The organism is Alterinioella sp. (assembly GCF_058343375.1).
This window is the reverse complement of sequence record NZ_JBTUJH010000021.1, coordinates 55,598-109,635: the sequence shown is the minus strand read 5'-3', so window position 1 is coordinate 109,635 and position 54,038 is coordinate 55,598. Positions and strand designations below refer to the sequence as shown.

The following is a 54,038-nucleotide window of genomic DNA, read 5'->3' as shown; positions in this document are numbered from 1 at the left end:
GGTCGATCGCATCGCCACGCCGGTGATGGCCCATTGCGGCGCGTCCGGATCCAGCGCATTGGCGCGCGCGCAATACCAGGCCTGATGCGCGCGGTGGAAATTGCCCAACCCCAGATGCACGATACGCGGCATCCTCACGCCCCCCCGGACAGGCGATAGGTCTCTGCCGCCAGATCGCGGGCCAGAAACGGGGCCAGCCGTTCGGCGTCAACGCGCGCCAAAACGCCGCGCGCCACCTGATCGCCCAGATGCAGGCAAACCCCGCGCCGCCACAGATCATGGCGCGCGGGGATCGACAGAAAGGCACGGGTATCATCGTTGAACCCCGCCAGATTGTGATAGCCCGCCGTTTCCACCACCTGATCGAAATAGCGCCGGATACCGTTCAGGCTGTCGTGAAACCACCAGGGCGGGCCGATCCGCAGACAGGGCCAGTGGCCCGCCATCGGGGCCAGTTCGCGGGCATAGCCGGTCTCATCCAGGGTAAAGAGGATGATGCGCAGGCCGGGATCATTGCCAACCTGATCAAGCAGCGCCGCCAGCCCGCCCACCCAATCGGTGCGGGTCGCGATATCGGCCCCGATATCGGGGCCGAACCGGCGAAAAAGCGGCGCATTGGTGTTGCGGCGGCTGCCGGCATGGATCTGCATGACCATGCCATCCTCTACCGACATCCGCGCCATCTCAATCAGCATATGCCCGTAATATTGCCGCGCCTCATCGGCGCTGAGCCTGCCTGCCATCCGCGCATCATGCAGCCGGGTGATCGCGGCCCGGTCCAGCCAGCAGGTCATCAGCTCGGGGACATCATGATCGGTCGCGGTGCCGCCCTGGGCGCGAAAATCACCCCGGCGGCGGCGCAGCGCCGCCAGCAGCCCGCCATAGCTGCCGGTATCCTGCCCGGTCATCCGGCCCAACGCCCCAAGCGCGTCCATCTGGCCATTGCGGGCCGGGTTCAGCACGTCATCGGGGCGGAATGTGGGGATGATCCGGCCGGTCCAGCCGCTGGCCGCAATGGCGCGATGGGCCGTCAGAGGATCGGTGGCGGTATCGGTGGTGGCCAGCGTCTCGATCCCGAACCGGTCGAACAGGGCGCGCGGGCGGAACTCCGGCAGGGCCAGTTTCGCGGCGATCTGGTCATAGACGGCATCGGCGCTGCCGGGGGTCAAGGCGACATCAACACTGAGCGTGTCATAAAGCGTATGTTCCAGCCACAGGCGGCTGGGCGTGCCGACGAACCGGTGCCAGTGGCGCGCAAACAGCCGGAATATGGCGCGCGGATCGCGGTCGCCCTGGCCAAGGCCCAGATCCTCCAGCGCCACGCCTTGCGAATAAAGCATCCGAAACACGTAATGATCAGGTGTGATCAGCAACGCGGCAGGGTCGGCAAAGCCCGCATCAACGGCCCACCATTGCGGATCACAATGGCCATGCGGCGAGACAATGGGCAGGCCTGCCACGCGGTCATAAAGGCTTTGTGCCAGTCCCGGCAGGGTGGGGCGGATCGCAAGCGGCATGGTCTTCTTTCTGGCCCGGGCCTCAGGCCTCGAAAAAATCCTGGTTGGCGTCAATCAGGCTGGACAGCGTATCCAGGATATGGCGCAGATGGCGGCGCATCCGGTCGATCGCCTGACCACTATAGCCTGCGGCGATGGCGTCAAATATCCTGCGATGATCGTCCAGCAGCCTGGTCATGTGATCGGCATCGTTCAGGCTCAGCACGCGCAGCCGGTCCAGCACCGCCTTTTCGCGGGCCAGCAATGTGGCGGCGCGGTCATAGCCGGTGGCATGGGCCAGCATCTCGTGAAACCGGTCATCCTGAATCTGAAAGGCCAGCTTGTCGCCGCGCCCCAAAGCCTCGGCCTGATGGTCAAGGCAGGCCCCGATCGCCTGCGCGGCAGAATCGGGCAGCCCCTCGGCGCAGAGCCGTTCGACCACGGCAACCTCCAGCGCCTCGCGCAGAAACTGCGCCCCGCGCACCTGTTGCTCCGAGATCTTCGAGACATAAGTGCCGCGGCTTGGCCGGGTCAGGATAAGCCCCTCCTCGCGCAGCCGGGTAAAGGCCTCGCGCACCGGGGTGCGGCTGGCCCCGAACAGCAGCCCCACCTCATTTTCCGAGATCATCCGCCCGGGCACCAGCGTGGTATCGAGGATCGCCGCCTTGACGGCCTGGAAAATCTGCTCACCGGCCGGGCGGGAAAGATCCAGCGGCGGCACTGGCATGGCGGACACGTCAATTGCTGCTGTCTTGCGGTTCACTCCACGGCCCCCGGAAAATAACTGTCTGTGCCAACCAGCATACCGGTATACGATTTGCTTGACAACCGGTATACCGGTGTGGATCACTGGCAGCGCGAAACAGGGGGAGCGCCAGGGCCGATGGGCAGCGGGCACCAGAAAACAGCAGCCTTGATCGGGGCGGGCATGGTTGCCCGGACCCATGTTGCCGCCTGTGCCGATACCCGGGCGGTGCGGCTGAAGGGCATTTCCGCACGTGGCGGCGCGCGGGCGCGGGTGCTGGCGGATGAGGCCACCGCCCTGACCGGCGCAACGGTCATGCTCTACCCCGATCTGGCGGCGGTCGCGCGCGACGCGGAAATTGACTTTGCCATTATCGTCACGCCGCCCGATGCCCGTCTGGATATCATTGCGCCGCTGGTCCGGGCCGGCAAACACATCCTGCTGGAAAAGCCGCTCGGGCGCTCGGCGGACGAGGCGCGCGCCGTGGTGGCGATGTGCGAAAACGCCGGCGTGACGCTTGGCGTCGTGTTTCAGCATCGCATGCGCGCGGCCTCGCAAAAGGCGGCGGCGCTGGTGGCTGGCGGCAGTCTTGGCGCGCTTGGTCTGGTGGAGATTGCGGTGCCCTGGTGGCGCGATCAAAGCTATTATGATGAACCCGGGCGCGGCAGTTTCGCGCGCGACGGCGGCGGGGTTCTGATCTCGCAGGCGATCCACACCATTGATCTGGCACTCAGCCTTGCCGGGCCGGTGGCGCGGGTCCGCGCAATGGCCACCACAACGCGGTTTCACCAGATGGAGGCCGAGGATTTTGTCGTCGCCGGGCTGGAATTCGCATCCGGCGCGGCCGGGTCGCTGGTAGCCAGCACCGCCAGTTTCCCCGGCGCCGCGGAATCCATCATTCTGCATTTCGACAATGCCAGCCTGCATCTCGCCTCGGGCCAGCTGCGGGTCACCTGGCGCGATGGCCGCGTGGAAACCTTCGGGGCCGAGGCCGCAACCGGCGGCGGGGCCGACCCGATGGGCTTTACCCATGCCTGGCATCAGGCCGTGCTGGAGGATTTCGCCGCCGCCCTGTCGCAAGGCCGCGCGCCCGCCGCCACCGGGGCCGACGCGATTGCCGCGCAAAGCCTGATCGACGCCATGATCCTTTCCGCCCGCAGCGGCGCGCCACAAGAGGTGCAGCCATGACCCGCCCACTGAAATTCGCCGGTATCGGCATTGATCACCGCCATATCTTTGGCATGGCGGCCAATATGATGGATATCGGGGCCGAATTCACCGGCTGGTGGACCGATGGCACCCCCGAACCGCTGGACGGCTTCGTCAAACGCTTCCCCGATGTGCCCCGCGCCGCGACCCCTGAAACCCTGTTCGAGGATCCCGAGATCGACCTTGTTCTGATCTCCTGCATCCCGCGCGACCGGGCGCATTGGGCCATCCGCGCGATGCAGGCGGGCAAAGATGTGATGAGCGATAAACCCGGCTGCACCACGCTGGCGCAACTGGCTGACATCCGCGCCTGCGTGGCGCGCACCGGGCGCATCTGGTCGATTGATTTTTCTGAACGTTTCGAAGTGCCCGCCGTCACCCGGGCCGCCGAACTGGTGGCCGAGGGGGCCATTGGCAAGGTTGTCCAGACATTGGGAATGGGGCCGCACCGGCTGAACCGTGCCAGCCGTCCCGACTGGTTCTTCGACCGCGACGCCTATGGCGGCATCCTGACCGATATCGGCAGCCACCAGATCGACCAGTTTCTCTACTTCACCGGCTCCGATGACGCCGAGATCACCCTGGCGAGCATCGGAAATTTCGCCAATCCCGACGATCCCGGCCTGGATGATTTCGGAGAGATCGCGCTGCGCAGCGCAACCGGGCGCGGCTATATCCGCCTCGATTGGTATACGCCCGATGCGCTGCCGACATGGGGCGACGGGCGGCTGACGATCCTGGGCACCAGGGGCTATCTCGAACTGCGCAAATATGTCGATATCGGCGGCGCGCAGGGCACCGATCACCTGATCCTGGTCAATAATGACCGTTGCGAGAAAATCGACGCCTCCGGCGCGGGCCTGCCCTATTTCGCGCGGCTGGCGGCCGATATTCGGGACCGGACCGAGACCGCAATGCCGCAGGACCATGCGTTCAAGGTCTGCGAACTGGCATTGAAAGCGCAGGCCATGGCCGAGGGGCGGGGCCGATGATCACCGTGGCCATCATCGGCGCGGGCATCGGCGCGCAGCATCTGACGGGCTACCGGGCGCTGCCGGATCGCTTTGCCGTCACCACATTCTGCGACCTCGTTCCTGACCGCGCCAGGGCGGCCATCGGCACCGATGGCACAATCGCGGTGACCGATGATCTGGCAAGCGTTCTGGCCGATCCGGCGATTGACCTGATCGACATCTGCCTGCCGCCGCATCTGCATTACCCGGTTGCGCTGCGGGCGCTGGAGGCGGGCAAACATGTGGTTTGCGAAAAACCCCTGGTCCGGTCGCTGGCCGAAATTGACGCGCTGGAGGCTTCGGCACAGGCGGCGGGCAAACGGGTCTTTCCGATCTTCCAGTATCGCTATGGCCCGGCCACGGCGCAGCTTGAAGCGCTGATCGCGGCCGGGTTGACCGGCAAAGCCTATGCCGCCAGCGCGGAAACGCATTGGAACCGTGGCCCCGGCTATTACGACATCGCCTGGCGCGGCACCTGGGCCGGGGAGGCCGGCGGCGCCGTTCTGGGCCACGCCATCCATGCGCATGATCTGCTGTGCCATTTCCTGGGCCCGGCGGTCGAGGTCTTTGCCCTGACCGACACCCGCGTCAACCGGATCGAAACCGAGGATTGCGCCGCCATCACAATGCGCATGCAATCAGGTGCCCTGGTCACCAGTTCGGTGACGCTTGGCGCTGGCAATGACAGCAGCCGCATCCGAATGTGTTTCGAAGGCGTCACCGCCGAAAGCGGCAGCGCGCCCTATACCCCGGCAGAGGACGCCTGGACCTTCACCGCCCGCGCCCCGGTGACCCAAGACCAGATCGACACGGTGCTGGCGGCGGTGGAAACGCGCATTCCCTGCGGCTTTGCGGGCTATCTTGCGGCGGTTGCCGATGCGCTTGGCGGCAAGGGCGGGCGCGAAGTCACGCTAGCCGACGGGCGCGCCTCGATCGCTCTGGTCAGTGCAATCTACAAATCCGCCCGCCAGGGCACCAGGGTCACGCTGCCCTTGGCGAAATCCGACGAATTTCATGACGGCTGGTTACCTGACCGGCCCTGACGACCGAAGAACCAAACCACGACCAACGGGAGGAAAGACGATGAAAAACAACATTCTGGCGACAACAGCCTTTGCCGCGCTTGTGATCGGGGCGGGAATGGCCTCGGCACAGGAAATTCGCTTCATGTGCTCATCCGACGGCAATGAATGCGAAGTGATGGACGACATCTTTACCAGATTCGAGGCCGAAAACCCCGGTGTCGATGTGGTGATGGATGTGGTTCCCTATCAGGCCATTCTGGAAAGCCTGCCGGTGCAACTGGCAGCCGGAACCGGGCCTGACCTTGCCAAGGTCACCGATCTGGGCGGCCTGAACCAGTTCTATCTCGATCTGGCCCCCTATGTCGATCGCGACTATTGGGAAACCAGCTTTGGCGGCACGCTGGACTGGTATCGCGGCGGCGATGATGATGACGGCATCTATGGCATGCACAGCCAGTTGACCATCACCGGCGGCTTCATCAACGCGACCCTGTTCGAGCAGGCCGGCGTGGAGGTGCCGGGTGCCGATGCGACCTGGACCGAATGGGCGGCGGCGTCGCGGGCCGTGGCAGAGGCCACCGGCACCACCTTCCCGATGGCGATGGACCGCTCCGGCCACCGCATTGCCGGCCCGGCAATCTCCTATGGCGCGCGGCTGTTTGACGAAGATGGCGTGCCATTCCTTGTCGATGAAGGCTTTACCGCCTTTGTGCAGCAATTCGTGGATTGGCACGAAGACGGCACCATGGCGCGCGATGTCTGGGCCGGGCAGGGCGGCACCACCTACCGCGATGCGGCGCAGGAGTTCATCAATGGCGAACTGGTCTATTACTATTCCGGCAGTTGGCAGACCGGGCGCTTTGACGACCAGATCGGCGATTTCTTCGACTGGCGGGTGGTGGGCTCGCCCTGCGGCGATGGCGGCTGCACCGGCATGCCCGGCGGGGCCGGCGTGGTCGGGTTTGCGAATACCGAAAACCCGGAAATCGTGGCCGCCCTGATCGACTATCTGGCGCAGGAGGAAAACTACGCCGAGCTGACCGCGCGCACCCGCAACATCCCGGCCCATACCGCCGTTGCGGCATCGGGCGTCGAGTATCAGGGCGCATCTGACGCGGCAGCGGCAGCCCTGAACGCCTGGGGAGCGCAGGTCGCCACGATCTCGCCGGTGGCGTTCGAGTATCAGGGCTATCGCAACAACCGGGCCATGTTCGGCATCACCGTGCAGCGTGTGACCCAGGCGATCGTCGGCGAACTGACCGTGGCCGAGGCCATGGAACGCGCCCGGAGCGATCTGGCCGAAGTGCTGGCCGAAACCCAGTAACGCGAACAAAACCGGCGCGGCCCCCTGATCCAGGGGGGCCGTGCCACCCTCCAAGCGGAAGGCCCCGGCCAGATGTATGCCATACTTGTGCCCCTCATGCGGATCGTCGAGATCCCGTTCACCTTCGCGCAGCGCCGGTTGGGCATTTCCCGGCTGGCCTGGCTGTTTCTGGCCCCCAATCTTATCTTGTTCGGGATTTTTGCCTTCCTTCCGATCATTCTCAATTTCTTCTACGCGCTGACCGGTGGCGATCAGGTCATGCTGGATGCAAGGCCCTATGTCGGGGCGGCAAATTTCGCCACCCTGGCCGAATGCGAGAATTATTTCGAACCCAATAGCTGCACCAGGGATTTCTTTTGGCGCGCGGTCTGGAACACGGCCTGGTTCGTGACCTTGCAGGTCGGCATCATGATTGGCTTTGCCCTGATAACCGCGCTGATCCTGAACCGCGACATCCGCGCCCGCGGATTTTTCCGCAGCGTGTTCTTCTTTCCCGTGCTGCTGTCGCCGGTGGTTGTTGCGCTGATCTGGAAATGGATCCTGCAACGCAACGGCGTGCTGAATGCCGGTCTCGAAGCGATGGGGTTCGAAAGCTTCAACTGGCTGCTGGACAGGCAATGGGCCTTTGGCTGGACGGTGTTTTTGTCGGTCTGGGCGCATATGGGGTTCTACACGCTGATCCTGCTGGCCGGGCTTCAGGCCATCCCGCGCGATGTCTATGAGGCGGCGTTGATGGACCGCGCCCGCCCCTGGCGCACTTTCCGGCGCATCACCATGCCGCTGCTGGCCCCGACCATGCTGGTGGTGCTGGTGCTGGCGCTGATCAAAAGCGTGCAGACCTTTGATGAGGTTTTTGCCTTTACCGGCGGCGGGCCGGGATCGGCGACCACCTTCATCATCCAGTATATCTATCAGACCGGTTTCGCCGGGGCCCCGCGCCTCTTTGGCCTGGCCGCTGCCGCCTCGATTATTCTGGCACTGGTTCTGGTGGTTCTGACCGGCTTGCAGCTTTGGGCCAACCGGAGAAAAATCGATGGCTAGGGTATGGCAATTCATCACCCGCACCCGCGGCGGCGGCCGGATGGACTGGACCGATTGGGTCACTTACGGCTACCTGTTTCTGGGCGTGCTGCTGATGTTTGGCCCGGTGGTCTGGCTGGTTCTGTCCAGCTTCAAGACCGAGGCCGACCTGCAACGCTTTCCGCCCCGGTTCCTGCCCTATGCGCAGGATATGGTCGAGGTGCCGGGCTATGAGGAACCGCTGGCGCTGTTTGCCATGACCGGCGGCGAGTATGAGGGCCAGACCCTGGCACTGATCCGCAGGGTCGGGCTGGTGGCGCAGATGGTGGACCCCGAAAACCCCGATCAACGCCTGCGCGTCGATGTTGGCAATTGGCAGCCGGTCGAACGGTTCTCATTGGCCACCGAAAACTACACCGGCCTGTTCGAACGGTTCAACTTCCTGCGCTTCCTGTGGAATTCCACCTTCATCACGGTGGTGGCCACGGCGATCATGCTGCTGGTCAATTCGATGGCCGCCTTTGCCCTGTCGAAATACAAGTTCAAAGGCCGCACGCTGGTGCTGATGCTGGTGATCGGCACGTTGATGATTCCGCAGACCGTGGTTCTGGTGCCGCTGTTTCTGATCACCCGTGAACTGGGCATGCTCAACAGCCTGTGGGGCGTGATCATACCCGGCGCCGCCACGCCCACGGGGGTGTTTTTGCTGCGGCAATATATGGTCACGATCCCGGATGAGATCCTGGATGCCGCGCGGATGGACAAGGCCAGCGAATGGAAGATCTACTGGCGCATCATCCTGCCACTGTCGGCCCCCGCCATTGCGGTGCTGGCGATCCTTGCGGTGATGTGGCGCTGGAATGATTTCCTGTGGCCGCTGATCGTCCTCAGCGAGACCGAGAACTTTACCCTGCAACTGGCGCTGAATTCCTTTCAGGGGGAAATGCGGACCGAATGGAGCAGCCTTCTGGCCATGACAGTCCTGACCCTGTTGCCGATCGCGCTGGTGTTCATGTTCCTGCAAAAATACATTACCACCGGTATCGCCTCGACGGGCGGAAAATGACCCGGCGGCCACGAAAATGAAAGGTCTGACATGGCCAGTGTCGAGCTGAGAGACGTGCGCAAATCCTATGGCGTGGCAGATGTCATCAAGGGCATCGACCTGCATGTCGCACATGGTGAGTTCTGCGTGTTCGTCGGCCCTTCGGGCTGCGGGAAATCCACGCTTTTGCGGATGATCTCGGGGCTGGAGGATATTTCCGGCGGCGATGTGGTGATCGGCGGCGATATCGTCAATACCATCCCCGCCGCCGATCGCGGCCTGGCGATGGTGTTCCAGTCCTACGCGCTTTATCCGCATATGACGGTGCGCCAGAACCTGAGCTTCGGGTTGGAAAACATCAACACGCCCAAACCCGAGATCGAGGCCAAGCTGGCCGCCGTCGCGGGCATGTTGCAAATCGACATGCTGCTGGATCGACGGCCCAAGGATCTGTCGGGCGGTCAGCGCCAGCGGGTCGCCATCGGCCGGGCCGTGGTGCGCGAACCAAAGGTGTTCCTGTTCGATGAACCGCTGTCGAATCTCGATGCCGAATTGCGGGTTGATATGCGCGGCGAGATTGCCGCCCTGCACCGACGCCTTGGCAACACGATGATCTATGTCACCCATGATCAGGTCGAAGCGATGACCCTGGCCGACAAGATCGCGGTGCTGCGGATGGGTGAGCTTGAACAATTCGGCGTGCCGCTGGATCTCTATAACCGGCCCGAAAACCTGTTCGTCGCGGGGTTTATCGGCTCGCCAAAGATGAACTTCATTGCCGGGCAGGTCTCGGGTGATGGCCAGACGCTGGCGCTGGCGACCGGCGAAACCATGGCGCTGCCACAGACCGGGTTCGGCTACGGCCCGGGCCAGGCGATCACGCTTGGCGTGCGACCGGTTGATTTGCAACCGGTGGCGGGCGGGGCGCTCAGGATGCAGGTGCGCAGCGTCGAACAGCTGGGCGGCGAATCCTACATCTATGGCAGCCTGTCGGACGGCACGTCGATCACGCTGCACAGCCCCGGACAGACCGCCGTGAGCATGGCGGAAACGATTGATATCGGGCCGGTGAATCAACAATTGCACCTCTTTGATACCGAAAGCGGGCGCAGCTTGCGGGCGGATTGATCCCGGCGCGGAGGGGGTTTGATGAAACAGACATGGCGATGGTTCGGACCGGCCGATGAAATCACGATCCCCGAGATCGTTCAGACCGGGGCGCAGGGCATCGTTTCCGCGCTGCATCACATCCCCACCGGTGCGGCGTGGCCGGTCACCGAGATCGAGACCCGGCAGCGCCAGATATCGGATCACGGCCAAAGCGGGCTGACCTGGGATGTGGTCGAAAGCCTGCCGGTATCCGAGGCGATCAAGACCCGGACCGGAGATTTCCGGGCCCATCTCGATGCCTATCGCGACAGCCTGCGCAATCTGGCCCAATGCGGCATTCACACCATCTGCTACAATTTCATGCCGGTGCTGGACTGGACCCGCACCGATCTGGCCCTGCGCCAGCCCAATGGCGGCACCGCGATGCGGTTCGATCTGGTCGATTTCACGGTGTTCGACTGTTTCCTGCTGGCCCGCAACGGTGCGATGCAGGATTATTCCGAACCGCTGCTGGATCAGGCCCGAATCCGGTTTGCCGGGATGTCGGATCAGGCGCAGGCGGCGCTGCTGCGCAATATCGTGGCCGGTCTGCCGGGGTCCAGTGAACGCTGGACGCTTGCGGATATGCGCGCCCAACTGGCCCGATATGATGGCATCGGCACGGATCGGCTGCGCGCCCATCTGATCGATTTCCTGAGCGAGATCGTGCCCACCGCCGAAGCCCTCGGCATCCGCCTGTGCTGCCATCCCGATGATCCGCCTTTCCGGCTTCTGGGCCTGCCGCGCGTGATGTCCTCGCTGGCGGATTACACCCGTGTTCTGGCGGCGGTCGACAGCCCGGCCAATGGCGTGACGATCTGCACCGGCTCGCTTGGCGTGGCGGCCGATTTCGACCCGGTGGAATTTATTGAGGCTCTGGGTCCGCGCATCCATTTCGCGCATCTGCGCAATACCCGGCGCGATGGGCAGGGCGGCGGGCAGGGCGGCGGGCAGGGCGATGGCCGCCAATGCTCATTCGATGAATCCGAGCATCTCGACGGCGACACCGATCTTGTCGCCACCATCGGCGCCTTGATGGCCGAGGAGGCGCGCCGCCGCGCGCAGGCGCGCCCCGACTGGCAGATCCCGATGCGCCCCGATCACGGCCATGCGCTGCTGGCCGATCTCGACCGCCCGATGATGCCGGGCTATCCCCTGGTCGGGCGCCTGCGCGGCCTGGCCGAGCTGCGCGGCGTCATGGCCGCAATGGAACCGGGCCAGAGGCCCGCCCCCCCGCTGCCGGCAGGGGGGGGCGTCGACCCCCGAGAGGGATGAAGCCGATGGTTTCCTGCCGCCCCGGTCGCCGTCGCTGTCAGCGCTTCGTCTTCGACAACCTTCCAGGCCAGCCCGATTTCCCCCAGCTCGCCGGCCGGGTTCGGGTCTTTTTACGGCAAAAGGCCACCGCAATGCGGGCCGATTATCCCACCCAAGGCATGGGCCAGATTTCAGCGCCGCCCGAAGATCGACCTTTTCCGCTTGGGAGAGCCTTCAAAAGAACAGCCATGCGATTCAAAAAACGCCCGCACTTCAGGCGTCAACATGCCACGGCCGCTGGCATATTGCGGCAGATCGAAACCGCCGCCGTAATTCAGCTCCACGATCACCGGGCCATCTTCGGTGATGGCAATATCGGTCGACTGATAGCGGATCGGCGCAAAGATCTGCGCGGCGCGCGCGTTGATGTCCAGCAGCCTGTCCCAATGCGGCAGTTTCAGACCCATCAGGCCGGGCCGGTCGGGGTGGTCAGGGTGATATGTCACTTCATATTTACTGCGTTCGGCGACGGTGCGAATCTCGCCCGTTTCCACATCAATGTCGCAGGCAAGATTGCCCTCGCGCCAGAACGCATCGGCAATATTGGCCCCCTGCGGCAGCTTGATGATCGCCTGCGGGCAAAAGACACCATCATCGCGCACCAGATTGATCATGCGCACAGTGGCCAGGGCCGGGGCGTAACGCCCGATATCGGGGTGATTGACCAGCGTTCTTTGCAGCACATAGCTGTTCTCTCCGACAAAATCGGACAGGAACGCCTCATAGCTCATCGGGTCATGGCCGGTGCAGGTGATATGCGTGCCATCCGCCGCTTCAATGCGAAACACCCCAAAGCTCACCATGCCGCCGGTGATCTTGCCGAACAGACCGCTATCAAGATTGTCCAGAACAAGATCGCGCAATTGCTCTGCGGTGCTGATCCTGGAAATCCCCGGATAGATCCGCGGCGACCGGTCGATCACCGCAAGGATCGGCGGCACCGGAATGCCCCCGGCCGTCAGCAGCATCGTCGCCAGCGCCTTGTCCTCGGCGGCACCGCTCCAGCTCTGATCATTGCATTTATGGGTGAAATCCCAATGCAGATCATTCGAGATATAGGCGGCGCGGTCCGCATCGCTGAACGCGTCCGGTCGGAACAGCCCGTTTCGGACATATTCGACCATGTTGAGACGGCTGCTGGATTTGGAAATCTGGTCAAATTCGCGCTGGATCTTCAACACCGAGCGACCGCTTTCGCGCGCCGCGTAAACCAGAAGGTCCTGGTGCCCATTGTCACGGGCCGAGAGATAGCCATTCTTGTCGAGATCGGCGGCGGTAAGGGGAATTTGAGCGTTCACTTCTGGTCCAATCCCTGTCTTTCGGAAGAGATGTTCATAATTGGACCGGATTCTGCCAAGGGATCTTGTTCAAAATGGGGCAGAAACAGGGCAGCGCGCCCCCAGGCGGGCCGCCGTTCTGCGCAAATCGGCGATCAGTTTCGGCACCCCGATCAACCAGCACCGAACCATGCTCGGGTTCAATCCTGCGCATGGCCTGACCCGGAGATGCGCAGAACCGCCACCTTGCGGGCTTGCCGAACATGTTGTTTCCAAGGCGAAATTCTGTCGGAAAGGTTGAGAAGAATGGTGCCGCTGATAGGACTCGAACCTACGACCCCATCATTACGAATGACGTGCTCTACCAGCTGAGCTACAGCGGCATCCTTCTCATGTTGCGCGGCCCTGACATGGCCCCACTGGTTCCTGCGCGCCCTCTCTAACTCACTGGCGTCGAAGGTCAATCACGTATCGACCCGCAGCTTGCGACTGCGTTGCCCTGCCACCAGGGCCATATCGGCACCCGGGCGCGCTATCCAAGCATGTCTCGCAATAGCTCAGACAGGGTGCATCGCCGGGCGCGTTGAAATCCTGGATTTCAGGCAGCGTCAGGTGATTCAGGTTTTTCCGAAAGCGCTATTAGCAAGCCTGCCCGCGCTTTGGTAGCCCTAATTCGCGGCTGATGCGACCGGGCGATCATCGTCGGTCTTGGCCTCGACCCTGTCAGATGCGGTGCCTTCCACGACAATCCCGGCGTTCCCTTCGACGGTCGCAGCCCCGGTCGCGGTCCCGGCCCCGGTCTCGGTTTCGGGCGCAGGCTCGGCCGCCTCGGTCTCTTCCGCCTCAGGCTCGGTGCCGCGATCCTCCAGCGCGCCCACGATCAGCGGCAGCATCGGCGCGGTGGCGGCCAGGGCGGCGGCGCTTTGCGGGGCCTCGCTCCAGCCCAGCGTGTCAAAGCGCGCGCAGTTTTCGCAGACCGGCTGCCAATCGGCATGGATATGGCCACAGGCCTCGCAGGTCCATTGCGGCCCGCGCGATGCGGTAACGGCCTTGGCCAGCCAGGCCCGCACCAGATGATCGCCGCCCCCTTCACCGCGCTCGATCGCGGCCATGATGGTCAGCGAGCGCGCGGTCGGCGCGGTTTCGGCCAGATCGCCAAGCGCGCGGCGCGCGGCACCATAATCCTCACCCGCGATATGCAGCTCGGCCTCCAGCAGCTTCACCTCCGGATCATTGGGATGTCTGGCAAACAGCACCCGGAACCGTTTCAGCCGCTCGGCCGGCGTCTCATCGGGCACGATCTCGGCAAAGGCGGCGGCCAGATCAGGGTGCGGCGCACTGTCCCAGGCCTTGCGGATCACCTTGGTGGCGATACGCGGCTTGCCTTCCTCGATCGCCATGCGCGCGGCCATCACCGCGGCGGGCACCAGCGCGGGCGACAGCCGGTTGGCATCGGCCGCATCGCGGCGCGCGGCGTCGATCTGGCCCTCGGCCAGCGCATCGCGGGCATGGGCCAGCGCCAGAACCGCCTCGCGGCGGCGATGCACATCGCGCGGCAGGGCACCCGATTTCAGCTTGGCCGCCAGCGTGGCACGCGCGCCTGACCAATCCTCGGCCCCGGCCTGCAGGCGCAACAGCGTGTCCTGCACCTCGATATGCTGCGGGCGCAGAAGAAACGCCTTTTCGGCCAGTTTCAGCGCGGTCTCGGTCTCGCCGGCCTCCAGCTTTTGCCGCATCAGCCCGCGAATGCCGACAAACCGGGTGGCCTCCTGGCTCACCAGCGCCTTGTAGGTCTGGGTCGCCCTGGCGGTGTCGCCGGCCATTTCGGCGGCCTGCGCGACCAGCAGATTGGTCAGTTCCGGGCGGCGCAGATAGCCCTCGGCGCGTTCGGCCTTGCGGATCGCCAGCCGCCCCTCGCCCGAGGCCAGCGCCAACATGCTATCGGCCAGCGCCTGGTATCCCTTGCGTTCGCTGCGGCGGTTGAAATAGCGCGACAGCGCGGTTTCATCGCCGTTGAAAAAATGCAGGACCGCCACCAGCAGCGCCGCCACGCGCAGCACGAGATAGACCGCCAGCAACAGCAGCAGCGCCGCAATCGAGGCCGAAAGCGGGGTCAGCGCAAATTCGCGCCCGGCCACGCTCAGCAGCACCATCTGGTCGGTTTCCATCAGGAAGGTGACCCCGAAGGTCAGCGCCACCACCAGCACCACGAATATGATGATCTTCAGAACCGACCAGAGCATCATCGGCCTATCCCCCCTGGCTCAAGGCATCGAGCGCTGCACCAAATTCGGCCATCGCGTCACTGGCGGCAACCCGGGCCGAGGCCGCCTCCACCCAGGGTGCCAGAACCTCCTGCGCCGGGCCGGGCAGGGTGGCAATCTCGGCCAATGCGGCCGCCACATCGCCGCTTTGCAGGGCGGCCTCGGCCCGCGACAGGATGGCATCGGGGCTGTCGCCTTCCTGCGGTTCCAGCGACCGGCCCCCGACCTGGCTTTGCAAAAACGCCGTGAGCCGGTTCATCGTGCCTTCGCCGGCCGTTTCGCGGATCGCAACGGGCAGCGCGGCGCGGGCGGCGGTGGGAAAAGCCGATTGCAGATCAGCCAGCGTCGGCACGCCGGTTTGCGCGCTCGCCTGCAACGCCTCGGGCACCGCAATGCCTGCGCCTGCCGCGACATCACCCAGCGCCCCGGCAAAGGGCGCGCCGGTGGCCAGGGCAATCTGCAACTGGCCAAGGGCGGCCTGCGCCGTGACCGCGCCGACCCGCGCCTGGGCGCGCGCTTCAGCAGCGGCAATGCGCGCTTCGGCACCGGCGGCAATCTCTTGCAACTGCGCGCTCAACGCGGCATTCGCTTCCTGCTGCGCGGCAAGGCTGGCGGTCTGCTCCTGCAACGCGGCCTGCAATTGCGCCACGGCGGCGGCGATGGCGGCGGAATTATCCCCCCCCTCGCCACTGCCCGCAGGCAGGGTCTCCAGATAGGCCACGCGGTCGGTCACCCCTTGCAGGCTTTGCTCATTGGCCGCGATCCGGGCGTCAAGCGCATCGATCCGGGCCGTAAGCGGCGTCAGGTCCACAGGGTCCGGGGCGCCGGGCAGGGCGGCAATCCGCGCCTCAACGGCATCCGTGCGCCCGGTCAATTCGGTCAGGGCAGCGGTCTGGTTTTCCAGCTGCTCAGAGATGCCTGCCAGCGGCGTTTCGATATCGACGCTCCGGCCCGGCAGATAGCCCAGATAGGCCGCGCCATAGCCCAGACCGGCGGCAATCACGCCGCCCAGCAGCAGCGCAAGCAAACCGGGGCCACGGCGCGCCGCAACCGCTTGCGGCTCGGGCGCTGCGGTGGCGGAGGGGTCCGGGTCCACAATCTCGGCGTCATCTGCAATCTCGGCATCGTCCAAGCGGGCGTCTTCGGGGGTCGCGCCGGTCTCCTCGGTTGCAATTTCGTCACCTGCTGGCTTTGTCGTGTTGTCGGCCACCCCTGAACTCCTTGTCCCCGATATTCGGGCGCGCCACAGCGGCATATGAGCCGCAGCCCCGAGTCAGCGCTCAAACTGGCATGGCGGGCCGGGCAGGGCTAGGGGCAAAGTTGTCTCGCCATGGCAATCAGCATGGCAGCGCCGGTCGGCGCGTCGCTGATCGTGGCGCGGTCGCGCATCGCCTCGGGCAGGGCCAAAACCGTGGCTTTGCTGATGCAGGGCAGGGTGGTGTTGCGGGGCGCGGGCGCGGCCTCGGCCAGCAATCTGGCGCTGCGTGGCGAAAAAAGCGGCGCTATGACGCGGCGCGGGCCGGCCAATGCCGCGCGCGCCTCCGGCAGCAGCGGCAAGGCGCGCTGGTCATAGACGACATGGCCGCGCACCCGCAGCCCGGCAGCCGCCAACCGGCCCGCCAGATCATCGCGCTGATGGGCCCCGTGCAGATGCACCAGCGCCCCGGCGGGGCGCGCTTTCAGGATCAGCGCCGCCAGATCATCGACCGTGCCATCAGCCGAGATCGCCACCATCCCGGCCTGCCGCGCCGCCTCAGCCGTGCGCTCGCCGACGCAGAATGCCCGGCGCCCCGGCGCGGCCCCGGCCCCGGCCCGCAAAAACCCGACCACGCCGTTTTGCGAGGTGAAGATCAGCGCAACATCCTCGGGCATCGCAGGCGGCGGCGCGGTCCAGACAATCTGCTGCAACGGGGCCTCCATCACCTCGGCCCTATCGCCGAATTCGGCCCGGCACAGCGCCGCGTATCGCGCGGCTTGCGCGCGGGGCCGGGTCAGCAGGATCAGGGGCGTGGCATTGTCAGACATCGGGCCGAGTGTTACCTGCGGGGCACCCGAACTGCAATGAAAGCGCCCATGTCCGACCGCGTCACCATCCTTGGCATCGAAAGCAGTTGCGACGACACGGCGGCGGCGATCCTGCGGGCCGATGGCGATGAGACCCGGCTCTTATCCTCGGTGATCAGCAGCCAGACCGACCTGCATGCCGCATTCGGCGGTGTGGTGCCTGAAATTGCCGCCCGGGCGCATGTCGAAAAGCTCGATCTGATGGTCGAGGCGGCGCTGGATCAGGCAGAGGTTGCGCTGGCCGATATCGACGCCATCGCGGTCACCGCCGGGCCCGGCCTGATCGGCGGGGTTCTGTCGGGCGTGATGTGCGCCAAGGGGCTGGCGATGGGGCTGGGCAAGCCGCTGATCGGAATCAACCATCTGGCCGGTCACGCATTGACCCCGCGCCTGACCGACGCGCAGGCCTTCCCCTATCTGATGCTGCTGGTCTCGGGCGGCCATTGCCAGTTTCTGCGCGTCGACAGCGCCCAAACCTTCACCCGTCTGGGCGGCACCATCGACGATGCCCCCGGTGAGGCGTTTGACAAGGTCGCGCGCCTGTTGGGGCTGGCGCAACCCGGCGGCCCGGCGGTCGAACGCGCCGCGCTGGCGGGCAATGCCACCCGGTTCAAACTGCCGCGCCCGCTGCTGGACCGGCCCGGTTGCGACATGTCCTTTTCCGGCCTCAAAACCGCCGTGCTGCGCCTGCGCGACGCGCTGGTCGCCGAACAGGGCGGCCTGCACGCGCGCGACATCGCCGATATCTGCGCCGGGTTTCAGGCCGCGATGCGCGATGTGCTGGTCGAAAAATCACGCCGCGCGCTGGCCGGGCAAACGGGGCAGGCGGGGCTTACCGGCTTTGCCGTGGCCGGGGGCGTGGCCGCCAACCAGAGCCTGCGCGCCGGTCTGCAGGATGTTGCCACAGATCACGGCCTGCCCTTCATCGCGCCGCCTTTGGCGCTGTGCACCGATAATGCCGCGATGATCGCCTGGGCCGGGCTGGAGGCGCATCGCGCCGGCCACCATGATGGCATGGAGCTGATGGCGCGCCCGCGCTGGCCGCTGGATCAGACCAGCCCACCGATGTTGGGATCGGGCAGGAAAGGAGCCAAGGCATGAACCGGATCGACATCGCCGGTGCCGGCGCTTTCGGCACCGCCCTGGCGATTGCCCTGGCGCGCGGCGGGGCGCAGGTCCGCCTCTGGGCGCGGGCCGGGGCCAGCCAGATGCAAACCGCGCGTGAAAACGTCAAACGCCTGCCCGGGCACGCCTTTCCCGACGGGCTGCTTGTCACGGGTTCCCTGTCCGATCTGACCTCCGATATTCTGCTGCTGGCGATTCCGACCCAGAAACTGGCTGATTTCCTCGGCCTCATGGGGCCGCGCAGCGGCACCATCCTGTCCTGCGCCAAAGGCATCCACAAACCCACCGGCCTGGCCCCCTCGGCGCTGATCCGGACCTATGCGCCCGCGGCCAGCATCGGGGCGCTGACCGGCCCGTCCTTTGCCGCCGATATTGCCGCTGGCCTGCCCACGGCGCTGACCCTGGCCTGCGCCGATGATGCCCTCGGGGCCGCGTTGCAGGACCGTCTTTCCACCCCCATGCTGCGGCTCTATCGCAGCACCGATCTGGTGGGCGCGGAACTGGGCGGGGCGCTGAAAAATGTCATCGCCATTGCCGCCGGAGCGGTGATCGGTGCCGGGCTTGGCGAAAGCGCGCGCGCCGCCCTGATGGCGCGCGGCTTTGCCGAAATGGCCCGGGTCGCGGCGCAAAAAGGGGCCCGCGAGGACACGCTGTCGGGGCTGTCGGGCTTTGGCGATCTGGTGCTGACCTGCACCTCCGACAAATCCCGCAATTACCGCTATGGCCTGGCGCTGGGGCGCGGCATCCAGCCCGACCCGGAGATGACCGTCGAAGGCGTCGCCACCGCGCAGGAGCTATCGGCCCACCCTGAACTGGACACCCCCATCGCCGATGCCGTCGCGGCCCTGTCGCGCGGCGAAATCACCGTCCATGATGTCATGGCCGCCCTTCTCAACCGCCCCCTGAAACCGGAGTAAACCGCCATGCGCTATGCCCTGATCTGCACCGACAAACCCGGCCATCTCAGCGTCCGGCAAGCCAACCGCGCCGCCCATGTCGCCTATCTGAAGCAAACCGCTGTCGAAATGGCCGGGCCTTTTCTGGATAAATCCGGCGACATGTGCGGATCACTGGTGGTGATCGAGGCCGACACCCGCGAGGCCGCCGAAGCCTGGGCCGCAAATGACCCCTATGCCAAGGCCGGGCTGTTCTCGGATCTGCGGATCGAGGCCTGGAACAAGGTGATCTGAGATGGCGTATTGGCTGTTCAAATCCGAACCCTCGACCTGGTCCTGGGAGGATCAGGTCGCGCGCGGCGATGCCGGCGAGCAATGGGATGGGGTGCGCAATTATCAGGCCCGCAATTTCATGCGCCAGATGGCTCTGGGCGATCTGGGCTTTTTCTACCATTCGCAAAAGCAAAAAGCGGTGGTCGGCGTGGTCGAGGTGATTGCCCTGGCCCATCCCGACAGCACCAGCGAGGATGACCGCTGGGACTGCGTCGATATCAAGGCGGTCAAGCCCTTGAAAACGCCGGTTGATCTGGCAACGATCAAGGCCCATCCGCGGCTTGGCGATATGGTTCTGGTGAAAAACGCGCGCCTCTCGGTGCAGCCGGTCACGGCCCCCGAATGGCAGGTGATCTGCGATCTGGGCGGCATTTCAGCCTGACGCCAGTTTGCGCCTTATCGCGGCCACAGCCATTGCGGGCGCGCAGGCGGCGGCCAGACGCAACAGGTGGCAAAAAAAGAAGGCGATTGTATACTTGACAAACCCACGCTTGAAAGTTGAATACCCAGCCTGACAGGCCGGTAACTCATTTCTTGGCAGGCTCGGCTTTTTCGTCGGGCTTAGCCTTTGCGATCCGCTTTAGCTTCTCATCAAACCACGCTTCGTCGTCGTCAGTTTCGAGTTCGCGCGCAGCTTCGTGGAATTTGTCGAGTTGGGTTTTGTCATTGCACATATCGCTGCACCTTTTGGATAACCTCAACTTTACCCCCCGACCACACCGCTTGCGTGAGATCAGAATTGACCGCAATCTCGCGGCTTTGCTGCGTAATAGCCACCTTGTCCAAACTCTCGTAAATCAGGAACGGCACGATGTTGGCGACGTCATGTTTTTGAACCTCCATCGAAAACAGAACTGCGCGCAACACGCTTACATCGTTAGTTGCTGGGAAAATGGCGGCGATCTTCCCGCTTGGCGCACGCACTACAATATCAACGGTATAGTGAGGCAGCGACGGAATAAGAGCTTCTGAGACTGACACATGATCTTCGTTAAAGGTGTCTTCCAGCGCACTTATTAAATCTTCGCGGAACGTGCTTTTTACAACTTCTCGGTTCAAGAATAGCAAATCTTGAACGCGGGTTAGAAATGTCAGGAACGGAAGGGCTAGCTTTGCTATTTCCCCCTTCGGAACCCAATCGGTGCAGAACAAGCCGTCATCATCCGACAAAACGACGCCATGTTCCGTAAGTAGTCCAGACAGTATTTCCATTCGATTTTCAGACGAGAAGTCAACGCCCTGGCCTTCTAGATCAAAAAGCAGACTTCCGCTGTCTTCGAGTCTGGCACGCTCCCCCTCGACCCTCGCATAGAAGCTAAGAGTGTCGCCGGAAAACCATGTTACAGGCGTGGATATGGCGTAGCCGACGGGCACTGGCCTTACGATAAGCCCGTCACAAAAGGCGGAGCAAATTTCATTCTGCAATTTCACAGGAAGCCACCTCCTTGTGCGAATCGAAAGCGCGCTGCCGCAACGGTCAGCGCGCTTTCTTCGGTTATATCAAACGGCACGGTGCACTCGTTTTTAGAGAATGTCGGCCATGCGGACATCATATTCTTGTCTCTTAGGACGCCCGGAAACGTTTCATGAACATTACCACGAATAAGGTGGCAATGCCAGTTCCAATGATCCGTGTGCAGTTCATGGAAGCATAAGACTTTAAGCGTTTTTTCTGACCTCATCGCCAAAGTGGCCCGGTAAGATTCCTTCTCTTCGCTGAGCGCGACCAAGACTACAAACTGTTCTTCCAAGGCCTTAAAAGTCACTATGCGCCACTTCCAACCACGCCCCAGCGATAGCTTGCTTCTCGTGAGCGGGAACTTGGCCTTTGGGATAGGCCCGGCCTCCCAATCACCGGTTTTCACATCTTGCTTGTCCGCACGAATAATTTCGGAAACTGAAAGAGGAACCGCGACCACCATCACACAGCCCCTATTTCCGTAACAGCCCGCCGATAGGTGAGGCGTTTTCCGACCACAAAGCGCAGAGCAATTTCCCCGCGATCAACAATTTCGACGCCGTTGGCGACCCGATTATTGTAACGGAACTCGAAATCGGCGGCGTAGCGGTGTAGGTGCTGCTTGCCACAGTGCTGATACACGCCCTTCATGCCGCGCATGAAGATGCTGAAATAGCCCTCTGCGCTGTTCGTGTGGATGTCGCCGCGCACATACTCGCGTTTGCTATGCGTCGTGAAATCGTGCGCGGCAAACTCGGAACCAAGTTTGCCATTTTGCTTGGCTTCATCGGTGTAAACCGTCGCTTCCTTGGCGATGTTCGCGCGTAGAACCGGCAGCAGGGTCGCGGCTTTGACGTTATCGACCACAAATGATTTGGATTTGCCGCTGTTGCGGTCGACCAGCGTCAGCATGGCGCTCTTGTGAGCATAACCACGCGCGCCTTCGGCTTTCTTGTGCTTGTGACCGATAAAGGTTTCGTCCACTTCGACCGTGCCGCCGCCAGCGCCGAAATCCATATTGCTATCGGAGCGCATGGCTTCGCGAATGCGGTGGGTCAGGAACCATGCACTCTTATATGTCACTTCTAGAACGCGGTGCATTTGGTGGCTGCTGATGCCTTTCTTGCTGGACACCATCAGGTGGATGGCCTGTAGCCACTTGTGCATGGGAATGTGACTTTCCTCGAATATGGTGCCCTTGCGGACGGTGAACTGCTTGCGGCACTCACGGCACTTCCACAGGCCGTAGCGTTCCTTGCCTTCCGGGTTCTTCGAACTCGGCTTCGTGCGGACGCCTTCAAGGCGATATGCACGATCTACAACGCCACAATGCGGGCACACCGTTCCATCTGCCCAGATGATGCTTTCAACATGTGCAAAAGCTGCGGCTTCGTCGTGCATGTATGGTTTAGACAGAACAGACATGGCGCTTCCCTCAACTCAATAAATAGTGGATAGGAATCCGCCTTGGGTTTGTCAAGTATATAATCTCCAAAAAAGAAGGAGGGCTCCGACCCCCCGGAACCCTCCAACACCCACGCGCTACCTCGCTCCGCACGTGTTCTATGAGGGTCCACCATACTGGCCGGACAAGACCTACCTTAGCGGCGGGCGGTCAGGCATCGCAATCGAAATGCCGTTAGGGTTTTAGGCAAACCTGCGGCACCGCCCCGCAAAGCGCAAAAAAGGGCCCGTGTGAAATGACGGGCCCTTGTCGGATCTGCGTCCGGCGCGTGTCAGCCGTAGACGCTTTCCTTGCCGAAATGCTTGGTCAGCATGTAATATACCACGGCGCGATATTTGTTGCGCTCGGATTTGCCATAGGTGTCGATCACCGACGCAATCGCCTCATCCAGCTCCGGCCCATCGGCCAGGCCCAGTTTCTTGATCAGAAAATTGTTCTTCACGGTCTCAAGCTCGGATTGTTGCGTGCCGGCCACGGTTGCGGCATCGGCATTGTAAATCGCCGGACCACAGCCGATCGTCACCTTGGTCAAAAGATCCATATCGGGGGTCATCCCGCATTTGTTTCGCAAATCATCTGCATAGATAGCGATCAAATCATCGCGTTTGCCCATCTTCCGTCTCCCTGTTTGTTATCGGCCTGAATTGGTGCCTATTGTCCCGCCCGTATAAAACGCACGCGGATGCGGTCTGACAACGGAAAAATGGGTATTTTCTGCTTTCCGCAAAAGAACGCGACCTGTTTATTGTCGGAAACGGCGTGGACGCATGGCCGCAAGCGGCGACATGGGCGCTGCGCGACGGGGCCGATATCGACCGGATCACCGGCGCGCTCCTGCATGATATCGGCGATGGCCTGGCCCCGCAGAACCATGACCGGTTTTCGACCGAGGTGATCCGGCCTTTCCTGCGTTGGGATGTAACTTGGGTGGTGGAACATCACGGCATTTTCCAGATGCTCTATTACGGCCACCATTACGGATGGGACCGCAACGCGCGTGATCAATTCAAGGATCACCCCTGTTTTTCAAGCTGTTCCGAGTTTTGCGAAGGTTGGGATCAATCCAGTTTCGACCCCGATTGCGCCCATGCACCGCTGGAACATTTCGCGCCCGTGCCGGCCGAGGGTTTCGCCCGCAAGGCCTATGATCCCGATGTCATCCGCGAGGGTCATGTCTCACCGCTGACCGCCTCCCGGCAGGGCGGGGTTTCCCCCGCCGTCCCCCTCAGATAACGGCCTCAATCAGATACGGCCCCGCCCGCTCCAGCCCGTCGCGCAGCGCTGCGGCAAATTCGGCCGGTGTCGTGGCCTTCGCCCCCGCCACCCCGTGGCCCTTGGCCAGAGCCACCCAATCCAGCATCGGGTCATCGACATCGAACATCGCGGATGCATTGCGCCCGACATGATCGACGCCAAGGTTCTTCAATTCGCCCCACAAAATCTGATAGCCGCGATTGGCAAAGATGATCACGGTCACATCAAGCCGTTCGCGGGCCATGGTCCAGAGCGATTGCAGCGTATACATCGCCGATCCATCGCCGCTCAGCGCCAACACCTTGCGATCCGGGCAGGCCACCGCCGCCCCGGTTGCCGCCGGCAGGCATTGGCCGATCGCACCGCCCATCGTGGGCAGCCAATCATGGGGCCGGGCGCTGGCGGTGGCGGCAAAAATCGGCGCGCCCGAGGTGACGGCCTCATTCACCACAATCGCGTTTTCCGGCATCAGCCGCGCAATCACCGCCCCGGCGCTGGCGGGCGTCAGCGGGCCATCGGGCATCGCCGGCAGATCCAGCGCCACCGGGGCCACCGTTTCGCGCAATGCGTCCAGCCTGTCGGCCAGCTGCTCAAGGCAATAGGCGACATCCATGCTCGGGTCACACAGATCCAGTATCTGGCAATCGGGCGGTTCCGGGGTCGCGCCCTTGCCGGGATAGGCAAAGAAATTCACCGGCGGCTCTGCGCCGCAGCAAACCATATGTTTCAGCCCGGCCAGCATCTCCATATTGGCCTCGATCATGTAAAACAACTGTTCGATCGGCAATCTGCCCGCGCCGCGTTCGATCCGGGGCACGAAAAGCGGCGCGATCAGACGGCAGCCGGCGGCTTGTGCAATCTGCGCGGCCAGCATCCGGCCTTTGCCATGGAGCGCCGGACCACTGACGAAAAACGCGCTATCGGGGCGGCGCAGCATGGCGGCGGCGGCGTCCAGCCGGGCCGCGTCGGGCCGCTGCAGCGCGGGCGGCGCGGCGGCGGTCACAGGGTCTGATCCCTCCTCCCAGGCGGTATCGGCGGGCAGGATCAGCGTCGCAATCCGGCCGCCCTTGCTGCGCGCCGCCCGGATCGCGGCAGCCCCGTCGCTTGCCACATCGGCAGCGCTCTCGCTGGTTCGGGTCCAATGCGAAATGGCGCGTGAAATGCCAGCCGTATCGCCGCGCAGCGGGCTGTTGTATTTCAGATGACAGGTCGCATGTTCGCCCATCACATTGACCACGCCACTGCCCGCCTTGCGCGCATTATGCAGGTTGGCAAAGGCATTGCCAAAGCCCGGTGCCAGATGCAGCATTGTCGCCGCCGGTTTGCGCGCCATGCGAAAATACCCGTCCGCCGCGCCAGACGTGCCGCCTTCGAACAGGCACAGGATGCAGCGCATCTCGGGATGGCTGTCCAACGCGGCCACAAAATGCATCTCGGAGGTGCCGGGATTGGCGAAACAGGTATCCACCCCGCTGGCCAGCATGGTTTTCACAAGACTTTCGGCACCGTTCATCTGTCACCTCCTGTTTCGGCCAGCAGATCACGGATTGAAACCGGCGAACAGAGGCCGCCGCATCCCGGCCCGGAAAATGGAGACCGGGACCGGGCAAAAGTGACACTTGCGTCAAAAATAAGTGACACTTGCGTCACTTTTCGGCGCAAGTTCCGGCGGGACAGCTCAATACCGGTAATGTTCCGGCTTGAACGGCCCCTCTTGCGGCACCCCGATATAATCGGCCTGTTCCTTGCTCAGAACGGTCAGCTTGGCACCAACTTTGGCCAGATGCAGCCGGGCAACCTTTTCGTCCAGATGCTTGGGCAGAATATAGACATCGTTGTTGTAGTTCTCGCCCCGGGTCCACAGTTCGATCTGCGCCAGAACCTGGTTGGTGAACGAGGCCGACATCACGAAACTGGGATGCCCGGTGGCGTTACCAAGATTCAACAGGCGGCCTTCTGACAGCAAAATCAGACGGTTACCCGAAGGCATCTCGATCATGTCCACCTGGTCCTTGATATTGGTCCATTTGTGGTTCTTCAGGGAGGCGACCTGAATTTCATTGTCGAAATGGCCGATATTTCCGACGATCGCCATATCCTTCATCTCGCGCATATGCTCGATGCGGATGACGTCCTTGTTGCCGGTGGTGGTGATGAAAATATCGGCCGTGCCGACCTCATCTTCCAGCGTGGTCACCTCGAACCCGTCCATCGCGGCCTGAAGCGCGCAGATCGGGTCCACTTCGGTGATTTTCACCCGCGCCCCGGCCCCGCGCAAAGACGCCGCCGAGCCTTTTCCAACATCGCCATAGCCGCAAACCACAGCGACTTTACCGGCCATCATCGTGTCGGTGGCACGGCGGATGCCATCGACCAGAGATTCCTTGCAGCCATATTTATTGTCAAATTTCGACTTGGTGACAGAATCATTCACATTGATCGCGGGGAACGGCAAAAGCCCTTGTTTTACAAGCTCATACAGGCGATGCACGCCGGTCGTGGTTTCCTCGCTGACGCCCCGGATCAGGTCGCGCTGGCGGCTGAACCAGCCCGGGCTTGCCGCCATGCGTTTCTTGATCTGGGCAAAGATGGCCTCTTCCTCTTCCGAGGTCGCCACCTCGATCAGGTCGGTCTCGCCATTCTCGACCCGCGCGCCCAACAAGATGTAAAGCGTCGCGTCGCCGCCATCATCAAGGATCAGGTTGCAGCCATCCTCGAACAGGAAAATACGGTCCTGATAATCCCAATGCTCCGCAAGGCTCTGCCCCTTGATGGCAAAAACCGGAACGCCCGATGCCGCGATGGCCGCGGCGGCGTGATCCTGGGTGGAAAAGATGTTGCACGACGCCCACCGCACCTCTGCCCCCAGATGGGTCAGCGTCTCGATCAGAACCGCGGTCTGGATCGTCATATGCAGGCTGCCCGCAATGCGCGCGCCCTTCAGCGGCTGGCTTTCGCCATATTCTTCGCGCAGGGCCATCAGGCCGGGCATCTCGGTTTCGGCGATATCCAGCTCTTTGCGGCCATAATCTGCCAGCGAAATATCCTTGACGATATAGTCGGTCATCGGTGCCTCCTTGACGGGCATATGCGGGGTTTGCGCGCCACATAACAGGCAGGCCGGGTGTGGGCAATGGCAGGTCGAAGGCCCCAAGAAAATCGGGGCGCAGCCTGACTGGCGCGCCCCGGTTTGAAATCTGATGTGCAGGCTTATGTGCCTTTGCCGCCGCCGCCTTCCTTGCCGCCGCCGCCTTTTTCATCTTTGTTCATATTATAGCTCCTTGAATTGCTTGGTTGAACGCAGGAAGGCTAACGCGGGAAGCTGCGCTTTACCGCGATGCCCGTGGCGCGGTATCAGGCAGGAGTGTCATGCAAAGGATCAAGGATGCCCAAAGCCCCCCCACGCGCCTGGCAAAGGATGCTGTCGGGCCGCAGGCTGGACCTGCTGGATCCGACCCCGGTGGATATCGAGATCGAGGATATCGCCCATGGGTTGGCCTTTGTGGCCCGGTGGAACGGCCAGACGCATGGCGATTTTGCCTATTCGGTTGCCGAGCATTCGATTCTGGTCGAAGAAATATATTGCCGGATCGTGCCTGCCGGGCCGGTCAGGTGGCGCTTGGCGGCCCTGCTGCATGACGCCCCGGAATATGTCATCGGAGACATGATTTCGCCGGTCAAATCGGCGGTCGGGCCCGGATATGGCGCGCTGGATGATCGGCTGTCGGCGGCCATTCATCTGCGATTCGGCTTGCCCGCGATCCTGCCGAAATCGGTCAAGGCACAGATAAAACGCGCCGATAAAGTCTCGGCCTGGCTGGAGGCCGTCCAATTGGCCGGGTTTTCCGAGGCCGAGGCGAACCGGCTGTTCGGCCGCCCGCCACCTGCGCTGACGGAAGGGCTGCGCCTGCATCTGCGCCCACCGGCCGAGGTGCGCGCAGATTTTGTGGACCGACATGCGGACCTGTTGGCGCAGATGTAAGGGTGCCTTACTTCTGTTGGCTTTCATCCAGCATCGCGTGAAGACGTGCAGGGTAGCCGGGGAACAGCGGATTTACCGGAAAAAGCAGCTGGTGCCGGACCACAGCGTGGTGACGGTGCCGGCATCCTCGATCAGGCCAAAGATGCCGCCGGTCTCAAATTCACGCCCCAGACTGGTCTGCTGCAACGCCAGATCGGGCGCAGCCATGCCGACGCGGTAGCCGCCCGCAACGCTGATGCCCGGCGCGTCGACCACCCATCCGGCAAAATCGCCGTCCATGAAATTCAGCGTCAGCCCGGATTGCCAGCGCGCGGCGCGCATCGGGCCTGCGCCGCATTCGGCCAGATCCACGATGCTGGTTGGCCGCGCCCCCAGAACCCGTGACACGGTGTCGATGGTGCCGGCCTCGGCCCGGCTGAAATCAATCCGCAGATCGGTGCCCGCCGGTTGCAACCCGCCGCTATCGGGGGTCAGACCCATGGGCCTCTGGTCCGGCAGGGCGGTTGCGCAGGCCGATAAGGCCAGCACGAAAACCAAAGCGGCCCGCATGTCAGCGCGGGCTGCGTTTGGCAAGGATGCGTTGCAGGGTTCGCCGGTGCATGTTCAGCCGCCGGGCGGTTTCGCTGACATTGCGGTCGCACAGCTCATAGACCCTTTGGATATGTTCCCACCGCACCCGGTCGGCCGACATCGGATTTTCCGGCGGTGGCGGCATTTCCTCCGGCTCGGCCAGCAAGGCTGCGGTCACGTCATTGGCGTCGGCCGGTTTCGAGAGATAATCGGTGGCCCCGATCTTGACGGCGGCCACAGCGGTGGCAATCGCGCCATATCCCGTCAGCACGACAATTCTTGCATCGGGGCGCTTTTCGCGCAGAACCTCGACCACATCCAGGCCATTGCCATCTTCCAGCCGCAGGTCGACCACCGCATAGGCCGGCGGGCGCGCCGTGGCGATGGCCTTGCCGGCTGCGACCGACCCCGCCGCCTCAACCTCGAAGCCGCGTTTTTCCATGGCGCGTTGCAGGCGCCGCAGAAAGGGTTCGTCATCATCGACCAGCAGAAGGGATTTGTCGGGGCCAATGTCCCTGAGGCTGCGTTCCGATGCCATGGGCAATCCCCCGTCAGATAAGTTCTGCGTTTCTAGACGGGTTTCTGCACCAAGGTCAAATGGGCGCGCGCGATTCTGTCACGCGGCCGCGTCGATAAAGCAACCGATGCGGTCAGCCATGTCTTCGGGGGCGGTTTCGCGGTGAAAGAACTCGGCAAACCCATAATCGGGGAAAACCAGATATGAGAAGGTGGAATGATCGACGAGATAGAATTCTTCACCCTCATCATCACGTCGGTCGAAATAGGTCCGATAGGTGCTGGATGCGGCATCGACCTGTTCCAGTGACCCGGTCAGGCCGATCATGCGGGGGTGCATGGCGTCGGTAAAGCTCGCCACCTCGGCAACGCCGTCGCGTTCTGGGTCCAGCGTGATGAATACCGGCGTCAGAATATCGCCACGGTCTTCAAGAATATCGGTTGCAACAGCGTTGCGGGCCGCATCGATGGAGCACACATCGGGGCAGTATGTGTAGCCGAAATAGATCAGCGTCGGCCCGGTGATGATGTCGGTATCGGTCACGGTTTGCCCGGTTTCCGAGATCAGCTCGAACGCGCCTCCGATCTCGGCGGAGCCACCCGCCACACGGGTCTGGCGACATTCGGCAAAGATATCCGCGCCGGGATTGGTATTGCCCCACAAAATCGAGTAACCGATGGTGCCAAGCAATGCGGCGGACAGGACAAGGGCGGCGGTCGTATAAGGGCGGTTCATCTGGGTAACCTCGGTTTTATTCGGCCTGCCGTTGATCGTTCAAAATTCCCGGTCTGACAATTCACCTCTGTGCCCCTGTGACAGAAAGCCCCTATACAGGCATATGGCTCTGACTTCTGACCTCTCTCCAAGCCTTTTTACGCAGGATCTGCGCAGTGGCTGGATCCGTTTGCGCACCTTGCTGCTGCTGCGCTGGCTGGCGATCCTGGGCCAGACCATCACCGTTGTGATTGCCAGCTTTGTCCTCGGCCTCAGAATCGAACTGGGCCTGAGCTTTCTGGCTATCGGGGCGTCGGTCCTGTCGAACATGATTGCGATGACGGTGTTTCCACCGAACCAGCGATTGCGCGACTGGGATGCGATGCTGACGCTGCTGTTCGATCTGACGCAGCTGTCTTTTCTGCTGTTTCTGACCGGCGGGCTGAACAACCCCTTTGCGCTGCTGGTTCTGGCACCTGTAACCATTTCGGCCACCGCGCTGACCCTGCGATCAACCGTTATTCTTGGCACGATGTCAGTGGCGATGATCACGCTGGTGGCGTTTTATCATATCCCGCTGCGCCAGGCCGATGGCACGATTCTGCAATTGCCGGGTCAGATACTGGTTGGATTCTGGATCGCAATTGTCATCGGCATTGTGTTTCTGTCGATCTATGCGCGCCGCGTGTCGTTGGAGTTGCACACCATGAGCCAGGCATTGCTGGCCACGCAGGAGGCGCTGGCACGCGAACAGAAGCTGACCGATCTGGGCGGTGTCGTGGCTGCCGCCGCGCATGAGCTGGGCACGCCGCTGGCCACCATCAAGCTGGCCTCGACGGAATTGGCCGAGGAACTGGAAAACCGCCCGGAACTGGCTGAGGATGCGCGCCTTATCCGCGAACAGGCCGATCGCTGCCGTGATATTCTGCGCGATATGGGCCGGGCGGGCAAGGATGACCTGCATATGCGATCGGCCCCGTTCGGTGCCGTGGTGCGCGAAGCCGCCGAGCCGCACCAGGCGCGCGGCATCAACATTCATTTCGATTTTTCATCCCAGGCCGGTGATGATCAGCCCGTGATCTACCGCCGCCCCGAGATCATCCACGGGCTCCGCAATCTGGTGCAGAACGCGGTCGATTTCGCCAGTGCCGATGTCTGGGTCGATGGCCGCTGGCAGGATGGCGAGATCCGGCTCAGCCTGGCCGATGACGGTGCCGGTTTCCCGCCGGATCTTCTGGGCCATCTGGGCGATCCGTTCCTCAAGCGCCGCAAGGATGCCCGCGATCAGGTGCCGCGGCCGGGCTATGAGGGGATGGGGCTGGGTCTCTTTATCGCCAAGACGCTGCTGGAACGATCCGGTGCCACGATCACCTTCCGCAATGGCAGCGACCCGTTCCTGCTGGAGGGTGAAAGCGGTGCCCGGCACGGGGCCGTGGTCGATGTGATCTGGCCGGCGGCGGCGATCATGCCGGATGCGACCGAGGCCAAGGGGCCGTTGGGCCTTAACAGACAGATACAGGCTTAACCCCGCCTTAACCATTTGGTTGTTGAACTGGCATCATCACGTCACGGATGGGCATGAATGATGCTATCGGATCCTATCACGCTGCTGTTTCTGGCAGGTGTCAGCACGGCCGCCGCGGGTTTTTCCGTCTTTGCGGGCAGTTGGTTGTCACGGACCAGGGGAACGCCGGGCCATGTCATGTTGCAGGGCCTCGACCTGCCGCGCAGTTACATGTTTCGCGACGGATATCTGTTGACCGATATCGACGATGATGATGCCTTTCTGGGCGACCCGACCGACCGGGTCGGGGCCTGGAAGGATCTGACCGAATGTCTGGGGGGGCTCAACACCGATGCCGTTGCGCGTATGAACCGGCTGCGCGAAAAAGGTGAGGCTTTTGTTCTGATCGGAAAGATCGGCGAGGACAGCCTGTCGATCACGGGCCGGCGTGACGAGGATCAATGCGTGATCACGGTGGCGGCGCTGGATGCGCGCCGGGCCAAACGCACGATTGATCAGGCCGGTCTGGATGCGTTGGAACATGAGGTGGAGCTTTTGCGCACCGCGATGGACCATTGCAGCGCGGTCATGTGGCGGGCGGCCGAGGATGGCCAGATCACCTGGGCCAACGCCGCCTATTACAGTTTGCTGGAGGAGGTGGACGAGGGCTCCGGCGCGCTGGTCTGGCCAATCAGGCCTGTGTTTGGTGAACATGTCACGCCGCCGCCCGAAGAAGGCCGGGTGCGGCGCTGTTCGCTGGAAATTGCGGGCCAGAAACTGCCGCGCTGGTTCGATATCTCGATGACCGAACAGGGTATCGGCACGCTCTATACGGCGCGCCCGATTGACCAGTTGGTGGCAGCCGAAACCTCGCTCAGGGAATTTGTCCAGACCTTGTCGCGCACATTCGCGCATCTGCCCATCGGGTTGGCGATCTTTGACCAGCGCCGCAAGCTGGTGCTGTTCAACCCCGCCCTGGTTGACCTGTCGACCCTGTCCAGCGAATGGCTTTCGACCCGGCCTGACCTGTTCTCCTTCCTCGATCAGCTGCGCGAAAATCAGCGTATGCCCGAGCCCAAGAATTACCACGCATGGCGCGCCGATATGGCCGAACTGGAACAGGCCGCGCGCGATGGCACCTATCAGGATCTCTGGACCCTGCCGACCGGGCAGACTTTCCGGGTCATCGGGCGCCCGCATGCCGATGGCGCGGTTGCCTTCATGTTCGAGGATATCACTTCGGAAGTGTCGCTGACACGCAAGTTTCGCGGCGATCTTGAGCTGTATCAGGCAATCATGGACGAATCCGAGGAGGCCATGGCCGTCTTTTCCAACGAGGGCCAGTTGATCCTGCGCAACACCGCCTATGGCACGCTTTGGGGCGCCGCCACGACCGATGCCGCGATGATCAGCGTGATTGATGCCACCCATGCCTGGGCCGACCAAAGCGCGCCGACCCCGCTATGGGGGGAGATCCGCAATTTCGTGGGCGGCTACAGCGAACGCAGCCCGTGGTCCGACAGGCTGGTCATGCTGGATGGCCGGGTGCTGCGCTGCCGGGTGGGACCGCTCAAGGGGGGCGCGACGCTGGTGGTATTCGAAGCTGATGAGGATGCCGGCCTGCCTCAGGCGGTCGAAACTCCGCAAGCGATTTCTGCGGGCTGACCCTGCGCATCCGGTTGCGGCGGCGGGTGGGCACGCTAAAGTCGGGGCCATGTTGGAACCCGCCCTGCCCAGACCTGCCCCCGACCGCAGCCGCTTGGCCGATTGCACGCTGAACACGCCCGCGGCCACTGCTGGCTTTGCCCGCGCGCTGGCCCCACATCTGGGACCGGGCGATTGCCTGTGTCTCGAAGGCGATCTGGGCGCGGGCAAAACCCATTTCGCACGCGCGCTCATTCAGGCCCGCCTTGCCGAATACGGGATGGTCGAGGATGTGCCGTCACCCACCTTCACGCTGGTTCAGACCTATCAGGCCGGCGCGCTGGAGATCTGGCATTGCGATCTTTACCGCCTCAGCACTGCGCAGGAGATGGATGAGCTTGGCCTGTCGGATGCGTTTGACACCGGCCTTTGCCTGATTGAATGGCCCGGTCGCATGGCGGCTGAAATGCCGGTCACGGCGCTGTGGCTGACCCTGACCATGCTGCCCCGGACGGGCGCGCGCCAGCTGCGGCTGACCAGCGCAAAGCCCGAGACATGGCGCACACGGCTGGCCGGAATAGTGCCGGAATGAGCCCGCCAATAGCTGAGTTTCTGGACGCGCCCGGCTGGGGTGGGGCCGAATATCTGCCACTGGCCAGCGATGCCTCGACCCGCCGCTATGCGCGGCTGCGCAAGGGCGGCGAAAGCGCCATCTTGATGATCGCTCCTCCAGAAGACCGCGCCGCGTTTGATGCGTTTTTGTCGATTGCCTCAAACCTGCGCGATGCCGGGCTGTCGGCCCCCGATATCCTGTCGGCGCGACCGGATGACGGGCTGATGCTGCTGGAAGATCTGGGCGAGCAATGCTTTGCCGAAACGGCGCTGCCACCACAGGCGCGGGATGTGGCGGTTGATGTTCTGATCCATCTGGCACGCGGTGGCCGGGATTGGGCGGTGCCGCAGCTGACCCCGCCGGTGATGGCAGAGATGACGGCGATTGCCCTGCCGCAAAAGGATAAGACGGCGGCGTTGCAGGTGATGCAGGCGCTGTTCGCGCAGCACTTCACCCGCCCGCTGCTGCCCTGCTTGCGCGATTTTCATGCCGAAAACCTGCTCTGGCTGCCCGACCGGGTCGGGTTGGCGCGGGTCGGGCTGTTGGATTTTCAGGATGCCGTGATGGCCCCGCCCGGCTATGACCTGACATCGCTGACCCATGATGCGCGCCGCGATATGGCACCGCAATGCCAGGCCGCCCTGACGGTGCGCTACGCAGATGCGCTCGGCCTCGCGGCCGCGGAATTTTCCACCGAATGCGCCTTGCTGATCTTTCAGCGCAACCTGCGCATTCTGGGCGTCTTTCGCAGGCTGGCGCAAGATCGGGGCAAGCCGGCCTATCTGGCCCATCTGCCGCGGGTCTTTGCCCATGTCGAGGCCGCGCTGACCCATCCCGCGCTGACCGATCTGGCCTCTGTCATGGCCCCGCTGATGCCGCGGATCGCGCCATGAGGGCGGCGATGATCCTTGCCGCCGGTTTCGGCAGCCGCATGGGGGCGCTGACGGCGGATCGCCCGAAACCCCTGATTCCGGTGGCGGGGCGGGCGCTGATTGATCACGCGCTGGATCAGGCCCGCGCCGGGGCCAGCCGGATCGTGGTGAATGGGCATTACCGCGCCGGGCAGATGCGGGCCCATCTGGCGGGCGCGGCGGATGTGCGTTTTGTCGAGGAAACGCCGCTGATCCTCGATTCGGGCGGTGGCATCCGCGCGGCGCTGCCACTCCTTGGCGGGCCGGAAATATTCACGCTGAACGCCGATGCGGTCTGGACCGGGGCGCGGGCGCTGGCGCAACTGGATGCGGCCTGGGACGCGGACCGGATGGATATCCTGCTGCTGATGGTGCCGCAGGCCCGCGCGGTCGGGCGGGGCCGGGGCGGGGATTTCACCATCGCCCCGGACGGGCGGCTTGCATGGGGCAGGGCGGGCGCGGTCTATACCGGGGCGCAGATATTGAAAACGGAGCTGTTCGCGGATGCCCCCGAGGGGCCGTTTTCGCTGTATGAGATATGGAACGCCGCGCTGGCGGCGGGGCGGCTTTTCGGGGTAGAGCATCAGGGCTATTGGGCCGATGTCGGCCACCCCGCAGGCATCGCCCTGGCCGAGGAAATGCTGAGGAACAGCCCCGATGTTTGAGCCACAGGACAAAGCGCGCATCTATGCCACGCCGCTTGGCGTCGATTTTTCGCGCGCGGTTCTGGACGGGCTGAAATCCCGGCTGCGCGGCCATCCGCCCGAGGCATTGGCCCGGGTCGAGCTTTATGTGAACACCGCCCGCACGCAGCGCCGGTTGCGCGCGCTTTATGCCGAATCCGGGGCCGGGTTTCTGCCCCGGATCCGGCTAATCACCGATCTGGCCACCCGGCCTGATATGGCCGGTCTGCCTGCGCCGGTATCACCGCTGCGGCTTCGGTTGCAGATTGCGCAGCTTGTGGCTGCCCTGCTGGATCGTCAGCCCAAACTTGCGCCGCGATCCTCGCTTTTCGGTCTGGCAGATGCGTTGGCCGATCTGATGGCCGAGATGCAGGAAGAACGGGTGGCCCCCGAAACCATCGCGGCGCTGGATGTGGCCGAGCATTCCGATCACTGGCAGCGCGCGCAGGAATTTCTGAAGATCGTGACACCCTATTTCGTGGCGGCGGGCGAGGTTCTGAGCATCGAGGCGCGGCAATCATTGGTGGCCGATCACCTGGCCGCCGATTGGGCCAACACGCCGCCCGCGCACCCGATCATCGTGGCCGGGTCGACCGGGTCGCGCGGGCCGACGGCCCGGTTCATGGCCGCGGTTGCGCGGCTGCCGCAGGGTGCGGTGATCCTGCCGGGCTTTGATTTCGACCAGCCGCGCGCTGTCTGGGATCGGTTGACCGACGGGCTGACCGGCGAAGATCACCCGCAGTTTCGCTTTGCCAAACTGGCGCGTGATCTGGGGCTGCACCCGTGCGACATTGCGCGCTGGACCACGGCAACCCCGGCAAACCCGGCCCGCAACCGTCTGATTTCGCTGGCTTTGCGCCCGGCCCCGGTCACCGATCAATGGCTGAGCGAAGGCCCGAAACTGGCCGATCTGGGCCATGCCGCCGATGGTTTGACCCTGATCGAGGCCCCGACCCCGCAGGCCGAAGCCGCCACCATCGCGCTGCGCCTGCGCAAGGCCGCCGATGCCGGGATCACGGCGGCCCTGATCAGCCCCGACAGGGCATTGACGCGGCAGGTGACGGCAGCGCTGGACCGGTGGCGGATCGAGCCCGACGATTCGGGTGGTGAGGCGCTGTCGCATTCCGCCCCCGGCCGCCTGTTGCGCCATGTCGCCGAGGCCGGTGCCGCGCCGCTGAGCGCCGAGGCCCTCTTGGTTTTGCTGAAACATCCGCTGACCCATGCGGGGCGCGATGACCGGGGCCAGCATCTGCTGCGCAGCCGCGATCTGGAATTGCAACTGTTGCGCGGGCGCACGCCGTTTCCGACCCGCGCCGATCTGCTGGATTGGGCCGCGAAGCGCGACAGCGATCCGGGTGCGGTGGTTTGGGCCGGGTGGGTCGCGGATGCGGCACTTGGTCTCTTTGCGCCCGAAACGCGCGATCTGGCTGACCATGTCGCGGCGCATCTGGACGCGACCCGGTTGCTGGCTGCGGGGCCGGGCGGGACCGGAGCAGATGCCGGCGCGCTATGGGGCAAGGCGGCGGGCCAGAAAGCCCTGCAACAGATGCAGATATTGGCGCAGGAGGCCGATGCCGGAGGTCTGCTGAGTGCTGCCGAATATCGCGATCTGGTGACCGGGATTCTGGCGTCCGAGGAAGCCCGTGAACCCTTGAGCCCGCATCCCGGCATCATGATCTGGGGCACGCTGGAGGCGCGGGTGCAGGGGGCCGATCTGGTCATATTGGGCGGGCTCAATGAAGGGTCATGGCCGCAGACACCGGGGGCTGATCCGTGGCTGAACCGGACCATGCGCGCCAAGGTCGGGCTGCGCCTGCCGGATCGGGTGATCGGCCTTGCCGCGCATGATTTCCAGCAATCGGTGACCGGGGCCGAGGTCTGGCTGACAAGGTCCAGGCGCGATTCAGAGACCGAAACCGTGCCGTCGCGCTGGCTGAACCGGATCACCAATCTGATGGCGGGGGCCAGCGCTGACAGCAAGGCGGCGCTGGCGGCGATGCGGGCGCGCGGCGCGGATTGGCTGTCGATGGCGATGCGGCTGGATCAGCCCTTCGCCCCGGTGGAACCCGCCAAAAGGCCCGCCCCAAGCCCGCCGCGCCATCAGCGCCCCGATATGCTGAGCGTGACCCAGATCGAAAAACTGATCCGCGATCCCTATGCGATCTATGCCAGCCGGGTGTTGCGGCTGCGCGCGCTTGATCCGCTGCGCCCGCTGCCGGACGCGCCGCTGCGCGGAACCATCCTGCATGACATCCTGCGCCAGTTCATCGACGCCACCAGGGATGGTTTGCCGGGCGACGCCGAGGCGCTGTTGATGCAGATGACCGAAGCCGGGCTGGAGGCGGGGGTGCCCTGGCCCGCCGCGCGGCGGATCTGGCTGGCCCGGATGGCGCGTATTGCGCCCTGGTTCATCGAGACCGAACGCGCCCGGCGCAAGGCGGGCCGGCCGCATCTTCTGGAAACTACCGGCACCACCCGGTTCGACGCGCTCGGCCTGACGCTCACAGCGCGCCCCGACCGGATCGACCTCACCCCCGACGGGCGCGTCATCCTGTATGATTACAAGACCGGGCCGGTGCCCACCGACAAGCAGGAACAGGCCTTCAACAAACAGTTATTGCTGGAGGCGGTGATGGCCGAACGGGGCGCGTTTGGCGGCGAAAAACAGGTGGCGGAGATCTGCTATATCGGGCTTGGCAGCGGCGGTAAATTGCGCGCCCAACCGATTGCACCCGGCGATCTGGATGCGGTCATGGAAGGCTTCACCCGGCTGATCACCCATTTCGCGCAGGACGGAACCGGCTATCCATCGCGGCGCGCCATGCAGGAGATGAAATACGCCGGTGATTTCGATCATCTGGCGCGGTTTGGCGAATGGGATGAAACCATGAAAGCCGAGATTGTGGAGGTCGGCCGATGATCCCCGATGACGCCACCCGGGCCCAGGTTGAGGCGGCCGATCCCGGGGCCTCGACCTGGCTGTCGGCCAATGCCGGCAGCGGCAAGACGCGGGTTCTGACCGACCGGGTGGCGCGCCTGCTGCTGCGCGACGTGCCGCCCGAACGCATCCTGTGCCTGACCTATACCAAGGCGGCGGCTTCCGAGATGCAGAACCGGCTGTTCAAACGGCTGGGTGCCTGGGCGATGACGCCCGAAGCCGAACTGCACGCCGCGCTGGCCGGTCTGGGCGTTCCCGTGGCCGAGATTGACGCCGCCCTGATGGCGCGCGCCCGCACGCTTTTTGCCCGCGCCATCGAGACGCCGGGCGGGCTGAAGATCCAGACCATCCATTCCTTCTGCGCGGCCGTGCTGCGCCGGTTTCCGCTGGAGGCCGGGGTATCGCCGCGCTTTGCCGAGATGGACGAGCGCGCCCAGGCGATCCTGTGTGCCGATGTGCTGGATGATCTGGCCGCGCGCGACCCGGGCGCGATGGATGCGCTGGCCACGCATCTTTCGGGCGATGACGCGATGCCGTTTCTGAAGGCGGTGCTGGCAAAACGGGTCGAGATCGGGGCCGGGGCATCGGAGACGGAGATATTCGACTGGTTCGGGGTGCCGGTCGGGCAGGACGCGGCGGAACTGGTCGCGGATGTGTTTCAGGGCGGCGAGGCGGAACTGTGCCGCCATGTTGCGACATTCCTGGACCCGGATAACCGCAACCACGCCAAGAATATCGAACGGTTTCAGGAGGTTAACTGGGACGCGCCTTCGCTGGATGATCTGAAGACACTGGAAGATGTCTTCCTGGTCGGGTCGGGTGCGAAAAACGCGCCCGACACGGCCAAGATCGGCAGTTTCCCGAGCAAGCCGATCTGGGCCAGGATGGGCAGTATCCTGCCCGATCTGGAGGCCTTGATGACCCGGCTCGAGGCCATCCGCCCGCGCCGCCGCGCCCTGCTTGCGGCCCGGAAAACCGCCGCCCTGCACCGCTTTGCCGCCGCTTTCCTGCCCGCCTTTGAACGCGCCAAGGCGGCGCATGGCTGGCTCGATTTCGATGACCTCATTCACCGCACACGGGTGCTTTTATCCGATAGCGGCGTGGCGCAATGGGTTTTGTTCCGGCTGGATGGCGGGATTGATCATATCCTTGTCGATGAGGCCCAGGATACCGCCCCCGCACAATGGGAGATCATCGCCCGGCTGGCCGGCGAATTTGCCGCTGGCAAAGGCGCGCGCGACGATGTCGAGCGCACCATTTTCGTGGTCGGGGACAAGAAACAGTCGATCTATTCCTTTCAGGGGGCCGATCCCGACGGGTTCGACCGGATGCGCGCCCATTTTCAACAGGGGCTGGAAAAGGTCGGGGCGCGGTTTCAATCCCGGGCGCTGCTGCATTCCTTCCGTTCGGCCACGCCGATCCTTGGCCTTGTCGATCAGGTATTCGCCAGCGAATCCGGCGCGGGCGTGGGCACGGATGTGGAACATATCGCCCATAATCGAAACTTGCCCGGCCGCGTCGATATCTGGCCGCCGGTTGCCGCGACGCCAAAGCCCGAGCCCGCGCAATGGGATGATCCGGTGGACCGGCTGGCCGATGATCATCACTCGGTCATTCTGGCCGAGCGCGTGGCCCGCGCGATCAAGACGATGCTTGAAGACGGCACCACGATTATCCATGAGGGCCATCGCCGCCGGGTCCGGGCGGGCGATATCCTGATCCTGGTGCAGCGCCGATCCGAGCTGTTCCACGAATTGATCGCCGCGATCAAGGCGCTCAAGCTGCCGATTGCCGGGGCTGACAGGATGCGGCTGGCCGCCGAACTGGCGGTAAAGGATCTGACCGCGCTGTTGGCGTTTCTGGCCACGCCCGAGGATGATCTGTCATTGGCCGCCATTTTGCGGTCACCGCTGTTTGGCTGGTTCGAAGTGGCGCTACATGACCTCGCCTTTGATCGCAAAGGGTTTTTGTGGCGGGCCTTGCAGGAACGCGCCGAAGAATTTCCTGACACTGTCGCCATGCTGGTCGATCTGCGCGACCGGGCCGATTTTCTGCGCCCCTATGATCTGCTGGAACGGGTGTTGATCCGCCATGACGGGCGCCGCGCCTTGTTGGCGCGTCTGGGGGCCGAGGCCGAGGATGGCATCGATGCGATGCTGGCGCAGGCGTTGGCCTATGAACGGATGGATGTCCCCAGCCTGACCGGGTTTGTCGGCTGGTTGCAGGCCGATGACGTGCAGATCAAGCGCGACCCGGGCAGCGCGGGCGATCAGATCAGGGTGATGTCGGTGCATGGCGCAAAGGGGTTGGAGGCCCCGGTGGTGATCCTGCCCGACACCGCCTATCGGCAGGGCGGCCACCCCGGCCCGGGTCTGTTGGTGCCCGATGACGGGCCGGTGATCTGGACCGGCGCGAAGGATGATAGCCCGGCCGCGCTGCGGCCCCTGTTCGAGGCGCGGGCCGACCGCGAGGCCGAGGAACGCAACCGGCTGCTTTATGTCGCCATGACGCGGGCCGAAAGCTGGCTGATCACCTGTGCTGCGGGCAAGATCGAGACCAAGGACTCTGGCAGTTGGTATACCCATATCCGCGACGGCGCGACGGAAATGGGCGCGGCTGAGCAGATGTTTTTCGACGAACCGGGTCTGAGGATCGAATCGGGCGACTGGTCGGGGGGCGGGTCGGAAGATGGCAAAGCGCCGGCACCCGAAAAACTGCCCGATTGGACCGCGACGCTGCCGAAAACCCCGGCCCGTCCGACCACGACGCTGTCGCCGTCGGATCTGGGCGGCGAGAAATCCCTTCCCGGCGAAGGTCTGGCCGAGGATGCCGCCAAGGCGCGCGGCCGGCATCTGCATCGCTTGCTGGAACATCTGCCCGAGATTGCCCCCGCCGCCTGGGCGGCCGCGGCACCGGGAATTCTGGCCGCCGAGGGTGATCTGAGCGATACTGAACACGCGGCACTGTTTCAGGAGGCTCTGACCTGCCTGACCGCGCCGCAGCTGGCGCATGTCTTTGCACCCGATGCCCTGGCCGAAGTGATGCTGGTGGCCGATAGCGCCATATTGGGCCGCAAACTGATGGGTCAGATCGACCGGCTGATTCTGTCGCAGGGGCGCATTCTGGCCGTCGATTTCAAATCAAACGCGATGGTACCCGCGCGGGCCGAAGATACGCCCGACGGGCTTTTGCGGCAAATGGGGGCCTATGCGGAAATGCTGGCCGCAATCTATCCCGGCCAAGCCATTGAAACCGCGATATTGTGGACCCGCGAGGCGCGGCTGATGGTCCTGCCCCACGATCTGGTCATGGCAGCCCTGCATCGGGCAACGGGCGCTTGACCTTCCTGCCGCAGGTTCCTAGGTTTTGCGCCTGACACGCGCAATTTGCCTCCAGGAGGGCTAGATATGGCCACCATCGCCGTCACCGACGCTACATTTGATACCGAAGTGAAACAGTCCGAGATCCCCGTCGTGGTGGATTTCTGGGCGGAATGGTGCGGCCCCTGCCGCCAGATCGGCCCGGCGCTGGAAGATATTGCCGCCGAGATGGGCGACCGCATCAAGATCGTGAAGGTCAATGTGGATGAGAACCCCAATTCGCCGATGGAGCTTGGCGTGCGCGGCATTCCGGCGCTGTTTCTGTTCAAGGACGGCGAAGTGGTGTCCAGCAAGATCGGTGCCGCCCCAAAGGCCGCGCTGCAAAGCTGGATCGAAGCCGAGATCTGAGCCGAAAGGCATCAGCGATCATGAAAAAGGGCACCCCGATGGGTGCCCTTCGTCGTTTCAAGCAGCACCCGGCAAGGGCCGGGCTGGCTCAGCCGTTGGAAAACTCCGGGTAGGCTTCCATCCCCAGTTCCGAAATATCGAGCCCGGTGATCTCGGCCTCTTCATCGACACGGATGCCGATCACCGCCTTCAGGATCATCCAGACCACATAGCTGACCACGAAGGTGAACGCGCCGATCGCCGCGATGCCCACGATCTGGGTGCCGAAACTGGCATCGGTATTATAGACCGGCACCACGATCGTGCCCCAGATCCCGGCAACCAGATGCACCGGGATGGCCCCGACCACATCGTCGATCTTGAGCCGGTCGAGCATCGGAACGGCCAGGACCACCAGAATGCCACCCACGGCACCGATCCAGAGCGCCCCGAACAGCGTCGGGGCCAGCGGCTCGGCGGTGATCGACACCAGACCCGCCAGCGCGCCGTTCAGCACCATGGTCAGGTCGACCTTGCCATATACCACCTGCGTCGCGATCAGCGCCGCCATGGCACCAGCGGCAGCCGCCATGTTGGTGTTGGCAAAGATACGGCTGATGTCAGCGATATCACCCACGGTTCCGGCCGCAAGTTGCGAGGCCCCATTGAAGCCGAACCAGCCAAGCCACAGGATGAACGTGCCAAGCGTGGCAAGCGCCAGGTTGGAGCCGGGCATCGGGTGGATCTTGCCGTCCTTGTATTTGCCAAGCCGCGCGCCCAGCACGAGGGCACCGGCCAGCGCCGCCCATCCGCCGACCGAATGGACAATGGTCGAGCCCGCGAAATCCGAAAAGCCAATTTCCGACAGCCAGCCGCCGCCCCATTGCCAGGATCCGGTGATCGGATACATCACGCCGGTCAGCACAGCGACAAAGGCGAGGAACGGCCAGAGCCTGATCCGTTCAGCCAGCGCGCCCGAAACGATCGACGCCGTCGCCGCCACAAACATCAGTTGAAAGAAGAAATCCGACCCGATCGAGGCATAGTCCAGCGCCGCGTCGGCGGCGGCCAGCCCGACCGGCTCCAGCACGGTTGGCGACAGGATGGTGCCAATAAACCCGGTCATGGTCCAGGCATCGCCGGGATACATCAGGTTGAACCCGATCAGCCAATACATGATCGCGGCCAATGAAAACAGCGCGATATTCTTGGTCAGTTGCATCGCCACGTTCTTGGATCGCACCAGCCCGGCCTCCAGCATGGCAAAGCCCGCCGCCATCCAGAACACCAGAAAGCCGCCGACCAGAAACAGCAGCGTGGTCATCAGATAGGGGCCGATTACGTCAAAGCCCGGCGCGGCGGCTTCCTGCGCGACGCCCATCGAGGGGGCCAGCGCGGCCAGGGCCATGGCTGCCAGCGGAATGAGATATTTGTTCGTCATCTCTTGGTTTTCCTTTTTATCCGATTGGACGCGGGGTCAAATCGCGTCTTCGTTGGTTTCGCCGGTGCGCACCCGCATGGCCTGCGCCACATCCAGCACGAAAATCTTGCCATCGCCGATCTTGTCGGTCCTGGCCGTGGCGCGGATGGTTTCGACCGCCTGCTCGACCATGGCCGCCGGAACCACCAGCTCCAGTTTCATTTTGGGCACGAAATTCACGGCATATTCGGCCCCGCGATAGATCTCGGTGTGACCCGATTGGGCACCAAAACCCTTGATCTCGGTCACCATCATGCCGCGCACGCCGATGGCGGTCAGCGCTTCGCGGACCTCCTCCAGCTTGAACGGCCTGATTGCTGCGATAATTAGGTTCACGGGAAACTCCCCTTCTCTGTTTGTGGCCTGCACGGCCCCGGATGCGGCCAGAACAGGCCATGAAGCATCGAAAGGGCAACAAAGGGCGTCGCGCCGAGGGCGGAAAAAGCGTCGGGTTTGAAAATTTCTGCACGTTTCAGGGCAAGCGCCCGAAAATCGGGCAGATTGAAAATTCCGCGCTGCGGCATAAGCACTCTACAAAGCCAACGAAACCCCCTATGTTGACGAAAACACGAGCGGGTAACAGCATGAGCAATTCAGGAAATCGCGGGCGGCGTTCACAAAATGGTGGCAGGCGGCTGGTCGCCGAGCGGCGCAATAGGCCTGCTGCCAAGCCCGCGCCGACGCGCAAGCGCAAGCCCCGCAAGCGTCAGAGGCGCGCCCGTCGCGGTGGCATCAGGGGCTTTTTCGGTCGCATCCTGCGGTTCATATTTCGGGTCATTTTTGGCCTTTTCTGGCGTGGCGCGATGGCCCTGATCCTGATCCTGGGTGTGGCCACGGCCTATATGTATTCGACCCTGCCCGATGTCAGCGAAGTCGTGGATGGCCGCCAGCGCGGCTCGGTGACCATGCTGGACCGGGACGGCAATGTCTTTGCCTGGCGCGGCGAACAGTTTGGCGGGTTGGGTGATCCGACCACGGTGTCGCCGCATCTGGTGAACGCGATCGTGGCGACCGAGGATCGGCGATTTTACCAGCATTTCGGGATCAGCCCGCGCGGCATCGCCTCAGCCATCCGCATCAATCTGTCCGAGGGGCGCGGCCCGCTGGAGGGGCATGGCGGGTCCACCATCACGCAACAGGTGGCGAAACTGATGTGCCTGGGCGTGGCCTTTGACGCCGATGAATGGGCCTCCGAGACCGAATACGAGGCCGATTGCCGGCGCACATCGCTGTGGCGCAAGATCGCCGAGATCCCCTTCGCGCTGGCGATGGAGCTGCGCTACTCCAAGAACGAGATCCTGACGATCTATCTGAACCGGGCCTATCTGGGTGCCGGGGCCTTTGGGGTCGAGGCCGCCTCGCAACGCTATTTCGGGCGTTCGGCGGCCGAGATCTCGGCCCAGGAAAGCGCCATGCTGGCGGGGTTGCTGTCGGCCCCCACGCGCTTTGCACCGACGACCAACCTGCAACGCTCGCAGGACCGGGCGGCGGTGGTTCTGGGCCTGATGGAGGATCAGGGATTTCTGACCGAGGCCGAGGCCGAGGCGGCCCGCAACAACCCGGCGGTCCTGTCCGAGGCGGCCACCGCGCGCGCGGGCGGCTATTTCGCCGACTGGATCATGACCCAGGGCCCGGATTTTCTGACCACCGATACCACCGAAGACGTGATCGTGCGCACCACGTTCGATCCGCTGATCCAGGAGGCCGCCGAGGCGGCCCTGGCCGAGGTTCTTGCCGATCTGCCTGATGCGATGGCCGAGGCGCAGGCGGCGATCGTGGTGATGTCGGCGGACGGGTCGGTGCGTGCAATGGTCGGCGGCAGGCAGGCGGGAAGCGGCTTGTTCAACCGGGCGACAATGGCGATGCGCCAGACCGGATCGGCGTTCAAGCCCTTCATCTATGCCGCCGCGCTGGATCTGGGCTGGCGCTTTGATGACTTGATCATGGATGCGCCGCTGACCATCGATGTGCCGGGCTCGGGGCCGTATTCGCCGACCAATTACAACGGCCGCTTTGCCGGTGAGATCACCCTTACCACGGCGCTCAGGGATTCTCTGAACACGCCCGCGGTGCGCCTGTCCGAGGCAGTGGGGCGCGAAAACGTGCGCACCGTGGCGGCGCAATTCGGCATCGAAAGCGATCTGGCGCTTGGGCCTGCATTGGCGCTTGGCGCGTCGGAAAGCACCTTGATCGAGATGACGGGGGCCTATGCGGGAATTCTCAATGGCGGTTCGGCGGTGGCACCTTACGGGCTGATTGACCTGCGCCTGCTTGGCGATGATGAACCGCTGATCGGTCAGGGCGGCGGTATCCGCGAACGGGTCGTGTCAGAGTTTGCGGCGCGGCAGCTGACCTATATGATGGCCGAGGTTGTCGCCAATGGCACCGGGCGACGGGCACAGTTGCCGGACCGGCCTGTCGCCGGCAAGACCGGCACCACATCGGCCCTGCGCGATGCCTGGTTCGTGGGGTTCACCGCCGATTATGTCGCCGGAGTCTGGATGGGGTTTGACGATAACCGATCCTTGCAGGGCATTACCGGGGGCGGGTTGCCGGCCGAGATCTGGAACGCGACCATGGCGCGGGTTCATGACGGGCTGCCGCCGCGCCCGCTGCCGATGATCGACCCGGTCGCCGAAGCCCGCCCGCCGGATGAACCGGCCGGTGGCCTCCGCCTGCCGGGGGCTGAACCGAACGCCCCGGATCAAAGCCTGGGCGGGTTCCTGCGCCAGCTTCTGGGCGGCAATTAGGGACGGTTCAGATAGGCCCGCAGCGTTGGGTCCGCAGAAAGCATCGTGGCGAACAGGTCCAGCCCGGCAGGGCTGAGATGCTGGTCATCGAAATAGACGAATGGGCCATCCGCGCCGTCAAAAATCGGGCAAAGGTCGCTGCGGCAGAATGCATCGTAGCGGCTGAAATAGGCGGCATTGGCGGCTTGCGACAGCGCCTCCATTTCCGCCGCCGCGGCACCCACGTCAAAGGCGAAACGATCTGGTGTCAGGCCAGGCAGGTCGCGCAGCCGGTCACCTGCCAGGGCGGCCTCGGTGGCGAAGCTCTCCATCGGGGCGTCGAAGGTCGGGCCGGGGCCAATGACAAACGTGGCGCTGCCAAGCCGGTTCAGCGCCTCCAGGGTGCGCGACACATTGACATGTTCGCCATACCACCAGCGCGCCGCCAGAATGACGCGCGACAGGCGGCCCGCCTCAGCCAGTGCTTCAAGGATCTGATCGAGATCGGCAAAGCACAGGCTGTTGCCGCGACGATAGGTGGCCGGCAGGCAGGAGGATTGGTGCAGCACGACAAAGGGCTGGTCGGGATAGGCGCGCATCAGGGCCGCCAGCGCATCGCGGCCATGGCTGTCGCCAAGCAGCAGAACCGCGTTTTCGGGCACGGCGGGCGCGGTCAGGCAATCCAGCGCCTCGCTGGTTGTGGCAATGGAGTCGAAACTGCAAAACTGCACGCCGGGCATGTCATTGGCGTGGATCCGGTCGAGCAGCGCCATATAGGTATTGCGCGCCACATCCAGCGAGCTGGCGGCGATGCGAATTTCGGACAGCGGCAGGGCGGCGCGCAATGCGGCCACCGGGCCGGTTGGCAACACGGCCCAGATCAGCGCGATGACGCCAAGTGTGACACTCCCCCATCGCAGGATGGCGGCAGAGGACCGGAACCTCGCCCCGCTGCGCACCGGCGTTTCGACATAGCGGTAAATCAGGTGCCCCAGGAACAGGCTGACCAAAAGGGCGACGCTGAGGATGCCTTCGGATTTGTTCATATTAGCCGGCGTCACCGTCACCATCAGGGGCCAGTGGATCAGGTAGATGGCATAGGATCTGAGGCCGACCCACTGCATCCAGCGCCATTTGAGCATCCAGCGAAACGGATCCCCGGCGCGATCAGGGGCGGCGAGGATCAGCACCGTGCCAAGCACCGGAATGGCGGCGCCGAGGCCGGGGAAATCCCCGCCGGTATAGCCAAAGACCGCCCACAGGATCAGCCCCAGGCCAGTGGCGCGCAGAACCGGGCCGATAAAGGGCAGCCGCAGGCCGGGCAGCAGCGCCATGATGCCGCCGACCGAAAATTCCCAGAACCTTGGCCCAACGGCGTAGAAGGCCCAATTGGCATCATCCGCCGCGATCAGCCATTCGGCATAGAGCAGCGACCCGGCCGACAGCGCCAGCAGGCCGGCTAACATGCCCCATCGGCCAAAGCGGTGCAGCACCAGCAACACCACCGGCATGACCAGATAGAACTGCCATTCCAGTGACAATGACCAGGTGTGCAGCAGCAGATTGGTATCGCTTGAGCGGGCAAAATACCCGGCCTCGGATGCGAATTGATAGTTGGAAAAGAAGAAACCGGCGCTCAGGAAACGTTGGGCAAATTCGCCAAAGGCCCCGTCACCCTTGAGGATCAGCGCCGACAGGGCCGAGAATGCCAGAACCGGCACCATCGCGGGCAACAGGCGGCGGGCGCGGCGTAGCCAGAACCGCATCGGTGCGAAACTGCCCGCGCGCAACTGGCTGGTGATTTGATTGGTGATCAGATAGCCCGACAAGACCAGAAAGACATCGACGCCAATGAAGCCGCCCGCGAAATCATTATATCCGGCATGATAGCCAAGCACCGCCAGAACGGCGATGGCGCGCAGCCCGTCAAGCTCGTGTCGGTATGTTCTGGCTGTCACGTGGGCGGGTCCGGCGCAGGGGGGTTGGCCCGCCCGTGTTAGGTGGCGGCAGGGGTGCTGGCAAGGCCCGCGCGTCAGCCGGCGTTTCTCAGATCGGCAATCATGGCGTCAATATTGCCGCCATTGCGATCCAGCAGGGCACCGATTTCTTCGGCCTCGGTGGTGGCCAGGTTGATGCCTTCGATGATCAGATTGAAGAACTTGTGCTGACCCGATCCGTCGGAGACCAGCCAGATTACCTCGAACGGGGCTTCGTTGCGCAGATTGGCGGTGGTGGTCACTTCGATGAAATTGCGGATCTGGCGGGTGCCGGTGATCTCGAACGTGCCGCCGATCAGTTCCCGGAAGCGGCTGCCGTATTTGCGCGCGATATAGGCGCGAAAGGCGGTGATGAAGGCGCTGCGCTGCGCCGCGCTGGCGCGCCGCCATTCGACCCGCATCACCGTTTGCGCGATGATCGGCATGTCGGCATAGCGGATCAGGAGATCCTCGAAATCGGCATAGAGCTGGTTGAGCGAACTGCCGGAATTGATCATTGCATAGAGGTCAATCAGCAGCGCATCGACCAGTTGGCGCGCGATACTGACAGATTGCGCCAGGACACGGACAGGCAGCAGGGCGGCTGCAGCGGCACCGCTCATCAGTGCCATAAATGCGCGTCGTGTCAGGGCAAATCTATTGGGCATTGGGATCCTCATAGGCATCGGTATAGGGGTCGAAATAATCATCCTGCGCCGCGCCTCTCAATTCGAACCGTCGGTTGGAAAGATACAGGATGCGCGCCGCGGCATAGCCATCGGCGCTTTCATAATAAAGTTCGTCAATGGTGGCACCAAAGCGATACCGCGTGTCAACCGCGCTGCCGATATTGGCGGCGTTCAGGTAGTAGCTTTCGGGCGCGCCGACGAAAAAGCGCACCGGGTTCATGGCCCGGTCGACAACATAACCCACCGTGTCACGGCTGGTTGACGGCCCCAGGATTGGCAAGACCACATAGGCCCCTTCGGGCGCGCCCCAGACATGCAGGGTTTCGCCGAAATCGGTATCGGCCTCATAGAGCCCGATGCCCGATGCCGGGTCCAGCAGCCCGCCCAGGCCGATCGTGGAATTGATCGCAAAGCGCCAGCTGTTTTGCAGCGCCTCTTCAAATCGCAATTGCAAAAGGTTGTTCACCACATAAAGCGGCTGATCCAGGTTGCTTGCGATATTGTCGATGGCCTGACGCACCGGTTCCGGCAGCACCGTGCCCGCCCGGATCGAGACCGGGCGCATAATCGTGCGGTCCACGGCGACGTTGAAATCGAACATGGCGCGGTTTTGTTCCTCGGACGGGTCGTTGATGACACCTTCGCCGGGCAATGCGGCGGCACCACAGGCCCCAAGGGCCGCCAGCATCGTCATGGCCACGATCATCTTAATACGCGATGTCAGACTGGCATGGAACAAGGGGATTCCCGTCAATGGTTTCGTAGGTTAGATAGAATAGGGGTTCAAATAGAAAATCGAAGGTAAACACCAGACACGATACCACCTGACGCAGGCTTTTTCGACATGACTGTGGCAAGGCTGTCAACATCCGGCGGGCAAAGACCCGCAATTCGGGCGGAGGCCCGCGCGCAAACATGAGCAGATCCGCAAACACCGCCCTGATGCCGCCCTCCCGCGAGGTTCAGGAGGTGCGCCGCAGAAATGCGACACTGATCTGGGCCGTGTTCATCTTCAGCATGTTCACCAATATCCTGATGCTGACCGGCCCGTTATACATGTTGCAGGTCTATGACCGGGTGCTTGGCAGCGGGTCCGAGGAAACCCTGCTGGCCTTGTCGTTGCTGGTCACGTTTCTGTTCCTGATGATGGGCCTTCTGGATTATGCGCGCGGCCGGATCGCGGCGCGGGTGGGGGCGCGGTTCCAGGATCAACTGGATGACCGCGTGTTTCGCGCGGCCCTGACACGGGCGGCGCGGCGCGGCGGGGCGCAGACCGGGCTGATGGATCTTGAGGCGATCCAGAAACTGATGGCCTCGCCGGTGTTTCTGGCCATTTTCGACCTGCCATGGACGCCGCTTTTCGTGGCGGCGATTTTCATCTTTCACACCTGGCTTGGCTGGCTGGCGGTGGCCGGTGGCGTCATTCTGGTGCTGATCACGCTGCTCAATCAGGCGCGATCCAGCCAGCCCATGCAGGAGGCTCAGACAGCAGCATTGCATGCCGACCGGATGGCGTCGCGGCTGCAATCGGACAGTGAACTGATCCGCTCGCTGGGGATGCAGGGGGCCGCATTGGCGCGCTGGCGCAAGCTCAGGGCGCGGTCTTTGGGGCAGGGCATGGCGGCCTCGGATCGGGTTGGCGGCTATACCACGCTGACCAAGACGCTGCGCCTGTTCCTGCAATCGGCGATGCTGGGGCTTGGGGCCTATCTGGTGCTGCGCGGCGAATTGTCGGCCGGCGCGATGATTGCGGGCTCGATCCTTCTGGGCCGGGCGCTGGCCCCGATAGAGATGGCGATCGGGCAGTGGCAATCCATCGCCCGGGCGCGGCTTGGCTGGACCCGGCTGATCGCGCTGCTGTCGGAGGTGCGCCCCGAGCCTGACCGCCTGCCGCTGCCGCGCCCGCGCGCCTTGCTTGAGGTCAACCAGCTGTCTGTCGTGCCACCGGGCCACAACCAGGCCACGCTGCGCGGTGTGACCTTCAAGGTGCTGCCGGGGCAGGCGGTGGGGGTGATCGGCACCTCGGGGGCCGGCAAATCCACCCTGGCGCGCGCGCTGACCGGGGTCTGGCCCCCGGCGGGCGGCCAGATCCGTCTGGATGGCGCGACGCTGGATCAATACGACCCCGATATTCTGGGCCGCCTGATCGGGTATCTGCCGCAAAGCGTGACGCTGTTCGAGGGCACATTGGCCGAAAACATCGCCCGGCTGGATGAAAACCCCGATCCGCAAGCGGTGGTCGACGCTGCCCGCAAGGCCGCCGCCGATGATATGATCCGCCATCAGGTCGATGGCTATGATACCCAGATGTCGGCCGAGGGTGGCCGCCTGTCAGGCGGGCAGATCCAGCGCGTCGGCCTGGCCCGCGCGCTGTATGGCGATCCGGTGCTGTTGGTGCTGGATGAACCCAATTCGAACCTCGACAATGAAGGCAGCGAAGCTTTGAATACCGCCATCCGGCAGATCAAGGCGGCGGGAAATTCGGTGCTGATCATGGCGCATCGGCCCGCCGCGATCAAGGAATGTGACATGCTTCTGGTGCTGGATAACGGATTGCCCAAGGCCTTTGGCCCGCGTGATGAGGTGCTGAAAAAGGTGCTGTCCAATGCCCCTCAGGTCGCGGCCACAACCGGCGACAGCCCAACCCAAGGGGGGGTAAGCTGATGGCGAACCCTGATCCGCAAATGGCCTGGTCGGTGCGCTGGCCGATGACATTGGGGCTGCTGACGCTTCTGGTTCTGGTCGGTGGCTTCGGGGCCTGGGCGTCGCTGTCGAACATCGCCGGTGCCATCGTCGCCCCCGGCCAGATCGAGGTTGATCAGAACCGGCAGGCCATTCAGCACCCCGAGGGCGGGGTCGTGGCCTCGTTGCTGGTGCGCGAAGGGCAATTGGTGGCCGAAGGTGACATCCTGCTGCGCCTCGATGGTTCGGTGATCCGGTCGAACCTGGCCGTGGTCGATGCCCAGTATAACGAATGGCGCGCCAGGCGGGTCCGGCTGGTGGCCGAACGCGACGGGCTGGACGCGGTCATCTTTCCCGATGATGTGGTCGCCGCCGCTGCGGATAACGCGGAGTTGCGTGAAATCCTGACCGGGCAGCGCAACCTGTTTGCGGCCCGCGCCGAAAGCCTGGGTCAGGAGGTCGGTCAGATGCGCCGCCGCGCCGAACAGACCGCGGCCCAGCTTGACGGCATCGCCGCGCAACGCGCCGCCCTGGTCGAACAGCGCGATCTGGTCACGCAGGAGCTGATCAATGTGCAGAACCTGGTTGATCGGGGCCTGTCCGAGGCTTCCCGTGCGCTGACCCTGCGGCGCGAAAGCGCCCGGCTGTTGGGCAGGATCGGTGAGCTTGACGCCAGCGCCGCCGAGGCCGAGGGCCGCATTACCGAGATCGAACTGGCGATATTGCAGCTTCACACTGCCCGCCGCGAAGAGGCAATCGCCGAATTGCGCGAGGTCCGCGTCCAAGAGGCCGAACTGGCCGAACGCCGCCGCGCCCTGATCCGGCAATTGGATCAGATGGAGATGCGCGCGCCGGTCAGCGGAATCGTCTATGGCCTGCGCGTCTTTGGTCCGCGATCTGTGGTGCAGGCGGCGGAACCGGTGCTGTATCTGGTGCCGCAGGACCGCCCGCTGGTGATCTCGACCCGCGTCAGCACCACCAATGTCGATGAGGTCTATACCGGTCAGGATGTCGTGCTGCGCTTTCCGGTCTTTGACGCGCGCACCACCCCGGAACTGGCCGGCCGGGTCAGTCAGGTTTCCGCCGATGCCTTTACCGACGAGACCACAGGCGTCAGTTTCTACGAGGTCGAGATTGTCCTGAACGAGGGTGAGATTGACCGGCTGGAGGATGAAACCCTGCTGCCCGGAATGCCGGTCGAGGCCTATATCCGCACCGCCGACCGAACCCCCCTGGCCTATCTGCTGCGCCCGCTGACCGATTATTTCAACCGCGCCTTCCGCGAAAGCTGATCCGCGGCTTTCCCCGCAGCGGGCGCGGCGCTAACGTGCCCGTCGAATCGACAATGCGGAGACAAGCGAATGAGCAATTATGAGGCCCGGCTGGCAGAGCTTGGCGTGACCCTTCCCGACGCCCCCGCGCCGGCGGCCAATTACGTGCCCTTCGTGGTGGTGGACGATATCATCTATGTCTCGGGGCAGGTTTCGACCGGGCCGGATGGGTTCCTGATCGGCAAACTTGGCGCGGATATGGATGCCGCTGGCGGTGCCAGGGCCGCGCGCAGTTGCGCCATCAATCTGCTGGCTCAGGTCAAGGCCGCCTGCGGCGGTGATCTGGACCGGCTGGTGCGGGTGATCAAGCTGACCGGTTTCGTCAATTCGACCGCCGATTTCACCGACCAGCCCAAAGTGGTGAACGGGGCCTCGGATTTCCTGGCCGAAGCCTTGGGTGAGGCCGGACGCCACAGCCGTTCGGCGGTTTCTGCCGCGTCGCTGCCCTTTGGCGTGGCGGTGGAAATCGAAGGCATCTTTCAGATCTCATGACCCTGCCACGGGCCTTTCTTGACATCCCCATCGCACATCGCGGCCTGCATGATGCCCGCGCTGGCCGTCCGGAAAACGCGATCGCCGCCATGCGCGCGGCGGTGGCGGCGGGCTATGGTATCGAGTTGGATATCCAGGCCGCTGCCGATGGCACGCCGATGGTGTTTCACGACGCGACGCTGGATCGGATGACCGGGGTCTCCGGCCCGGTGATCGAACGCGATGCCGCTGATCTTGGCACGGTGCGATTGAATGGCAGCACCAAGGGCATCCCGGCTTTGGCGGCGGTGCTGGCAGAGGTCGGGGCCAGGGTGCCGCTGCTGATCGAGATCAAGGAACAAAGCCGCGTCATGGGGCCGGTTGATGGCGCGCTTGAACGGGCCGTGGCCGAAACGCTTGTCGGCTATGACGGCCCGGTCGCAGTGATGAGCTTCAGCCCGCATTCCGTCGCAGAATTTGGCATCGCGGCCCCGCATATCCCGCGCGGGCTTGTCACCGGCAGCTTTCGGCACCCCGCCTGGGCACCGCTGGGGGCCGCTCGGCTTGGCCAGTTGCGCGCGATCGCGGAATTTGACCGGGTCGGCGCTGCATTTATCAGTCACAACAAGGACGATCTTGAGAATGCCGCCGTGGCCGCGCTGAAGGACCGCGATGTGCCGGTCCTGAGTTGGACGATCACCTCGGCGGCCCAGGCGGTTGAGGCCCGCTCCATCGCTGATAATATCACCTTCGAAGGCTTTTTGCCATGATCACCCGGCGCGTGCGGCGGGTGTTGACAGCGATGGATTGCGCCGCAAAGTGGCGCATCTGATATTGGCCAAAACGGGAGGCAGCACCCATGGACGGCGACACCCAGGTTGAGGTCACGGCCCTTGCCACGCTGGCCGATATCGACCCCGCCGACTGGGATGCCTGCGCCTGCCCGGAAGCCGCAGATGGCGGGCCACCCCTTGATCCGTTCACCACGCACCGGTTTCTATACGCGCTGGAGGAAAGCGGATCGGTCGGCCCCGGCACCGGCTGGCAGCCGCGCTATCTTCTGGCGCGCGCAGCGGGCCAGGTGATTGGTGCCGCGCCGCTTTATGCCAAGGGCCACAGCCAGGGCGAATATGTTTTCGATCACAATTGGGCCCATGCCTATGAGGCGGCAGGCGGGCGCTATTACCCGAAACTGCAAATCGCGGTGCCCTTCACGCCCGCAACCGGGCGCCGGTTCCTGACCCGTCCGGGGTGGGGGGCGATCGGGCGCGCCGCTTTGATCCAGGGGGGCGTGCAGATTGCAGAAAAGGCCGGGCTGTCCTCGCTCCACATCACGTATTGCACGGGTGCAGAGGCTGAAACGGGCAAGAAAATGGGCCTTATGCATCGCGTCACGCAGCAATTTCACTGGGAAAACAGG

At 63.7% G+C, this 54,038-nt stretch carries 50 protein-coding genes and 1 tRNA gene (1 of these 51 cut by a window edge); 28 read left to right on the top strand and 23 right to left on the bottom strand.

Features of this window, described 5'->3' with window-relative positions; translation table 11 throughout:
- The 3 genes from ACW8PS_RS04425 to ACW8PS_RS04415 form a co-directional block, all read right to left on the bottom strand.
- Positions 1-132, bottom strand: a 132-nt coding sequence (locus ACW8PS_RS04425; protein ID WP_491526081.1) for a mannitol dehydrogenase family protein, incomplete at its 3' end; no start/stop codon positions are given.
- 2 nt (positions 133-134) lie between these two features.
- A complete protein-coding gene (uxaC, locus tag ACW8PS_RS04420; RefSeq protein WP_491526077.1) occupies positions 135-1,517 on the bottom strand; it encodes a glucuronate isomerase in 1,383 nt (460 codons plus the stop codon).
- Positions 1,518-1,539: 22 nt separating this feature from the next.
- Complete coding sequence (locus ACW8PS_RS04415; RefSeq protein WP_491526076.1) at positions 1,540-2,259, bottom strand: GntR family transcriptional regulator; 720 nt, start codon at positions 2,257-2,259, stop codon at positions 1,540-1,542.
- Between the two features lie 120 nt (positions 2,260-2,379).
- On the opposite strand from ACW8PS_RS04415, the gene ACW8PS_RS04410 reads away from it, so the two are divergent.
- The 8 genes from ACW8PS_RS04410 to uxuA all read left to right on the top strand — a co-directional run bounded on the left by ACW8PS_RS04410 (position 2,380) and on the right by uxuA (position 11,301).
- Complete coding sequence (locus tag ACW8PS_RS04410) at positions 2,380-3,429, top strand: Gfo/Idh/MocA family protein (RefSeq protein ID WP_491526075.1); 1,050 nt, start codon at positions 2,380-2,382, stop codon at positions 3,427-3,429.
- On the top strand, positions 3,426-4,442 hold the full coding sequence (locus tag ACW8PS_RS04405) for a Gfo/Idh/MocA family protein (RefSeq protein WP_491526073.1): 1,017 nt from the start codon (positions 3,426-3,428) through the stop codon (positions 4,440-4,442). The genes ACW8PS_RS04410 and ACW8PS_RS04405 overlap by 4 nt, the downstream gene beginning before the upstream one ends.
- Complete coding sequence (locus ACW8PS_RS04400; RefSeq protein WP_491526072.1) at positions 4,439-5,506, top strand: Gfo/Idh/MocA family protein; 1,068 nt, start codon at positions 4,439-4,441, stop codon at positions 5,504-5,506. Before ACW8PS_RS04405 ends, ACW8PS_RS04400 begins: the two co-directional genes overlap by 4 nt.
- Before the next feature lie 40 nt (positions 5,507-5,546).
- Positions 5,547-6,812: an ABC transporter substrate-binding protein gene (locus tag ACW8PS_RS04395; protein WP_491526071.1), complete on the top strand. Its 1,266-nt coding sequence runs from the start codon at positions 5,547-5,549 to the stop codon at positions 6,810-6,812.
- 72 nt (positions 6,813-6,884) lie between these two features.
- Positions 6,885-7,853, top strand: coding sequence for a carbohydrate ABC transporter permease (locus ACW8PS_RS04390; RefSeq protein WP_491526070.1), 969 nt, complete (start codon positions 6,885-6,887; stop codon positions 7,851-7,853).
- Positions 7,846-8,898: a carbohydrate ABC transporter permease gene (locus ACW8PS_RS04385; RefSeq protein ID WP_491526068.1), complete on the top strand. Its 1,053-nt coding sequence runs from the start codon at positions 7,846-7,848 to the stop codon at positions 8,896-8,898. The genes ACW8PS_RS04390 and ACW8PS_RS04385 overlap by 8 nt, the downstream gene beginning before the upstream one ends.
- Positions 8,899-8,928: 30 nt before the next feature.
- Positions 8,929-10,005 carry an ABC transporter ATP-binding protein gene (locus ACW8PS_RS04380; protein ID WP_491526067.1) on the top strand — a complete coding sequence of 359 codons (1,077 nt, stop codon included), beginning with the start codon at positions 8,929-8,931 and terminating at the stop codon, positions 10,003-10,005.
- A gap of 21 nt (positions 10,006-10,026) precedes the next feature.
- Positions 10,027-11,301, top strand: a complete 1,275-nt coding sequence (gene uxuA / locus ACW8PS_RS04375) for a mannonate dehydratase (RefSeq protein ID WP_491526066.1) — start codon at positions 10,027-10,029, stop codon at positions 11,299-11,301.
- Between the two features lie 170 nt (positions 11,302-11,471).
- On the opposite strand, the gene ACW8PS_RS04370 is transcribed toward uxuA, so the two are convergent.
- From ACW8PS_RS04370 to ACW8PS_RS04350, 5 genes are all read right to left on the bottom strand, one after another.
- Positions 11,472-12,638 (bottom strand): sugar-transfer associated ATP-grasp domain-containing protein, encoded by a 1,167-nt coding sequence (locus ACW8PS_RS04370; protein ID WP_491526065.1) that lies wholly within the window; start codon positions 12,636-12,638, stop codon positions 11,472-11,474.
- Positions 12,639-12,924: 286 nt separating this feature from the next.
- Positions 12,925-13,000: transfer RNA gene (locus ACW8PS_RS04365), tRNA-Thr, on the bottom strand.
- Between the two features lie 285 nt (positions 13,001-13,285).
- Positions 13,286-14,860 (bottom strand): heme biosynthesis protein HemY, encoded by a 1,575-nt coding sequence (locus ACW8PS_RS04360; protein WP_491526080.1) that lies wholly within the window; start codon positions 14,858-14,860, stop codon positions 13,286-13,288.
- A 7-nt stretch (positions 14,861-14,867) separates the two neighbouring features.
- On the bottom strand, positions 14,868-16,091 hold the full coding sequence (locus tag ACW8PS_RS04355) for a COG4223 family protein (RefSeq protein WP_491526064.1): 1,224 nt from the start codon (positions 16,089-16,091) through the stop codon (positions 14,868-14,870).
- A gap of 98 nt (positions 16,092-16,189) precedes the next feature.
- A complete protein-coding gene (locus ACW8PS_RS04350) occupies positions 16,190-16,906 on the bottom strand; it encodes a uroporphyrinogen-III synthase (protein WP_491526063.1) in 717 nt (238 codons plus the stop codon).
- Between the two features lie 48 nt (positions 16,907-16,954).
- On the opposite strand from ACW8PS_RS04350, the gene tsaD reads away from it, so the two are divergent.
- The 4 genes from tsaD to ACW8PS_RS04330 are packed head-to-tail and all read left to right on the top strand — an operon-like array spanning position 16,955 to position 19,681.
- On the top strand, positions 16,955-18,046 hold the full coding sequence (gene tsaD / locus ACW8PS_RS04345) for a tRNA (adenosine(37)-N6)-threonylcarbamoyltransferase complex transferase subunit TsaD (RefSeq protein WP_491526062.1): 1,092 nt from the start codon (positions 16,955-16,957) through the stop codon (positions 18,044-18,046).
- Complete coding sequence (locus ACW8PS_RS04340) at positions 18,043-18,987, top strand: NAD(P)H-dependent glycerol-3-phosphate dehydrogenase (RefSeq protein ID WP_491526061.1); 945 nt, start codon at positions 18,043-18,045, stop codon at positions 18,985-18,987. The genes tsaD and ACW8PS_RS04340 overlap by 4 nt, the downstream gene beginning before the upstream one ends.
- A 6-nt stretch (positions 18,988-18,993) precedes the next feature.
- Complete coding sequence (locus tag ACW8PS_RS04335; RefSeq protein ID WP_491526060.1) at positions 18,994-19,260, top strand: YciI family protein; 267 nt, start codon at positions 18,994-18,996, stop codon at positions 19,258-19,260.
- Between the two features lies 1 nt (position 19,261).
- The gene (locus tag ACW8PS_RS04330) at positions 19,262-19,681 is read left to right on the top strand and encodes an EVE domain-containing protein (RefSeq protein WP_491526059.1); all 420 of its coding nucleotides are present in this window, start codon (positions 19,262-19,264) and stop codon (positions 19,679-19,681) included.
- A gap of 145 nt (positions 19,682-19,826) precedes the next feature.
- On the opposite strand, the gene ACW8PS_RS04325 is transcribed toward ACW8PS_RS04330, so the two are convergent.
- The 5 genes from ACW8PS_RS04325 to ACW8PS_RS04305 form a co-directional block, all read right to left on the bottom strand.
- Positions 19,827-19,973 (bottom strand): hypothetical protein, encoded by a 147-nt coding sequence (locus ACW8PS_RS04325; RefSeq protein ID WP_491526058.1) that lies wholly within the window; start codon positions 19,971-19,973, stop codon positions 19,827-19,829.
- Positions 19,963-20,730 (bottom strand): DUF1828 domain-containing protein, encoded by a 768-nt coding sequence (locus ACW8PS_RS04320; protein ID WP_491526057.1) that lies wholly within the window; start codon positions 20,728-20,730, stop codon positions 19,963-19,965. Before ACW8PS_RS04320 ends, ACW8PS_RS04325 begins: the two co-directional genes overlap by 11 nt.
- The gene (locus tag ACW8PS_RS04315) at positions 20,727-21,221 is read right to left on the bottom strand and encodes a hypothetical protein (protein WP_491526056.1); all 495 of its coding nucleotides are present in this window, start codon (positions 21,219-21,221) and stop codon (positions 20,727-20,729) included. Before ACW8PS_RS04315 ends, ACW8PS_RS04320 begins: the two co-directional genes overlap by 4 nt.
- Positions 21,221-22,183, bottom strand: a complete 963-nt coding sequence (locus ACW8PS_RS04310) for an IS1595 family transposase (protein ID WP_491526055.1) — start codon at positions 22,181-22,183, stop codon at positions 21,221-21,223. The genes ACW8PS_RS04315 and ACW8PS_RS04310 overlap by 1 nt, the downstream gene beginning before the upstream one ends.
- Positions 22,184-22,494: 311 nt before the next feature.
- On the bottom strand, positions 22,495-22,836 hold the full coding sequence (locus tag ACW8PS_RS04305) for a DUF2853 family protein (RefSeq protein ID WP_491526054.1): 342 nt from the start codon (positions 22,834-22,836) through the stop codon (positions 22,495-22,497).
- Between the two features lie 146 nt (positions 22,837-22,982).
- Here ACW8PS_RS04305 and ACW8PS_RS04300 point away from each other — a divergent pair, with 146 nt between their 5' ends.
- Complete coding sequence (locus tag ACW8PS_RS04300; protein ID WP_491526052.1) at positions 22,983-23,456, top strand: HD domain-containing protein; 474 nt, start codon at positions 22,983-22,985, stop codon at positions 23,454-23,456.
- On the opposite strand, the gene ACW8PS_RS04295 is transcribed toward ACW8PS_RS04300, so the two are convergent.
- Both ACW8PS_RS04295 and ahcY read right to left on the bottom strand, forming a co-directional pair.
- Positions 23,449-24,990, bottom strand: a complete 1,542-nt coding sequence (locus tag ACW8PS_RS04295) for an acetolactate synthase large subunit (protein ID WP_491526051.1) — start codon at positions 24,988-24,990, stop codon at positions 23,449-23,451. The genes ACW8PS_RS04300 and ACW8PS_RS04295 overlap by 8 nt on opposite strands.
- Positions 24,991-25,155: 165 nt before the next feature.
- A complete protein-coding gene (gene ahcY, locus ACW8PS_RS04290) occupies positions 25,156-26,544 on the bottom strand; it encodes an adenosylhomocysteinase (RefSeq protein ID WP_491526050.1) in 1,389 nt (462 codons plus the stop codon).
- Between the two features lie 318 nt (positions 26,545-26,862).
- Between ahcY and ACW8PS_RS04285 the strand changes: the two genes are divergently transcribed.
- A complete protein-coding gene (locus ACW8PS_RS04285) occupies positions 26,863-27,459 on the top strand; it encodes an HD domain-containing protein (protein WP_491526049.1) in 597 nt (198 codons plus the stop codon).
- A gap of 72 nt (positions 27,460-27,531) precedes the next feature.
- On the opposite strand, the gene ACW8PS_RS04280 is transcribed toward ACW8PS_RS04285, so the two are convergent.
- From ACW8PS_RS04280 to ACW8PS_RS04270, 3 genes are all read right to left on the bottom strand, one after another.
- Positions 27,532-27,939: a hypothetical protein gene (locus tag ACW8PS_RS04280; protein ID WP_491526048.1), complete on the bottom strand. Its 408-nt coding sequence runs from the start codon at positions 27,937-27,939 to the stop codon at positions 27,532-27,534.
- 70 nt (positions 27,940-28,009) lie between these two features.
- Complete coding sequence (locus ACW8PS_RS04275; RefSeq protein WP_491526047.1) at positions 28,010-28,567, bottom strand: ActR/PrrA/RegA family redox response regulator transcription factor; 558 nt, start codon at positions 28,565-28,567, stop codon at positions 28,010-28,012.
- A gap of 78 nt (positions 28,568-28,645) precedes the next feature.
- Positions 28,646-29,281 (bottom strand): SCO family protein, encoded by a 636-nt coding sequence (locus ACW8PS_RS04270; protein WP_491526046.1) that lies wholly within the window; start codon positions 29,279-29,281, stop codon positions 28,646-28,648.
- A gap of 103 nt (positions 29,282-29,384) precedes the next feature.
- Here ACW8PS_RS04270 and regB point away from each other — a divergent pair, with 103 nt between their 5' ends.
- The 8 genes from regB to trxA all read left to right on the top strand — a co-directional run bounded on the left by regB (position 29,385) and on the right by trxA (position 41,281).
- Entirely contained in the window at positions 29,385-30,785 is a 1,401-nt protein-coding gene (regB, locus tag ACW8PS_RS04265; protein ID WP_491526045.1) for a sensor histidine kinase RegB, read from the top strand.
- Between the two features lie 57 nt (positions 30,786-30,842).
- Complete coding sequence (locus ACW8PS_RS04260) at positions 30,843-32,429, top strand: PAS-domain containing protein (protein ID WP_491526044.1); 1,587 nt, start codon at positions 30,843-30,845, stop codon at positions 32,427-32,429.
- Positions 32,430-32,478: 49 nt separating this feature from the next.
- Positions 32,479-33,000, top strand: a complete 522-nt coding sequence (tsaE, locus tag ACW8PS_RS04255; RefSeq protein ID WP_491526043.1) for a tRNA (adenosine(37)-N6)-threonylcarbamoyltransferase complex ATPase subunit type 1 TsaE — start codon at positions 32,479-32,481, stop codon at positions 32,998-33,000.
- Positions 32,997-33,914, top strand: coding sequence for an aminoglycoside phosphotransferase family protein (locus ACW8PS_RS04250; protein WP_491526042.1), 918 nt, complete (start codon positions 32,997-32,999; stop codon positions 33,912-33,914). Before tsaE ends, ACW8PS_RS04250 begins: the two co-directional genes overlap by 4 nt.
- 8 nt (positions 33,915-33,922) lie before the next feature.
- Complete coding sequence (locus ACW8PS_RS04245) at positions 33,923-34,597, top strand: nucleotidyltransferase family protein (protein ID WP_491526041.1); 675 nt, start codon at positions 33,923-33,925, stop codon at positions 34,595-34,597.
- A complete protein-coding gene (gene addB, locus ACW8PS_RS04240; protein WP_491526040.1) occupies positions 34,590-37,535 on the top strand; it encodes a double-strand break repair protein AddB in 2,946 nt (981 codons plus the stop codon). The genes ACW8PS_RS04245 and addB overlap by 8 nt, the downstream gene beginning before the upstream one ends.
- Positions 37,532-40,894, top strand: a complete 3,363-nt coding sequence (gene addA / locus ACW8PS_RS04235) for a double-strand break repair helicase AddA (protein ID WP_491526039.1) — start codon at positions 37,532-37,534, stop codon at positions 40,892-40,894. Before addB ends, addA begins: the two co-directional genes overlap by 4 nt.
- 66 nt (positions 40,895-40,960) lie before the next feature.
- Positions 40,961-41,281, top strand: coding sequence for a thioredoxin (gene trxA, locus ACW8PS_RS04230; protein ID WP_491526038.1), 321 nt, complete (start codon positions 40,961-40,963; stop codon positions 41,279-41,281).
- An 88-nt stretch (positions 41,282-41,369) separates the two neighbouring features.
- Here the strand turns inward: trxA and ACW8PS_RS04225 are convergent, their stop codons facing one another.
- Positions 41,370-42,701, bottom strand: coding sequence for an ammonium transporter (locus ACW8PS_RS04225; protein ID WP_491526037.1), 1,332 nt, complete (start codon positions 42,699-42,701; stop codon positions 41,370-41,372).
- A 36-nt stretch (positions 42,702-42,737) separates the two neighbouring features.
- The gene (locus ACW8PS_RS04220) at positions 42,738-43,076 is read right to left on the bottom strand and encodes a P-II family nitrogen regulator (RefSeq protein WP_491526036.1); all 339 of its coding nucleotides are present in this window, start codon (positions 43,074-43,076) and stop codon (positions 42,738-42,740) included.
- Between the two features lie 248 nt (positions 43,077-43,324).
- On the opposite strand from ACW8PS_RS04220, the gene ACW8PS_RS04215 reads away from it, so the two are divergent.
- On the top strand, positions 43,325-45,490 hold the full coding sequence (locus ACW8PS_RS04215; RefSeq protein ID WP_491526035.1) for a transglycosylase domain-containing protein: 2,166 nt from the start codon (positions 43,325-43,327) through the stop codon (positions 45,488-45,490).
- On the opposite strand, the gene ACW8PS_RS04210 is transcribed toward ACW8PS_RS04215, so the two are convergent.
- From ACW8PS_RS04210 to ACW8PS_RS04200, 3 genes are all read right to left on the bottom strand, one after another.
- A complete protein-coding gene (locus ACW8PS_RS04210) occupies positions 45,487-47,427 on the bottom strand; it encodes an acyltransferase family protein (RefSeq protein ID WP_491526034.1) in 1,941 nt (646 codons plus the stop codon). The genes ACW8PS_RS04215 and ACW8PS_RS04210 overlap by 4 nt on opposite strands.
- A 74-nt stretch (positions 47,428-47,501) precedes the next feature.
- A complete protein-coding gene (locus ACW8PS_RS04205; protein WP_491526033.1) occupies positions 47,502-48,113 on the bottom strand; it encodes an MlaC/ttg2D family ABC transporter substrate-binding protein in 612 nt (203 codons plus the stop codon).
- Positions 48,103-48,828 carry an MlaA family lipoprotein gene (locus tag ACW8PS_RS04200; RefSeq protein ID WP_491526032.1) on the bottom strand — a complete coding sequence of 242 codons (726 nt, stop codon included), beginning with the start codon at positions 48,826-48,828 and terminating at the stop codon, positions 48,103-48,105. Before ACW8PS_RS04200 ends, ACW8PS_RS04205 begins: the two co-directional genes overlap by 11 nt.
- A 221-nt stretch (positions 48,829-49,049) precedes the next feature.
- On the opposite strand from ACW8PS_RS04200, the gene ACW8PS_RS04195 reads away from it, so the two are divergent.
- From ACW8PS_RS04195 to ACW8PS_RS04175, 5 genes are all read left to right on the top strand, one after another.
- Positions 49,050-50,798: a type I secretion system permease/ATPase gene (locus ACW8PS_RS04195; RefSeq protein ID WP_491526031.1), complete on the top strand. Its 1,749-nt coding sequence runs from the start codon at positions 49,050-49,052 to the stop codon at positions 50,796-50,798.
- Positions 50,798-52,108: an HlyD family type I secretion periplasmic adaptor subunit gene (locus ACW8PS_RS04190; protein WP_491526029.1), complete on the top strand. Its 1,311-nt coding sequence runs from the start codon at positions 50,798-50,800 to the stop codon at positions 52,106-52,108. Before ACW8PS_RS04195 ends, ACW8PS_RS04190 begins: the two co-directional genes overlap by 1 nt.
- A gap of 69 nt (positions 52,109-52,177) precedes the next feature.
- Positions 52,178-52,639 carry a RidA family protein gene (locus tag ACW8PS_RS04185; RefSeq protein WP_491526028.1) on the top strand — a complete coding sequence of 154 codons (462 nt, stop codon included), beginning with the start codon at positions 52,178-52,180 and terminating at the stop codon, positions 52,637-52,639.
- Complete coding sequence (locus ACW8PS_RS04180; protein WP_491526027.1) at positions 52,636-53,388, top strand: glycerophosphodiester phosphodiesterase family protein; 753 nt, start codon at positions 52,636-52,638, stop codon at positions 53,386-53,388. Before ACW8PS_RS04185 ends, ACW8PS_RS04180 begins: the two co-directional genes overlap by 4 nt.
- Positions 53,389-53,477: 89 nt before the next feature.
- Positions 53,478-54,038, top strand: partial view of a GNAT family N-acetyltransferase gene (locus tag ACW8PS_RS04175; protein WP_491526026.1) — the beginning only. 630 nt of this gene lie beyond the right edge of the window; only the first 561 of its 1,191 coding nucleotides appear in the window; its start codon is at positions 53,478-53,480; its stop codon lies off the right edge, out of view.

Coding starts and splice junctions, on each gene's coding strand:
- ACW8PS_RS04350 (WP_491526063.1), bottom strand. CDS start 16,906: ATGTCTGACAATGCCACGCCCCTGATCCTGCTGACCCGGCCCCGCGCG.
- ACW8PS_RS04335 (WP_491526060.1), top strand. CDS start 18,994: ATGCGCTATGCCCTGATCTGCACCGACAAACCCGGCCATCTCAGCGTC.
- ACW8PS_RS04270 (WP_491526046.1), bottom strand. CDS start 29,281: ATGAACCGCCCTTATACGACCGCCGCCCTTGTCCTGTCCGCCGCATTG.
- regB (WP_491526045.1), top strand. CDS start 29,385: ATGGCTCTGACTTCTGACCTCTCTCCAAGCCTTTTTACGCAGGATCTG.
- ACW8PS_RS04180 (WP_491526027.1), top strand. CDS start 52,636: ATGACCCTGCCACGGGCCTTTCTTGACATCCCCATCGCACATCGCGGC.
- tsaD (WP_491526062.1), top strand. CDS start 16,955: ATGTCCGACCGCGTCACCATCCTTGGCATCGAAAGCAGTTGCGACGAC.
- ACW8PS_RS04395 (WP_491526071.1), top strand. CDS start 5,547: ATGAAAAACAACATTCTGGCGACAACAGCCTTTGCCGCGCTTGTGATC.
- ACW8PS_RS04340 (WP_491526061.1), top strand. CDS start 18,043: ATGAACCGGATCGACATCGCCGGTGCCGGCGCTTTCGGCACCGCCCTG.
- ACW8PS_RS04325 (WP_491526058.1), bottom strand. CDS start 19,973: ATGTGCAATGACAAAACCCAACTCGACAAATTCCACGAAGCTGCGCGC.
- ACW8PS_RS04305 (WP_491526054.1), bottom strand. CDS start 22,836: ATGGGCAAACGCGATGATTTGATCGCTATCTATGCAGATGATTTGCGA.
- uxaC (WP_491526077.1), bottom strand. CDS start 1,517: ATGCCGCTTGCGATCCGCCCCACCCTGCCGGGACTGGCACAAAGCCTT.
- ACW8PS_RS04400 (WP_491526072.1), top strand. CDS start 4,439: ATGATCACCGTGGCCATCATCGGCGCGGGCATCGGCGCGCAGCATCTG.
- ACW8PS_RS04405 (WP_491526073.1), top strand. CDS start 3,426: ATGACCCGCCCACTGAAATTCGCCGGTATCGGCATTGATCACCGCCAT.
- ACW8PS_RS04185 (WP_491526028.1), top strand. CDS start 52,178: ATGAGCAATTATGAGGCCCGGCTGGCAGAGCTTGGCGTGACCCTTCCC.
- ACW8PS_RS04275 (WP_491526047.1), bottom strand. CDS start 28,567: ATGGCATCGGAACGCAGCCTCAGGGACATTGGCCCCGACAAATCCCTT.
- ACW8PS_RS04205 (WP_491526033.1), bottom strand. CDS start 48,113: ATGCCCAATAGATTTGCCCTGACACGACGCGCATTTATGGCACTGATG.
- ahcY (WP_491526050.1), bottom strand. CDS start 26,544: ATGACCGACTATATCGTCAAGGATATTTCGCTGGCAGATTATGGCCGC.
- ACW8PS_RS04250 (WP_491526042.1), top strand. CDS start 32,997: ATGAGCCCGCCAATAGCTGAGTTTCTGGACGCGCCCGGCTGGGGTGGG.
- tsaE (WP_491526043.1), top strand. CDS start 32,479: ATGTTGGAACCCGCCCTGCCCAGACCTGCCCCCGACCGCAGCCGCTTG.
- ACW8PS_RS04410 (WP_491526075.1), top strand. CDS start 2,380: ATGGGCAGCGGGCACCAGAAAACAGCAGCCTTGATCGGGGCGGGCATG.
- ACW8PS_RS04385 (WP_491526068.1), top strand. CDS start 7,846: ATGGCTAGGGTATGGCAATTCATCACCCGCACCCGCGGCGGCGGCCGG.
- addA (WP_491526039.1), top strand. CDS start 37,532: ATGATCCCCGATGACGCCACCCGGGCCCAGGTTGAGGCGGCCGATCCC.
- ACW8PS_RS04390 (WP_491526070.1), top strand. CDS start 6,885: ATGTATGCCATACTTGTGCCCCTCATGCGGATCGTCGAGATCCCGTTC.
- ACW8PS_RS04360 (WP_491526080.1), bottom strand. CDS start 14,860: ATGCTCTGGTCGGTTCTGAAGATCATCATATTCGTGGTGCTGGTGGTG.
- ACW8PS_RS04285 (WP_491526049.1), top strand. CDS start 26,863: ATGCCCAAAGCCCCCCCACGCGCCTGGCAAAGGATGCTGTCGGGCCGC.
- ACW8PS_RS04225 (WP_491526037.1), bottom strand. CDS start 42,701: ATGACGAACAAATATCTCATTCCGCTGGCAGCCATGGCCCTGGCCGCG.
- ACW8PS_RS04195 (WP_491526031.1), top strand. CDS start 49,050: ATGAGCAGATCCGCAAACACCGCCCTGATGCCGCCCTCCCGCGAGGTT.
- addB (WP_491526040.1), top strand. CDS start 34,590: ATGTTTGAGCCACAGGACAAAGCGCGCATCTATGCCACGCCGCTTGGC.
- ACW8PS_RS04330 (WP_491526059.1), top strand. CDS start 19,262: ATGGCGTATTGGCTGTTCAAATCCGAACCCTCGACCTGGTCCTGGGAG.
- ACW8PS_RS04310 (WP_491526055.1), bottom strand. CDS start 22,183: ATGTCTGTTCTGTCTAAACCATACATGCACGACGAAGCCGCAGCTTTT.
- ACW8PS_RS04190 (WP_491526029.1), top strand. CDS start 50,798: ATGGCGAACCCTGATCCGCAAATGGCCTGGTCGGTGCGCTGGCCGATG.
- trxA (WP_491526038.1), top strand. CDS start 40,961: ATGGCCACCATCGCCGTCACCGACGCTACATTTGATACCGAAGTGAAA.
- uxuA (WP_491526066.1), top strand. CDS start 10,027: ATGAAACAGACATGGCGATGGTTCGGACCGGCCGATGAAATCACGATC.
- ACW8PS_RS04315 (WP_491526056.1), bottom strand. CDS start 21,221: ATGGTGGTCGCGGTTCCTCTTTCAGTTTCCGAAATTATTCGTGCGGAC.
- ACW8PS_RS04380 (WP_491526067.1), top strand. CDS start 8,929: ATGGCCAGTGTCGAGCTGAGAGACGTGCGCAAATCCTATGGCGTGGCA.
- ACW8PS_RS04215 (WP_491526035.1), top strand. CDS start 43,325: ATGAGCAATTCAGGAAATCGCGGGCGGCGTTCACAAAATGGTGGCAGG.
- ACW8PS_RS04200 (WP_491526032.1), bottom strand. CDS start 48,828: ATGACGATGCTGGCGGCCCTTGGGGCCTGTGGTGCCGCCGCATTGCCC.
- ACW8PS_RS04245 (WP_491526041.1), top strand. CDS start 33,923: ATGATCCTTGCCGCCGGTTTCGGCAGCCGCATGGGGGCGCTGACGGCG.
- ACW8PS_RS04280 (WP_491526048.1), bottom strand. CDS start 27,939: ATGGGTCTGACCCCCGATAGCGGCGGGTTGCAACCGGCGGGCACCGAT.
- ACW8PS_RS04295 (WP_491526051.1), bottom strand. CDS start 24,990: ATGAACGGTGCCGAAAGTCTTGTGAAAACCATGCTGGCCAGCGGGGTG.
- ACW8PS_RS04260 (WP_491526044.1), top strand. CDS start 30,843: ATGATGCTATCGGATCCTATCACGCTGCTGTTTCTGGCAGGTGTCAGC.